59 protein-coding genes, 1 tRNA gene, 1 pseudogene and 1 riboswitch (1 of these 62 only partly in view) are annotated in these 55683 nt (G+C 62.9%); of the genes and pseudogenes, 25 read left to right on the top strand and 36 right to left on the bottom strand.

All coding sequences use genetic code 11. From position 1 onward, the window contains the following. Window positions 1-25: 25 nt before the first annotated feature. The 3 genes from ATE59_RS04110 to ATE59_RS04100 form a co-directional block, all read right to left on the bottom strand. On the bottom strand, window positions 26-562 hold the full coding sequence (locus ATE59_RS04110; protein WP_003045020.1) for a MarR family winged helix-turn-helix transcriptional regulator: 537 nt from the start codon (window positions 560-562) through the stop codon (window positions 26-28). Between the two features lie 250 nt (window positions 563-812). Continuing rightward, entirely contained in the window at window positions 813-1649 is an 837-nt protein-coding gene (locus tag ATE59_RS04105) for an MBL fold metallo-hydrolase (protein WP_196795411.1), read from the bottom strand. After that, window positions 1646-2248: a peptide-methionine (S)-S-oxide reductase gene (locus tag ATE59_RS04100; protein ID WP_011540442.1), complete on the bottom strand. Its 603-nt coding sequence runs from the start codon at window positions 2246-2248 to the stop codon at window positions 1646-1648. The genes ATE59_RS04105 and ATE59_RS04100 overlap by 4 nt, the downstream gene beginning before the upstream one ends. 420 nt (window positions 2249-2668) lie before the next feature. Here ATE59_RS04100 and ATE59_RS04095 point away from each other — a divergent pair, with 420 nt between their 5' ends. Beyond that, on the top strand, window positions 2669-2995 hold the full coding sequence (locus ATE59_RS04095) for a hypothetical protein (protein WP_040590181.1): 327 nt from the start codon (window positions 2669-2671) through the stop codon (window positions 2993-2995). A 145-nt stretch (window positions 2996-3140) separates the two neighbouring features. Here the strand turns inward: ATE59_RS04095 and gnd are convergent, their stop codons facing one another. The 7 genes from gnd to ATE59_RS04060 form a co-directional block, all read right to left on the bottom strand. Beyond that, a complete protein-coding gene (gnd, locus tag ATE59_RS04090) occupies window positions 3141-4118 on the bottom strand; it encodes a phosphogluconate dehydrogenase (NAD(+)-dependent, decarboxylating) (protein WP_003045013.1) in 978 nt (325 codons plus the stop codon). Between the two features lie 259 nt (window positions 4119-4377). Further along, window positions 4378-4641, bottom strand: a complete 264-nt coding sequence (locus ATE59_RS04085; RefSeq protein WP_003045008.1) for a hypothetical protein — start codon at window positions 4639-4641, stop codon at window positions 4378-4380. A 91-nt stretch (window positions 4642-4732) separates the two neighbouring features. Then, the gene (gene argS / locus ATE59_RS04080; RefSeq protein ID WP_040590197.1) at window positions 4733-6469 is read right to left on the bottom strand and encodes an arginine--tRNA ligase; all 1737 of its coding nucleotides are present in this window, start codon (window positions 6467-6469) and stop codon (window positions 4733-4735) included. Between the two features lie 33 nt (window positions 6470-6502). Beyond that, window positions 6503-6784 carry a DUF427 domain-containing protein gene (locus ATE59_RS04075; protein WP_003045002.1) on the bottom strand — a complete coding sequence of 94 codons (282 nt, stop codon included), beginning with the start codon at window positions 6782-6784 and terminating at the stop codon, window positions 6503-6505. 52 nt (window positions 6785-6836) lie between these two features. Continuing rightward, entirely contained in the window at window positions 6837-8102 is a 1266-nt protein-coding gene (locus tag ATE59_RS04070; protein ID WP_011540440.1) for a thiolase family protein, read from the bottom strand. A 58-nt stretch (window positions 8103-8160) separates the two neighbouring features. Then, window positions 8161-8865 carry an FAD-binding oxidoreductase gene (locus tag ATE59_RS04065; RefSeq protein ID WP_231737164.1) on the bottom strand — a complete coding sequence of 235 codons (705 nt, stop codon included), beginning with the start codon at window positions 8863-8865 and terminating at the stop codon, window positions 8161-8163. A 34-nt stretch (window positions 8866-8899) separates the two neighbouring features. Further along, window positions 8900-9505, bottom strand: coding sequence for a sulfite oxidase-like oxidoreductase (locus ATE59_RS04060; protein ID WP_003044992.1), 606 nt, complete (start codon window positions 9503-9505; stop codon window positions 8900-8902). A gap of 503 nt (window positions 9506-10008) precedes the next feature. Between ATE59_RS04060 and ATE59_RS04055 the strand changes: the two genes are divergently transcribed. From ATE59_RS04055 to ATE59_RS04025, 7 genes are all read left to right on the top strand, one after another. Further along, on the top strand, window positions 10009-11022 hold the full coding sequence (locus tag ATE59_RS04055; RefSeq protein ID WP_041382899.1) for a zinc-binding alcohol dehydrogenase family protein: 1014 nt from the start codon (window positions 10009-10011) through the stop codon (window positions 11020-11022). Between the two features lie 53 nt (window positions 11023-11075). Next, window positions 11076-11507 (top strand): GlcG/HbpS family heme-binding protein, encoded by a 432-nt coding sequence (locus ATE59_RS04050; RefSeq protein WP_003044986.1) that lies wholly within the window; start codon window positions 11076-11078, stop codon window positions 11505-11507. A gap of 59 nt (window positions 11508-11566) precedes the next feature. Beyond that, complete coding sequence (locus ATE59_RS04045) at window positions 11567-11860, top strand: DUF1330 domain-containing protein (RefSeq protein WP_231292903.1); 294 nt, start codon at window positions 11567-11569, stop codon at window positions 11858-11860. A 70-nt stretch (window positions 11861-11930) separates the two neighbouring features. Next, window positions 11931-12221, top strand: a complete 291-nt coding sequence (locus tag ATE59_RS04040; RefSeq protein ID WP_003044977.1) for a DUF2218 domain-containing protein — start codon at window positions 11931-11933, stop codon at window positions 12219-12221. Window positions 12222-12270: 49 nt separating this feature from the next. Beyond that, window positions 12271-12741 carry a peroxiredoxin family protein gene (locus ATE59_RS04035; protein ID WP_011540436.1) on the top strand — a complete coding sequence of 157 codons (471 nt, stop codon included), beginning with the start codon at window positions 12271-12273 and terminating at the stop codon, window positions 12739-12741. A gap of 3 nt (window positions 12742-12744) precedes the next feature. Then, window positions 12745-12993 (top strand): DM13 domain-containing protein, encoded by a 249-nt coding sequence (locus tag ATE59_RS04030; protein WP_003044972.1) that lies wholly within the window; start codon window positions 12745-12747, stop codon window positions 12991-12993. After that, window positions 12990-14270, top strand: coding sequence for an MFS transporter (locus tag ATE59_RS04025; protein WP_011540435.1), 1281 nt, complete (start codon window positions 12990-12992; stop codon window positions 14268-14270). The genes ATE59_RS04030 and ATE59_RS04025 overlap by 4 nt, the downstream gene beginning before the upstream one ends. A 22-nt stretch (window positions 14271-14292) precedes the next feature. Here the strand turns inward: ATE59_RS04025 and ATE59_RS04020 are convergent, their stop codons facing one another. From ATE59_RS04020 to ATE59_RS03975, 10 genes are all read right to left on the bottom strand, one after another. After that, the gene (locus ATE59_RS04020) at window positions 14293-14745 is read right to left on the bottom strand and encodes a hypothetical protein (RefSeq protein ID WP_003044968.1); all 453 of its coding nucleotides are present in this window, start codon (window positions 14743-14745) and stop codon (window positions 14293-14295) included. Window positions 14746-14830: 85 nt separating this feature from the next. Next, entirely contained in the window at window positions 14831-15391 is a 561-nt protein-coding gene (locus ATE59_RS04015; RefSeq protein ID WP_003044962.1) for a hypothetical protein, read from the bottom strand. Window positions 15392-15499: 108 nt separating this feature from the next. Next, window positions 15500-16468: a magnesium and cobalt transport protein CorA gene (locus ATE59_RS04010; RefSeq protein WP_003044960.1), complete on the bottom strand. Its 969-nt coding sequence runs from the start codon at window positions 16466-16468 to the stop codon at window positions 15500-15502. After that, the gene (locus ATE59_RS04005; protein WP_003044957.1) at window positions 16465-17169 is read right to left on the bottom strand and encodes a glutathione S-transferase N-terminal domain-containing protein; all 705 of its coding nucleotides are present in this window, start codon (window positions 17167-17169) and stop codon (window positions 16465-16467) included. The genes ATE59_RS04010 and ATE59_RS04005 overlap by 4 nt, the downstream gene beginning before the upstream one ends. Window positions 17170-17308: 139 nt before the next feature. Further along, complete coding sequence (gene msrA / locus ATE59_RS04000) at window positions 17309-17884, bottom strand: peptide-methionine (S)-S-oxide reductase MsrA (RefSeq protein ID WP_432813840.1); 576 nt, start codon at window positions 17882-17884, stop codon at window positions 17309-17311. Further along, window positions 17850-18293 carry a peptide-methionine (R)-S-oxide reductase MsrB gene (gene msrB / locus ATE59_RS03995; protein WP_003044951.1) on the bottom strand — a complete coding sequence of 148 codons (444 nt, stop codon included), beginning with the start codon at window positions 18291-18293 and terminating at the stop codon, window positions 17850-17852. Before msrB ends, msrA begins: the two co-directional genes overlap by 35 nt. A 144-nt stretch (window positions 18294-18437) precedes the next feature. Further along, on the bottom strand, window positions 18438-19313 hold the full coding sequence (locus ATE59_RS03990) for a LysR family transcriptional regulator (protein ID WP_003044949.1): 876 nt from the start codon (window positions 19311-19313) through the stop codon (window positions 18438-18440). Between the two features lie 352 nt (window positions 19314-19665). Next, a complete protein-coding gene (locus ATE59_RS03985) occupies window positions 19666-19944 on the bottom strand; it encodes a 4-hydroxylaminobenzoate lyase (RefSeq protein WP_003044946.1) in 279 nt (92 codons plus the stop codon). 42 nt (window positions 19945-19986) lie between these two features. Continuing rightward, on the bottom strand, window positions 19987-20832 hold the full coding sequence (locus ATE59_RS03980) for an NmrA family NAD(P)-binding protein (RefSeq protein WP_003044938.1): 846 nt from the start codon (window positions 20830-20832) through the stop codon (window positions 19987-19989). Then, a complete protein-coding gene (locus ATE59_RS03975; protein ID WP_231292902.1) occupies window positions 20825-21280 on the bottom strand; it encodes a nuclear transport factor 2 family protein in 456 nt (151 codons plus the stop codon). Before ATE59_RS03975 ends, ATE59_RS03980 begins: the two co-directional genes overlap by 8 nt. A gap of 59 nt (window positions 21281-21339) precedes the next feature. Between ATE59_RS03975 and ATE59_RS03970 the strand changes: the two genes are divergently transcribed. Further along, window positions 21340-21966, top strand: a complete 627-nt coding sequence (locus ATE59_RS03970) for a TetR/AcrR family transcriptional regulator (protein WP_003044933.1) — start codon at window positions 21340-21342, stop codon at window positions 21964-21966. A 43-nt stretch (window positions 21967-22009) separates the two neighbouring features. On the opposite strand, the gene ATE59_RS03965 is transcribed toward ATE59_RS03970, so the two are convergent. After that, window positions 22010-22504: a MarR family winged helix-turn-helix transcriptional regulator gene (locus tag ATE59_RS03965; RefSeq protein ID WP_231292901.1), complete on the bottom strand. Its 495-nt coding sequence runs from the start codon at window positions 22502-22504 to the stop codon at window positions 22010-22012. A gap of 324 nt (window positions 22505-22828) precedes the next feature. Further along, the gene (gene rpiA / locus ATE59_RS03960; RefSeq protein WP_003044927.1) at window positions 22829-23515 is read right to left on the bottom strand and encodes a ribose-5-phosphate isomerase RpiA; all 687 of its coding nucleotides are present in this window, start codon (window positions 23513-23515) and stop codon (window positions 22829-22831) included. 470 nt (window positions 23516-23985) lie between these two features. Between rpiA and ATE59_RS03955 the strand changes: the two genes are divergently transcribed. Together ATE59_RS03955 and ATE59_RS03950 are read left to right on the top strand one after the other, a co-directional pair. Next, entirely contained in the window at window positions 23986-24921 is a 936-nt protein-coding gene (locus tag ATE59_RS03955) for a VPGUxxT family thioredoxin-like (seleno)protein, type 2 (RefSeq protein WP_011540428.1), read from the top strand. A 2-nt stretch (window positions 24922-24923) separates the two neighbouring features. Beyond that, window positions 24924-25715, top strand: coding sequence for a SirB1 family protein (locus tag ATE59_RS03950; protein WP_011540427.1), 792 nt, complete (start codon window positions 24924-24926; stop codon window positions 25713-25715). Window positions 25716-26267: 552 nt separating this feature from the next. On the opposite strand, the gene bdcA is transcribed toward ATE59_RS03950, so the two are convergent. Continuing rightward, complete coding sequence (bdcA, locus tag ATE59_RS03935) at window positions 26268-26981, bottom strand: SDR family oxidoreductase (protein WP_003044917.1); 714 nt, start codon at window positions 26979-26981, stop codon at window positions 26268-26270. 73 nt (window positions 26982-27054) lie between these two features. Between bdcA and ATE59_RS03930 the strand changes: the two genes are divergently transcribed. The 4 genes and pseudogenes from ATE59_RS03930 (at window position 27055) to ATE59_RS03920 (ending at window position 32348) form a co-directional block, all read left to right on the top strand. Then, a complete protein-coding gene (locus ATE59_RS03930) occupies window positions 27055-27648 on the top strand; it encodes a TetR/AcrR family transcriptional regulator (protein WP_011540425.1) in 594 nt (197 codons plus the stop codon). 224 nt (window positions 27649-27872) lie between these two features. Continuing rightward, the gene (locus ATE59_RS03925; RefSeq protein ID WP_003044904.1) at window positions 27873-28781 is read left to right on the top strand and encodes a tyrosine-type recombinase/integrase; all 909 of its coding nucleotides are present in this window, start codon (window positions 27873-27875) and stop codon (window positions 28779-28781) included. 6 nt (window positions 28782-28787) lie between these two features. After that, window positions 28788-28983: pseudogene (locus ATE59_RS18160) on the top strand (transposase zinc-binding domain-containing protein); the annotation flags it as partial. Between the two features lie 26 nt (window positions 28984-29009). Further along, window positions 29010-32348 (top strand): DEAD/DEAH box helicase, encoded by a 3339-nt coding sequence (locus tag ATE59_RS03920; RefSeq protein ID WP_231292906.1) that lies wholly within the window; start codon window positions 29010-29012, stop codon window positions 32346-32348. 448 nt (window positions 32349-32796) lie between these two features. Here ATE59_RS03920 and ATE59_RS03915 read toward each other — a convergent pair whose 3' ends face one another. The 3 genes from ATE59_RS03915 to ATE59_RS03905 all read right to left on the bottom strand — a co-directional run bounded on the left by ATE59_RS03915 (window position 32797) and on the right by ATE59_RS03905 (window position 36205). After that, entirely contained in the window at window positions 32797-34875 is a 2079-nt protein-coding gene (locus ATE59_RS03915; protein ID WP_011540389.1) for a phage integrase, read from the bottom strand. A 113-nt stretch (window positions 34876-34988) separates the two neighbouring features. Then, window positions 34989-35063: transfer RNA gene (locus ATE59_RS03910), tRNA-Gln, on the bottom strand. Window positions 35064-35119: 56 nt separating this feature from the next. Beyond that, entirely contained in the window at window positions 35120-36205 is a 1086-nt protein-coding gene (locus tag ATE59_RS03905; protein ID WP_058811249.1) for a branched-chain amino acid aminotransferase, read from the bottom strand. 78 nt (window positions 36206-36283) lie between these two features. Between ATE59_RS03905 and ATE59_RS03900 the strand changes: the two genes are divergently transcribed. Further along, on the top strand, window positions 36284-36793 hold the full coding sequence (locus ATE59_RS03900) for a MarR family winged helix-turn-helix transcriptional regulator (RefSeq protein ID WP_058811248.1): 510 nt from the start codon (window positions 36284-36286) through the stop codon (window positions 36791-36793). 54 nt (window positions 36794-36847) lie between these two features. On the opposite strand, the gene proC is transcribed toward ATE59_RS03900, so the two are convergent. Beyond that, window positions 36848-37678: a pyrroline-5-carboxylate reductase gene (proC, locus tag ATE59_RS03895; protein ID WP_058811247.1), complete on the bottom strand. Its 831-nt coding sequence runs from the start codon at window positions 37676-37678 to the stop codon at window positions 36848-36850. A 23-nt stretch (window positions 37679-37701) separates the two neighbouring features. Beyond that, window positions 37702-39393 (bottom strand): alkaline phosphatase family protein, encoded by a 1692-nt coding sequence (locus ATE59_RS03890; protein WP_058811246.1) that lies wholly within the window; start codon window positions 39391-39393, stop codon window positions 37702-37704. 85 nt (window positions 39394-39478) lie between these two features. Between ATE59_RS03890 and ATE59_RS03885 the strand changes: the two genes are divergently transcribed. The 5 genes from ATE59_RS03885 to ATE59_RS03865 all read left to right on the top strand — a co-directional run bounded on the left by ATE59_RS03885 (window position 39479) and on the right by ATE59_RS03865 (window position 43933). Continuing rightward, entirely contained in the window at window positions 39479-41560 is a 2082-nt protein-coding gene (locus ATE59_RS03885) for a thioredoxin family protein (protein ID WP_082657279.1), read from the top strand. A gap of 103 nt (window positions 41561-41663) precedes the next feature. After that, window positions 41664-42404, top strand: coding sequence for a TlyA family RNA methyltransferase (locus tag ATE59_RS03880; RefSeq protein WP_058811311.1), 741 nt, complete (start codon window positions 41664-41666; stop codon window positions 42402-42404). A gap of 62 nt (window positions 42405-42466) precedes the next feature. After that, on the top strand, window positions 42467-43018 hold the full coding sequence (locus ATE59_RS03875; protein ID WP_003042633.1) for a TspO/MBR family protein: 552 nt from the start codon (window positions 42467-42469) through the stop codon (window positions 43016-43018). A 50-nt stretch (window positions 43019-43068) separates the two neighbouring features. Continuing rightward, window positions 43069-43365, top strand: a complete 297-nt coding sequence (locus ATE59_RS03870; RefSeq protein ID WP_058811245.1) for an accessory factor UbiK family protein — start codon at window positions 43069-43071, stop codon at window positions 43363-43365. 61 nt (window positions 43366-43426) lie between these two features. Next, the gene (locus ATE59_RS03865) at window positions 43427-43933 is read left to right on the top strand and encodes a YbjN domain-containing protein (RefSeq protein WP_003042637.1); all 507 of its coding nucleotides are present in this window, start codon (window positions 43427-43429) and stop codon (window positions 43931-43933) included. Window positions 43934-43956: 23 nt separating this feature from the next. Here ATE59_RS03865 and ATE59_RS03860 read toward each other — a convergent pair whose 3' ends face one another. The 6 genes from ATE59_RS03860 to ATE59_RS03835 form a co-directional block, all read right to left on the bottom strand. Next, on the bottom strand, window positions 43957-44916 hold the full coding sequence (locus ATE59_RS03860; RefSeq protein ID WP_186401110.1) for a right-handed parallel beta-helix repeat-containing protein: 960 nt from the start codon (window positions 44914-44916) through the stop codon (window positions 43957-43959). A 116-nt stretch (window positions 44917-45032) separates the two neighbouring features. Further along, entirely contained in the window at window positions 45033-47651 is a 2619-nt protein-coding gene (gene metH / locus ATE59_RS03855; RefSeq protein WP_058811244.1) for a methionine synthase, read from the bottom strand. Window positions 47652-47669: 18 nt separating this feature from the next. After that, window positions 47670-48194, bottom strand: a complete 525-nt coding sequence (locus ATE59_RS03850; protein ID WP_003042643.1) for a GNAT family N-acetyltransferase — start codon at window positions 48192-48194, stop codon at window positions 47670-47672. After that, a complete protein-coding gene (locus tag ATE59_RS03845; RefSeq protein ID WP_003042645.1) occupies window positions 48194-49249 on the bottom strand; it encodes a homocysteine S-methyltransferase family protein in 1056 nt (351 codons plus the stop codon). Before ATE59_RS03845 ends, ATE59_RS03850 begins: the two co-directional genes overlap by 1 nt. After that, window positions 49246-50184, bottom strand: a complete 939-nt coding sequence (metF, locus tag ATE59_RS03840) for a methylenetetrahydrofolate reductase (protein WP_058811243.1) — start codon at window positions 50182-50184, stop codon at window positions 49246-49248. The genes ATE59_RS03845 and metF overlap by 4 nt, the downstream gene beginning before the upstream one ends. After that, window positions 50181-51170 carry an ArsR/SmtB family transcription factor gene (locus ATE59_RS03835; protein ID WP_058811242.1) on the bottom strand — a complete coding sequence of 330 codons (990 nt, stop codon included), beginning with the start codon at window positions 51168-51170 and terminating at the stop codon, window positions 50181-50183. Before ATE59_RS03835 ends, metF begins: the two co-directional genes overlap by 4 nt. Window positions 51171-51387: 217 nt before the next feature. Between ATE59_RS03835 and ATE59_RS03830 the strand changes: the two genes are divergently transcribed. The 4 genes from ATE59_RS03830 (at window position 51388) to ATE59_RS03815 (ending at window position 53284) form a co-directional block, all read left to right on the top strand. Beyond that, a complete protein-coding gene (locus tag ATE59_RS03830; RefSeq protein WP_003042650.1) occupies window positions 51388-51705 on the top strand; it encodes a hypothetical protein in 318 nt (105 codons plus the stop codon). A gap of 191 nt (window positions 51706-51896) precedes the next feature. Next, window positions 51897-52190 carry a hypothetical protein gene (locus ATE59_RS03825; RefSeq protein WP_003042652.1) on the top strand — a complete coding sequence of 98 codons (294 nt, stop codon included), beginning with the start codon at window positions 51897-51899 and terminating at the stop codon, window positions 52188-52190. A 78-nt stretch (window positions 52191-52268) separates the two neighbouring features. Further along, window positions 52269-52475, top strand: a complete 207-nt coding sequence (locus ATE59_RS03820) for a hypothetical protein (protein WP_231737162.1) — start codon at window positions 52269-52271, stop codon at window positions 52473-52475. Between the two features lie 32 nt (window positions 52476-52507). Then, window positions 52508-52588: riboswitch (ZMP/ZTP riboswitch) on the top strand. Between the two features lie 18 nt (window positions 52589-52606). Then, a complete protein-coding gene (locus ATE59_RS03815) occupies window positions 52607-53284 on the top strand; it encodes a DJ-1/PfpI family protein (protein ID WP_058811240.1) in 678 nt (225 codons plus the stop codon). Between the two features lie 9 nt (window positions 53285-53293). Here ATE59_RS03815 and ATE59_RS03810 read toward each other — a convergent pair whose 3' ends face one another. Both ATE59_RS03810 and groL read right to left on the bottom strand, forming a co-directional pair. Next, on the bottom strand, window positions 53294-54079 hold the full coding sequence (locus ATE59_RS03810; protein ID WP_058811239.1) for a glutaminyl-peptide cyclotransferase: 786 nt from the start codon (window positions 54077-54079) through the stop codon (window positions 53294-53296). A gap of 127 nt (window positions 54080-54206) precedes the next feature. After that, window positions 54207-55683, bottom strand: partial view of a chaperonin GroEL gene (gene groL / locus ATE59_RS03805; protein WP_003042661.1) — the 3' portion only. Its footprint extends 167 nt past the window's final position; the window shows 1477 of its 1644 coding nt (coding positions 168-1644); its start codon lies off the right edge, out of view; the stop codon is at window positions 54207-54209.

The raw sequence follows: 55683 nt of genomic DNA, 5'->3' as shown, positions 1-55683 counted from the left end.
GTTGATGGAAATGTGGCGAGAGGCGTCAGTTTGTAATTCCGGGACCGACGATGTCGGTCGGACAGTTGGTGCACTTCTCTTCGTCGCAGAAACGGCAGGTCGTGCGCGCGCGCACTTCGTCGCGCGGCAATGACGCGAGGATGGTTTCCGCGACGCGCTCCAGCGCAGCGCGGTCCTTCTCGCCGACCGCAGCGAGCAACCCGGTGATCGCTGTGCTGCGCAGATTCAGGAGCGCCCTGCGTTCCGTCTCGCCGCCGGACGTCAACGACACGTGCATGACGCGGCGATCGCCGGGGGATTGCGATTTCGAGACGAAATTCTGAGCGACCAGCCGTTCGACCACGCGGGCAGCACCGGCATGCGACAGGCGCAGGGCCTTGCCGATCTGGTCGATCGAAAGGCCCGGTTCATGGCCGATGAGGCTCAATGCCGCCGCGGTCTCCCCGCCGGCCGGAAAGCGCTGTGATATCGCACCGCGCATCTCATCCGACACCCCCTGCGCGAGGGCGCCGAAGAGATTGATCAGCCGATCGGAAGGTGAAGCGTCCTTGGTCAATCGCATTCCAGTATATATGCGTCGCGCATATAAATAGCGCAGCGGCTGGAGAATGCAAGAGGCGATGCGAGCTTCAGAGCTTGAGCCTCTCCTTCATGGGCTCGCGATCCGTCTGTTCGATGGGGTACCAGCGGTAGCCGGATCCGTCGGCGGCAATGTGACCCACCCCCGGGAACGGAAGATGGGGCGCCGCAATCATCATACGGTCGCGAGCGAAGCGGGTGAACGCGGCTTTCCGCACGGCGCGCGCCTCGTCCTAGCGAACATCGAAAGTGATCGTCACGTCGGGGCGTGGAAATTGAACCGCGCCGGCGTGGATGACATCGCCGACGAAGACGATACTCTGCCCCTTGCTGGTCAAGGTGTAGAAGGCGGTGCCCGGGGTGTGCCCAGGCTGCAGTTCGGCACGAATGCCCGGCACGACTTCGCCATCGGTATCGATCGGCTTCACCCGGCCGGCCGTGACATAGGGCGTCAGCGTCTGCTCGGTCTGGGTCCAGAAGCGCTTGTCGATCCCGCTTTTAGCCGCGTTGGCAACATCGGAGAAAAAGCGAATATCTGCACCGCCGGCATAGACCGTCGCGCGCGGGAAGACGATCTTGCCCGCCTTCGTGAGACCGCCGCTATGGTCGCTGTGGACATGGGTGATGAGTATGTCGGTGATTGTCTCCGGCGCGGCCCCAGCTGCTGCCAGCGCTTCGAGCAGCCTGCCGCCGTTGCCTAGGCCGAAAAGATCGCCGGCACCGACATCGACAAGGATCCGCCGCCCGTTGAAGTCGATCAGATAAGCGTTGATCGAAGCCTCTGCGGGATTAGCTAGGAAACTGCGGGCAAGAATTTCGTCGATCGTTTGCGCCGAGACGCCGCGCAGCAACTGGTGCAGGTCCAGCGGGACCGACCCATCCGACAATGCCGTTATCTGGGCATCGCCAATCGTAAATCGATAAATTGCGGGAGCGGTCTGGCGGACGGTCCCGGCTATGGTGTCGGGCACCGCGGCGGGCGTCGGAGCCGCTAAACCGGGAGAAGAGGATATCGGGCCAAGCAGCGCCAGGGCGAGAGGGAGAATAGTGAATGGCTTTTTGATCATCATGGCGACGTCCTTGATTGAGTTGCGATGGATGAAGAACTGTCAGTCATTATCCCAGCGCTGGCGGGGTCTTGCGAGACATTGTCGCGATCGACAGCGTGCTCGGCGACAGAGTTCGGTTCAGGCAGGGCCACTTCCGAAAAATGCTGCCGAATATAGTCCAGCTTGGGATCGATGAAGCGGCGGCAGAAGGGTCGGCTCGGATCGGTTCGATAATAGTTCTGGTAACGCTCGTCCGAAGCCTTGAAGCTTCTGAACGGCAGAACCAGGGTATGCGCCGTATTGCCGAATTCCTCGGCAAATCGGACGATCGCCAATTCGGCCTCATGCCGCTGGTTGTCATCGAAAATATAGATCGCGCTGCGGTACTTGTCGCTAGGAGAGCGGGCCCGGGTGGCTGAATGCGTTCTCAGATGCACCTCGCACAGCGTTGCCAACGGAATGATTGAAGGATCGAAGGTGACGATCACCCCTTCTGACCAGCTATCTGCCGGAGCGTCCGATTGGACAAAGCCCTGGTCGACCTGCGCAACGCCGCGCAGCGCCTGGAACACCCCTTCGGTGCACCAATGGCACCCCCCTCCAAAGCCGATCTTCGCCATCTTCACCTCTCGCGCCTAGACGTATTTCTTTCCGCGGATCAGCGCCGTCTCGCGCGCCTGAGCCTTCTGGCTGCGGACGCAATCAATGTAAGCATCAGCGCGCCGATAAGAACGCCCAGTAGCAGTGGACTGTGGACATGCATCATCGCTGGGCGCAAATACAGGCCGACTAACCCGAGGATCACGAAAGCGACCGATGCAAGTCGCAATGCGCGCCAAGCACGGGGTTTGTTGTCTTTGAACCAAAGGGAAGTTCCGAAGATATTGATCATAAATGGTTGCCTTCCGGCAGCAAGGTTCAAGGTACGCAGTAAGTCAGAGCGGCCGTGCACATTCCGAACGAAGCCAGGTTTCCTGCACGCTGCTGAAGCCGGCCTCGCGTAATGTCTGGGTCGCCGCAGCCAACCGCTGGCCCCGCCGATGCAGGAGGTTAACGAACGCGCGGAGTATTTCGAGCCGGGGATCAGCGAGTGTCCCATTTGCACGCCGTCCCGGGAGAAGTTGATGTTTCTTGAAGAGGGCCTGCGCGAGACCGGCTCGCGATCCGAACCTTTGGCCTTTCTCGCTCCGCGCCAGTGCGATTACCGTCAGTTCCATCGGCGTGAAGATGAAGGCGCCGGATGGAAGTATCTCTGGCTCGATGAGGTGCAGCACTGTGGCGCGAGCTCCCTTGTTCTCTTCATCGTCTTCGCGGCCGTACCTATTTTAACGAACCGCGGCGCCGTTGAAGATTGTCCGTTCGGCTAAGACGCTCTCATTCATCCTGGGGCGCAGCGTCAGGCACGCCGTCGCTTCTGTGTCAGCCGTTGCGCCGACTATCGCAGTGAGCCAGACGTTTTTCCAATAGGCTGTGCCTATAGTTTTCATAGCGCCGGATAGCGTGACGCGTCACTTATTGCGGCATCTCGACATGCCCACCGAAGCCAAAGCGCATCGCCGAGAGAAGCTTGTCGCCAAAAGTGTGGTCGACGCGGCTGCGGTAGCGCGCAAACAAGGCGGCCGAAAGGACATAGGCCGGGACGGCTTCTTCCATTGCCGCATCGATCGTCCACCGGCCCTCGCCAGAGTCCGAGACCTGGCCGGTGAATTGCTCGAGCATCGGATCCCTGGCCAGGCCGATCGCGCAAAGGTCGAGCAGCCAGGACGAGATGACACTGCCGCGACGCCAGACTTCGGCCACGTCGGTCAGGTTGATGTCGAAGCGTTCATCAGGCTCGAGCCGTTCGGAGGACTTGCCCTTGAGAATGTCGAAGCCCTCGGCATAGGCCTGCATCAGGCCATATTCGATTCCGTTGTGGACCATCTTGACGAAATGCCCGGCGCCGGTTGGGCCGGCGTGGATATAGCCGCGCTCGGCGCGACTGTCGGGCGCGTCGCGTCCAATGGTGCGGACGATCGAACCATAGCCCGGCGCGAGCGTATCGAAGATGGGATCCAGCAGATCGACGATCTCCTTGTCGCCGCCGATCATCATGCAATAACCGCGTTCGAGCCCCCATATCCCGCCTGATGTGCCAACATCGATATAATGGAGCCCCTTGTCCCTTGCCGCAGCACCACATTTGATGTCGTCTTTGTAGAAGCTGTTGCCGCCATCGATGATGATGTCGCCGGGCTCCGACAATTCCATCAGCTTGTCGACCGTGTCTTGGGTGGGAGCGCCCGCCGGGAGCATTACCCAGAAGATCCGCGGCGCAGTGAGTTTGGCGACGACATCTTCAAGCGAATTCGCTCCGATGGCACCTTCACCGGCGAGCTGAGTAACCGCGGCCGGATCGCGATTGAAGGCGACGACCTCGTGGCCGCCGCGCATCAGCCGACGCGCGATATTGGCACCCATGCGGCCGAGGCCGATCATTGCAAGACGCATTGTTCAAATCCTTCTGTCAGAAGTTCACCCGGCGCGGACAGTTCCGACCAACGCCCCGCCGTCACGATCCAACGAGACCGCACCGCTCGCTGGCAGGTTACCATGAGTATGCAAATTTCGCCGCGCCTTGGCACTGAATGGAGGATGAGTTCATCGCCAGACGAAGTCCAATAACCAGGCGCTATAGTTTCGATACCCATTTAGCGACATGCGCAGTGCCGGGGCGGACATTGCGAACAGAGCAGCGACTGCGACACCCTCAGTCCGGTTGGAAGCCAAGCACGAAATCCACGACCTTTTTCGCAGACATCTCGCACGGCTTGAGCGATGTTTTGCCTGATGTGAACCGATACAGGTTGAAGCTGACGATGTCGGTCCCAGCCAACTCCCTGGCAAACAGGCTGTTGCGGCGCCCGTCGTCGGACCGCCGGACGATCAAGCCGAAACGCCGGCCTTCGTGAATGCCTTCGCTATGACCCTCGGGAAGCCTTTTGAAGGCAGCGTCGAAATCGGTAAGCTCCATCTCGTTCCACCAGTATCAGAAGACGCACAGCATGTTCGGGCCCGCCAACTCTGGCGCGCGCAACGAGCCCCAGGAACAAGCGCGCATTCGACTAGGCCCTCTCCATCTCATGTGTCGGTTCAACCCCCATCAGCGCCAGGCCGTTGCGGATGACCTGCCCGATCGCGGCGGCCAGGAACAACCGCGCGCGGCTAACCGGCAGGTTTTCCGGGTAGGCGAAGCGGCGCGTCGGGTCGGCATTTCCTGTGTTCCACAGCGCATGGAATTCCGCGGCCAGCCCCTCAAGGAAGAAGGCGATCCGGTGCGGCTCGCGCGCTGCCGCAGCCGCCTCGACGATGCGGGGGAATTCTGCCGCACGCTTCACAAGCGTAAGGCTCGGACCGTCCAGAAGAGCGAGATCGGGCGGGTCGCCCAACTCGATACCCGCTTCGGCCGCGCGGCTTGCTAGCGAGCAAATCCGCGCATGGGCATATTGCACATAGAAGACCGGATTATCCTTCGATGCCTCGACGACGGTCGCAAAGTCGAAGTCCATGGACGCTTCCGCTTTGCGGGTCAGCATCATGAAGCGAACGACGTCCTTTCCGACTTCTCGAATGACATCGGCCAGCGTGACGAAATTGCCTGCGCGCTTGGACATCTTGACCGGCTCACCCGCGCGCAGCAGCCGCACGATCTGCACCAGCTTGACGTCGAACCGCTTCCTGCCTTCGGTTAGAGCTTCGGCGGCGGCAACGATGCGCATCACGGTCCCGGCATGATCGGCGCCCCAGATGTCGATCAGTTCGTCGGCATCGCGCGCCTTCTCGAAATGATAGGCCAGATCCACGCCGAAATAGGTCCAGCTCCCATCCGGTTTACGGATAGGACGGTCCTGGTCATCGCCAAATTTCGTCGACCGGAACAGCGGCAGCGCGATCGGCTCCCAGTCCTTGGAGACTTCACCCTTCGGAGGTTCGAGAACGCCGTCATAGACAAGATCGCGCTCGCGCAGCCAGGCCTCGGCATCATCCGGCTTTCCGGCAGCGACGAGGTCCGCCTCCGACGCGAAGCGGTCGTGACTTATGCCGAGCAGCGCCAGATCTTCGCGGATCGTCTCCATCATCGCGGCAACGGTCCGCGCACGAAAGATTGCGAGCCAGTCCGTCTCCGGGGCGTCGGCATAGCGGCCCCCAAAATCGGCGGCCAGCGCCTCCCCGACCGGCTTCAGATAATCGCCCGGGTATAGACCTTCCGCTATCTCGCCGAGGCTCTCGCCCAACGCCTCGCGATATCTCTGGTGTGCCGAGCGAGCGAGAATATCGACCTGCCCGCCGGCATCATTGATATAATATTCGCGGATGACGCGATGGCCGGTGAAAGCGAGCAGGTTGGCGAGCGCATCTCCGACCACTGCCCCTCGGCAGTGCCCCATATGCATCGGACCGGTCGGGTTGGCCGAGACAAACTCTATATTCACCGTCTTACCCGCGCCGACGGGCGACATGCCGTAGCGGTCCTTCTGGTCCGCAATCACCGCCAGCTCGTTTTGCCAGGCCTGGTCGGTCAGCCGGATATTTACAAAGCCCGGGCCAGCGACGGCCACGTCTGCAACATCCTCCAACATGGCCAACCGGCCCGCCAACTTCTCAGCGAGTTGGCGCGGATGCGTGCCGGTAAGTTTTGCCAGGACCATCGCCGCGTTGGTCGACAGATCGCCATGCGCCGGGTCGTGCGGACGCTCCACGGTCAGCCCCGCCCGGTCGAGGCCCGCAGGAACGTCCCCCGCCACCTGCAGATCGCCAATTACCCGCGCGAGATGATCAAGGATGCGCGCATGAAGCGACACAGCCATCAGCGAAGGCCCGCTGCGCCTTGGCTGCTATCCAACCTCTACGCCTTTCCAGAAAGCGATGTGATCCCGGATGGCTTCCGCAACCGGATTCGGATCGGGATATGACCAAGCCGCGTCCGCGTTGAGCGCGCTGCCTACGCGGATATGGAAGTATCTCGCGGTGCCCTTGATCGGGCAGACAGAAGTGTGTGCGCTCGCTTCAAGGAGCTCCTGATTGACCGCGGAAGGTGGGAAATAGTGGTTTCCCTCGACGACGATTGTCTCGTCGCTTGCGGCGATGGTGGTGTCGTTCCAAACTGCTGAGACCAACGGAATATCCTCTCATATTGTCAATGGCACGGCGTTCGCAGCGGCCCGTGAATCAGGGGCGTTCGAGGAGTGCGACGGTGCCTTGGCCGCCGTCGGCGCAGATGCTGACGATTGCCCGTGATCCGCTCGGCATGTCCCAGAGCTCCTTCACTGCCTGGCTGAGGTCGCGCGCGCCTGTCGCGCCGAAGGGATGACCGATTGCTACCGAGCCCCCGTTGGGATTGACGCGGTCCCAGTCGAAGTCGCCCAAATCCGACTGGACACCGGCGGTTTCGCGCACCCACTCCCGGTCGGTGATGGCCGCGACATTCGCCAGGACCTGGGCGGCGAAGGCTTCGTGGATTTCCCAAAGAGCGATATCGGAGAAGCTTAGTTGATGCCGCGCGAGCAGACGTGGAATGCCATAGGAGGGTGCCATCAACAGACCCTCGGTGTGGAAATCGACGGCCGACACCTCGTAATCGATGAGCCGCGCGTAGGGGGTGCCCGCCGGCAGTCGTGCCACGCCGGCTTCGTTTGCCACCCAGCAACCGGCGGCGCCATCCGTTATCGGCGAGCTGTTGCCGGCAGTCAGCGTTCCCCTGCCACTGTCGCGATCGAAGACGGGCTTGAGTGCGGCAAGCCGTTCGGGCGACGTATCGGCGCGGGGGTTCGCATCGCGCGCCAGTTCAGGAAGGGAAATCGCGAGATCGTCGAAGAAACCTCGCTCCCAACCAGCGACCGACCGCTGGTGGCTCTTTAGCGCCCAATCGTCCTGCGCCTCGCGCGAGATCCGCCAGGCCTTGGCGGTGTCCTCCATATGATCGCCCATTGTCCTGCCGGTGATCCGGTTGGCCCATCCCTTGGTCGGGAGCACATAGTCGTGGAGGGCAAGAGACTGGAGGGCCGCAAGCGCCGCCGCTGGATCTTGCGCAAAGAGGTCGGTGAGCCGCTTCGATGCATCGGCCGTCAAAGCGATGGGAGGTCGGCTCATGACTTCGGCACCGCCCACCATCGTGAGATCGGTTCCTCCGCCCAGCATCCCTGCCGCAGCGAAAGTCGCCGTCATGCTGGTAGAGCATGCCAAAACGACCGAAAATGCGGGGACATTCGGATTGAGCTTGGCGTCAAGCCAGGTCTCGCGAGCAATGTTGCTCCAACCCAAATTCGGGATCACGGTACCCCAGATGAGAAGATCCGGCTCTGCTTGCGCCGCCATCGCCTGCACAAGAGGGACGGACAAAGAGACGGCATCATAAGCAGCCAAAGCCCCTCCGCCGCGGCCGAAGGGAGTGCGAAGGCCGGCGGCAACAAAGACGGGTTCAGCAAAGCGGCTCATGACGATCTCCAAATATTATCCGCAGGGTGAAAGGTGGGGCGCGACGGAGTATGCGCCGCTAACCACCATAGCGCTCGGTCTTGATTATCGAGGGGTCGACCCCGGCCAGCAGCGCGCCCTCGGTCGCAATGTTGACGAAATCGTTGGATCCGCAAACGAATATCTGTGTGGGCTTTCGGTGAAGCCGGGCGAGAACCTCTTCGACCATGGCGCTGTCGATCCGCCGCCCGAAATCCGATGCGCGGATCGGATCTTCGCGCGTGATCGCCAGCGCCAGGACAAATGCGGCATCGTTGATCTCGACGGAATGTAGTTCTTCCGAAAACAGAACATCCTCAGCGGTGCGCGCGGACAGGAGCAACGCGGTTGGCACGGCCGGGTCTTGTGTGCGGCGATGCCGGATCATCGCCATCAACGGCACGAGCCCGGAGCCTGCTCCGATCAACAGCACCGCGTCTACGGCAGGTTCAGGCCATAGGAAGTGCCCGCCGAGCGGACCGCGAAGCTCGATCTCATCGCCGACTATCGCGATATCGTGAAAATAGGCCGACACCTCGCCATCGGGCAGGCGTTCGACAGCGAGCTCGATGATCGGGGACGAGGCTGCCGATGACGCGATCGAGTAACTGCGCATCGCGCTATAGCCATCAGGCGCGGTCAGCCGGACATCGACATGTTGGCCTGCGATGTGCGCGAACGGCCTGCTCAATCGGAGGAAGAAGCTTTTGATGCTCGGCGTCTGCTGGACGATTTCCTCGATCACGCATGATTGCCATGACGCGGTTTGCGTGCCGTTGTCAGTCATCGGTGTATCGTTGCTCGCGCCACGGATCGCCGTAAATATGATAGCCGCGCAGCTCCCAGAAGCCGGCCTCGTCACGGGTTGTGAATTGCAGCGCCTTCACCCATTTGGCGGACTTCCAGAAGTACAGATGCGGAACCAGCAGACGCGCCGGCCCGCCATGATCGCGGGTAATCGGCTGGCCGGCAAATTTGAGAGCGACCATCGCTTTCCCGGACAGCAGGTCCGCCAGCGGGACGTTTGTCGAATAATCGTCGTAGGAATGCGCCAGGACGAAATCAGTGGGCCGGTCGAGCCCTGCATCCGCAAGGATGTCTTCAATGAGGACGCCCTCCCATATGGTATCCAGCTTGGACCAAGAGGTCACACAGTGAATATCCTTGGTCACCTTGGTCTTTGGCAGGGCGTTAAACTCGCTCCAGTTCCACACTTTGACCGGCTTCGGGCCGACTTTGACGGTGAATTTCCAATCAGCCAGCTCCACGTTCGGCGTCGGCCCCGCCGTGAGAACCGGAAAATTCTCCACGAGATGCTGACCCGGCGGAATCCGGCCGGACTGGTCGCCACTTGAACCGCGACCGGTGAAACCTCTGGTGACCATAGTGCCCCCTTTTTGCTCGATGCGACAGACGATAACCGGCTTCACTTCAGACCTGATACGCGTGGCCGCGGTACGAACCGATGGCTTGAAGCCTGAAACGCCCGATGCTTCATCGGATTTTCGATGATCGCATTTTCGTGAATCGGTGATTTGATGCTTATGGACTATAACGCGACGCCGGGCCGATTTCCCAATACCCTATCGCTATAGTTTTTATAGCTTTGAATAAATTACGCGCGCATCACGTCGGCTGCAGATTTAGGCACGGCATGAGGCTCGGTCCGCCTGCTTTCCAGGTTGGCTGCCGCGCCTCACAGCTTCGTAAGCGCCTCTCAGGGATAGAACGGCAACAAGGTATGGAAACTATGTTCCGCCGCTATTGGAAATAGTCGGTGCACATCTTCATAGTCCTGCGTGCGAAACCCTTGAACCCCGTGCGAATTTTCGAAGAAGTGGCGCTCTGATCGATCGAGACTTCGGGGCGCAGCAAGATGGAGACATTGATGAAAGCCGTTGGTTACAAGGTCCCGGGACCCATCGCCGAGGATGCTGCGCTGGTCGACATCGAGCTGCCCCAGCCTGTCGCGGCAGGATATGATATCCTGGTTGAGGTGAAGGCCGTCTCGGTGAACCCGGTCGACTATAAGGTCCGCGGCAGCTCGCCGCCAGCCGATGGTGAATGGAAGGTGCTGGGGTGGGATGCGTCCGGGATCGTGCGCGAGGTCGGCCCCGACGTGACGCAGTTCCAGCCGGGCGACGAGGTCTATTATGCCGGATCGATTACCCGGCCCGGCACCAATGTCGAGTTCCATCTTGTCGACGCCCGGATCGTCGGTCGCAAACCCGCCTCGCTCGACTGGGCGGAAGCAGCAGCGCTGCCGCTAACGACGTTGACCGCCTGGGAGGCGATGTTCGATCGCCTCGACGTGGCGAAGCCAGTCCCCGGTGCGGCGCCGGCGATCCTCATCATCGGTGGCGCGGGTGGGGTCGGGTCGATCGCGATCCAGATCGCGCGCCAGCGCACAGACCTCACCGTCATCACCACCGCCTCCCGAGCGGAAACCCAGGAGTGGGTGAAGGAGCTTGGCGCGCACCATGTCATCGACCATAGGCGCCCGCTCGCGGCACAGATTGCCGAGCTTGGCATCGGCGCTCCCGCGTTCGTCTTTTCGACCACGCATACAGAGCAGCATGCCGCCGACATCGCCGAGCTGATCGCGCCGCAAGGGCGGTTCGCGCTGATCGACGATCCCACGGCATTCGACATCATGCTGTTCAAGCGCAAGGCGGTGTCGATACACCATGAGCTGATGTTCACCCGGTCGATCTACGGCACGCCCGATATGCATGAGCAGGGCAAGATCCTCGACGCGCTGGCCGTGCTGGTCGATGAGGGCAAAATCCGTACGACACTGACCGAGCGACTGTCGCCGATCAATGCTGCCAATCTGAAGACAGTGCACGCACTGATCGAAAGTGGCGCGGCGAAAGGCAAGACCGTCCTCGAAGGATTCTGATCTTTTCCAGTCCAAGTAACGCCGGACGATAACGCCGCGGCGAAGGAAATCCCATGACCAAGTCCATTGCCACTGCCTCGATCAACCGTGAAACCGCAGTCGCCCTCATCGACGCAGCGATAACCGCCGCCCGTGCAATCGGCATCCCGGCTGCCGTCGCCGTCGTCGACGCAACCGGGTATCTGCGGGCGTTCGAGCGCACCGACGACGCGCCGTTTCTCACCGTCGATGTTGCCATCGACAAAGCGTGGAGTTCCGCCTCCTTTGGATATCCGACCCATGTCTGGAACGACTATGTGAGCAACGATCCCAAAGTGGCGCCGCTGGCCTATCGCCCCCGGATGGTCGCCGTCGGTGGCGGCTATCCGATCCTTGAGGACGGAAAGCTGATCGGCGGAATCGGCATCTCCGGAGGCACTTATCAGCAGGACCAGGATGCCTGCGTTGAGGCACTCCAGAAAATCGGGTTCGAACTGCCAGCCTGACGACTGTCAGGCCATCGTCGGTGGCGATGGCCGGCAGATCTCACCTTGCGAAGGATCTTATGATGGAAGCGTTTGTCGTATTCACGCGGGAAGACACCACGGATGTGGATGAACTCGCGGCTTATTCTGCCCGCGTCGGCCCGTCGTTCGATGGGCATGACGTCACTTTTCTCGCCGCTTATGGCGCGATGGAGAATTTGGAGGGGTCGCCGATCGAAGGCGCCGTCATCTTGCGGTTCCCCACGATGCAAGCCGCGCATGACTGGTATCATAGCCCCGCCTACCAAGCTGTTGCTGCGCATCGCTTCGCCGGTGCCCGCTACCGCGGGTTTATCGTCGAGGGGCTGCGTTGACTCCCCCGCATTATAATGGCGGTACTGACCAAGAGCTGTGCGCCCAAACACCAACACCGGGAGTTTCTAAATGATCGAGGCCGAGGCACGCATCGCTACGATCGAATCGAGTCGATATCTGACGAGACTCGCTGAGGCGTGGGTTCATACTTACCCGGTTCGATATGACGCGCTGACAGCCGAAATCCAGCTTCCGGGCGGCGAGCTTATATTAACTGCGGACGGCGACAGCCTCTCCTTGAGGCTCGTGGGCAAAGATCGCGAACGTTTCGATGCAACCAAGCAATCGGTCGCCACGCTTGTTGATCGCGTCGCGGAGCACGACACCGGGGTCCGATGCGTTTGGAATGACATATCATGATAGCGCGCACCACAATTCGCCGCGGTTCTTCATCGCGCTGGAGGATCAGATGAGCATGCTCGAACCCCAAGCGCCGGATCTTCGGGTGCAGAAATGGATCGGCGCGGACGGAGAAAGCACCGGGCCGCTCAAGCTGTCGGATCTCGGCTCCGGCCCAAAGATCCTGTTCGCCTTCCAGCACTGGTGCCGCGGCTGCCATGTGCATGGCTTCCCGACGCTACAAAGATTGCATAGTGCATTGAGCCCCAGGGGCGTGGGATTTGCGGTGATCCAGACCGTCTTCGAAGGTGCGGATGAAAACACCTTCGAGAAGTTGCGTGTGAACCAGCTCGAATATGCGCTTCCTGTCGCCTTCGGCCATGATGAACCACTGGTCGGCGCGACGCTGCCTACCTTCATGGAGGATTATCGCACGCGAGGAACGCCCTGGTTCTCGATCATTGACGCTGGCGGCCGTATCGTCTTCTCGGACTTCCATCTCGACGCGGACAGGATCGTAAAGGATCTGGAGCTGGTGTAATCCGTGCGGCCTTGGCTCTTCCTGACCGCCAGCCACCTCGCAATGCTCGGCATTGGTTTTGCGGCCGGCATTTACACGCTGCCAATCCTCACCGCGGCCAGGCCGCCGAAGCCGGCAGCCTATCAGGCCATCGTCGACGTGCCTGTCGGGATCGATGTTCGCGACTACAACACGGTCGTCATCTGGTGCGAAGCGTTCGACCAGTTCATCAGCGCGGCAGCGTATCGACCGTCGCGTCAGGCGCTAAAATGAGCCCGGCGATGGATAGCATGCGGTCGGCGGGCCGACGTGGCCTCAAGCTCGCACCGGTGGCGGCGTTGCTGGCGAGCGTCGCGGCTCTGCTGCTGGGTAATGGTTTGCTGGGCACGCTCCTGATCGTCAGGGCCGGCCAGGAGGGCTTCTCGTCCGGCGCGATCAGCGCGATGATGTCGTTCTACTTCGCCGGTTTCACGATCGGCGCGCTCATGTTGCCGCGGATCATCGTCGCCGTGGGTCATGTCAGAACCTTTGCTGGCTTTGCGGCGATCGCCTCGATGACTGCCCTTCTCCATGTTGCGCTCGTGGAACCGATCGCCTGGATACCGCTTCGCCTGATCACGGGCTTCGCCTACGCGGGCATGATCCTCGCAACGGAGAGCTGGCTCAACGCCCATGCAGTGCCATCCACGCGCGGCCAACTCCTGTCGATCTTCGGAGTCGTCTCGATGGGCTCATGGGCCATCGGCCAGGCCTTGCTCAACGTCGCCCCGCCCGCCGACATGACCTTGTTCCTTATCGTGTCGCTGTTAATTTCCGCGGCGGTGGTTCCGATCACCTTGCTGCCCAGCCATCCGCCGGCGCAGGTGACACAGGAACGGGTCGCGTTCAGCGACCTCGTGCGCGCATCACCGCTCGCTGCGGCTGGCGCTTTCCTCGCTGGCCTGGCTATCGGCGGTTTTTGGGGCATGGGCCCGAACTTCGCCCAGAGGATCGGACTCGATGTCGGCGGCATCTCCGCTTTCATGGCTGCGGTGCTGGGTGGGACGCTCCTATTGCAGTGGCCCCTCGGCTGGCTTTCGGATCGCGTGTCGCGGAACCTTGTCATCGCCGCTGCGGCCCTGGCGTCCGCAGCGGCGGCCGTCGGCGTCGCCCTCGCGGTAGGGGCGCCCCTGCCGCTGCTCCTCGCGGCGGGCGCGCTGTTCGGCGGCTTTGGCATCCCGATCTATTCATTGTGTCTCGCGGTTGCCAACGACGACCTTCCGGCCGGCCGGCTGCTCGGTACCGCCCGCGGGCTTCTGCTGCTCAACGGGATCGGGACAGCCGCCGGACCCCTTATCGGGGGTGCTGCGATGACTATCGCCGGCCCCGGTGGGCTGTTCCTTTATGCGGCCGCATTGCTTGCCATATTGGCGGTGTTGGCTATCGGGAGCAGCCAGCCAAGGCGCCGCATCCACGCCAAGGCTGCCCGCTCTCCAAGCACACCGATGATCACGGGATCTCTTGATGTGATGATATGCATGGAGTCAGAGACGGAGGCCGCCCGGCACTAGCGCGCCTACTGCGACGGGCGTCCTATTCTACATCTTCTACGATGAGGTCCCGGCCGTTGAACTGCACGGTCTCTCCTGTTCGTGCTCCTTCGATCGCCTCGAAGATCGGCGCCATCGTTGAAATGCCCATGAACTCACGCCCATCACAGGTGAACTTGCTCGTTGACACTGCGATCACGAAATGGCGCCCCGACAGTTTGATGACAGCACCCTCCTCCACTGCCGACTTGGGGCCGAAGTCGATCGTCCTGAGCTTTTCAAGTTTATCGGCATAGTCGTGCAATGTGTCGTCAAGCGCTTCAGCCAAGTCGCTCGCGACTTCGGCCTGCGCCTGCTCGTCATTCTCGATCGGCTCGCTCCGATCCAGCTGAGCGATGGAGACATAATCCAGATAATTGGTGCGAGCGCTATGCAGGGCGGCAGTCTCCAGCGAAAGCATGGTTTCGCGGATGTGGCTTTTATTCCAGTTCATCATCACCTCGTTGTGTTTGGATCATTCGAAAGTTCGTGCTTCGGTCCGTCACCGCCGCGGGAGTGCCCCCATTGGGCTCGCCGGCCCGCTACTCGTCGCCTGGGGCGTCATCTCCCTGGTAGGGCGCTCTGATCAGCCGGGAATCCCGGATGATGCTGGTTACAAGCCAGACATAGGATTGCTCGGCGGTATCGAAGCCGAGAATGCTGAAGGCGCCGCCGAAAGGGCATAGCGGGAAGTCTGGAAAGCCCTCGCGCAGCACATAGCGCTCGGGATCGCGCTCAAACTCATTCTTGTAGACTTTGCGCAGGCCGTGCTTGCTCGGAACATCCTCGTCGCCCGCTGGCGTCGTTTGCCGATCCGCGACAAGCCGCTCGGAAAGGTCGCGGTGACAGATTTCGTCGAAGACATCGAAGGCGTCGATCAGCAGACCCTTATGGTTGGTCGCGGGATCGGTAATCGCGTATATGTTGGACGCGTCTTCTCCATCATCCCCGCTTTCGAGGCGCAACGCCGCATCGACGGTTATCGCGCATGGATCGAGCGTTGATCCCAGTTCGAGATCGATGAGATGGCCGTCCTTGACGCGGTACTCGCGGTCGTAGCCCTTCGCGACGAAGGACTGGACTGCTGCTAGGACGTCGGTCACTTGGGATGTCATTGTTGCACCTTGGCTTTGCATGGCATTGGACACGCTCTAATATCAGGGAGGCTGTTGCGGCTCAGCTGACGGAGATGAAAAGCAAACGCGCGCTATTCATATCCACTTGGCCTTCTTGAACCGCACGAACAGGTACAGGCAGAACATCGTCATCAACCCGAGCACGACAAAATAGCCATAGACCGTGTCCAGCTCGGGCATGTTCCTGAAGTTCATGCCATATATCCCGGCGATGGCCGTCGGGACCGCCAATATGGCGGCCCAGGCCGCGAGCTGGCGCGTGGTCACGCCCGTTCTTTGCGCTTCCAACAGGCTGCTGAACTCGAAGACGGTGGACAGAACCTGCAGGAGGCCATCGACCATGGTCTGCACGCGAGCGACATGATCCGCGACGTCGCTGAAATAGGGTCTGACTTCTGAACTGATGCAGGGGAAATGGCCTCGGACGAGTTTCCGGACCAGTTCAGCCATAGCGCCGAGCGTGCGCTGGAAGCGCGTGAGTTCGCTTCTCAGCCCGAAGATGCGGTCGATTTCTGCCCGTCCGAGAAAGTCGTCGAGCGATCGTCTCTCCATCGCCAGAACGTCATCCTCGATCATCTCGAAGATGGGAAGATATTGATCGACGATCCGGTGCAGGATCGCATGCAGCACATAGTCGACACCTTTGCCAAAAAGCGCCGGCGAAGCCTCGAGTTGCTCGCGAAGATTGCCGAGCGCTCCGCCGTTGCCGTGCCGTACGCTGATGAGATGGTTGTGACCGGTGAAGATCGCCATCTTGCCGTAGCGGATCTGGTCTCCATCCAGCTCGGCGGTCTGAGCGACAACATAGAGCTCTTCATTATACGCTTCGAGCTTGGGCGGGCAGAGCGGGTGCATCGCGTTGTCGATTGCCAACGGATGGAGGTTATACGTCGTTTGGATCGCTTTAAGCTCGTCGGCGGTGGGCTCGCGAAGCGCGATCCAGCAAAAGCCGGAGCGATCCTTATCGAGCTGGACCTGCTCGTCGATCGCGATTTCGCGGACCCGCAGGCCCTTGTTGTAATAATAAGCAGCGATGACGCTCATGCCGGTCTCGCAGGGATGCGCAGGCCGCGCTGCACCGCGGGCCGCGCCAGCCCGCGGCGGAGCCATGTCTGGACGTTCGAATATTCGCCGAGGCCGAGGATGTCGCCGGCCGCGTAGACTTCGGCCAGTGCGTTGACCCACCCAAGTGTCGCAATGTCCGCGATCGAATAATCATCGACAAGCCATTCGCGGCCTTCGAGCTGGCGGTCCAGCACCCCCAAGAGACGCTTGGATTCATCGATAAAGCGCTGCCGAGGGCGCTTGTCCTCATAGTCCTTGCCGGCAAATTTCAGGAAAAAACCAAGCTGACCGAAGGTCGGCCCGACGCCGGATACTTGAAAGAATACCCAAGCCAGCGTCTCGTAACGCTGCGCGGGCGCACTCGAATTGAGCTGGCCGGTTTTGTCGGCCAGGTAGAGGAGGATCGCGCCCGATTCCCATATGGCGATAGGGTTGCCGTCAGGACCAGCCGGATCGATGATCGCCGGTATGCGGCCGTTGGGGTTCAACGATACGAACGCTGGATCCTTCGACTCGTTGTTCGAGATATCGACCAGGTGGGGCTCGTACGCCAGGCCGGTCTCCTCGAGCATGATCGAGACCTTGACGCCATTGGGGGTGGGAGCGGCGTAGAGTTGCAGGCGATCGGGATGCAATGCGGGCCAGCGCTGCGTAATAGGAAAGGTCGAGAGGTCTGGCATAAATCTGCGATCCTGTGCTGCGATGGCGACTATATGGACCGACCCGTCTCTCTGAAGCAGGGTTGGATGACCGCGTCGTTGTACGACGCGGTCATGAAGATTGCGAACGGGATCGGCGGAGCGGCAACAGCAGTTAAGCCTATCCCGCTGCCGTCCCCGCCGCGGACTGATCATCATCAACTTTCTGGCGCTTTGGAAGCACCCAGCCGGGACGGACGAAATGGCAGGTGTAGCCGCCCGGGCGTTTCTCGAGATAATCCTGATGGTCCGGCTCGGCCTCCCAGAAATCTCCGACCGGCACGACCTCTGTCACCACCTTGCCATCCCACAGTCCGGAGGCATCCACATCGGCGATCGTGTCCTCGGCGACGCGCTTCTGCTCCTCGTCGACATAATAGATGCCCGACCGGTAGGAGAGCCCGATATCACCGCCTTGGCGATTCTTGGTCGTCGGGTCGTGGATCTGGAAGAAATATTCCAGGATATTGCGGAAGGTCGTCACTGCCGGGTCGAAGATGATCTCGATCCCTTCGGCATGCGTGCCGTGATTGCGATAAGTGGCGTCCGGGACATCGCCGCCGGTGTAGCCGACACGGGTCGATACGATGCCGGGCTGCTTGCGGATCAGATCCTGCATGCCCCAGAAACATCCGCCGGCGAGAATAGCGCGCTGGTGCATGTCAGGCCTCCTCGACCTGATCGAGATATTCGCCATATCCTTCGCTCTCCATCTCGTCGCGCGGAATGAAGCGAAGCGACGCGGAGTTAATGCAGTAGCGCAAACCTCCGCGATCGGAGGGACCGTCCGGGAATACATGACCGAGATGACTGTCGGCGTGCACCGATCTGACTTCCGTCCGCACCATACCGTGCGCGCTGTCGCGCAACTCGTTCACATTTGCTGCAACGATCGGCTTGGTGAAGCTGGGCCAGCCAGAACCCGAGTCGAATTTGTCGGTCGAGGCGAACAAAGGCTCTCCCGACACGATATCGACGTAGATGCCTGGTTCCTTGTTGTCATCATACTCCCCCGTGAAGGGCCGCTCGGTGCCCGACTCCTGGGTGACGTAGCGCTGCTCGGCAGTAAGGAGATCAACAGCTTCCTGCGACTTTTCGAACTTCATGATAGTCTCCGATATTGATCTGAGAGGGCGAAAAAGCCGCCGCTTATCGTGTCAGTCACTGCGCCGACTATCGCAGTGCGCCTAGGATTTATCCAATAGGCTGTGCCTATAGTTTCCATAGCACCGACGCTCTCGCGACGGGGTTTAGTGCCACGCATATCCGGCTGCCAGTTGCGCGATCTTCCGTATCTCGACGGGTGCGGTGGAGCCAGATACCGTCGCGATCACGACTTCGCGCTCCAGGGCAAATCCCTCGATCGGCCGCGTAACAAGACCGGGCGCCGTGGCGGATCGTTCCGGAAGAATGCATATGGCGGTGCCATCGGCGACGAAGTGTTGCACCCAGTCCTCGCGGTCCGATCGAAAGCGGGGCTGCATGAGCAGGTCGTGCCGCGCGAAATGATCGAGGATCTGATCGCGAAACTCGCACTTGAGGCGATCGACGAAAGGAAACTCGAGCAGGTCTTCTCCGCGCACGATTTCGCGGGATGCCAAGGGATGGCTCGCAGAACAGCCCAGTACGAAGCGCTCTCTGAATAGCGGATGCACATCGAGCTTAGGCTCCGGCCTTGTCTCGCGCGGCATGATGCACGCATGATATTTTCCGGACAGAATGTCCGAGGTGTCCTCGTTCGGCTGAAGCGAGTGCAGCTTGATTTCAATGGATGGCACCTCCGCCAACGCGCTCTCGAAAAACGCGGCAAACTCCTGCGGTCCGACAGTCGGCGCGACCGCCACATCCAGAACACGGTGCATCCCCATCGCCCAGTTCTCGGAATGATTGCGGACGCTTCGCATCGCCACCAGCATGCGCCGGAATTCTGTCTCGACGTCCCGGCCAAGGCCGGTCAGGCGACTGTTTTTCCCGTCGCGGTGAATCAGCGGCCCGCCGAGCTCCTCTTCCAAGCGGCGGATTGCGCGGGTCAGGCTCGGCTGCGACACACCGCTCAGGCGAGCGGCCGCTGTAAAATTCAGCGTCTTGGCCAAGTTGATGAAATAGCTGACCTGATTGAGTTCCATAGTCCGTCGATCCATGCGCCTGACTGATGCTTCTTCCGAAAGACCGCGTTCCTGGGAGAGGCGAAATAAGTATGCGCGACGCATATAATCATAGTGTGCAGCTTTGTCTATATGCGCGGCGCATATATTTTATACGCGATGCGATGCGTAGCCGTGGCCGTGGCCGTGCGCTCGGGCTGCCGAAAGGTCTGGGAACACAACGGCGAAGCCTCCAGACGGCGGTCCGACGCATATGACAGCGACAATATTCACGTGTATTCGCGAGGCTGGCTCTTAGCTGTCCGGACACCTCGAGGCGTCTGAAGAACTAGATTGATCTAAAGCTTGCGCCGCCTTGCTCTGCGACGGGGCCCTATGCGCCGCCCCTCCGCGCCCGGATCTCGGCGGGATCGAACTGATACAGGATACGGCCCGCAGGCATATAATTTAGGGTCATCAGTGCGCCGTTACGCACCTTGAGGAAATGCAGCGTGTCGCGCGCCGCGCAAACCCAGCCCAAACCCTGCCAATCGCCGGGCCCGGCGAGCTCCACCGCATCATCGACCGGAATCACCAGATCGATCTCACCATAGGGATGGCCGTGACAATGACCAACGAATATCGTGTCGGCGCCCGGCTGCCGGCCAGCCACCACCTCGGTACCGTGGTCTCATTCTTAGCGGACGGGTCACCGTCAGCCTGATTGGCGCCCCTGATATGCCTCTCTGTGAGCGGCGAGGAAGGCGGTCAGCTTGGTTGGCATGCGTCCCGTTATTTGCTCGACCTCTGTTGTGGTCCTGTCCTCCGACCCATATGAGATCGCGTCGTCCATGCGCGCGAGCGTGTCCGCATATCCCTCAGGAATGCCGAACCCGGCGTAGCGGCGTGCAAGCTGCTCCACCGATAACCGGCAGTGGTGGACGGGGCGCTGGGCCACGGCGGTGATTCGGTCCGCAACCTCGTCATATGAGAGAGCTTCAGGACCGGTCAGGATCCTTTCTCCTGACCCGAAAACTGGATCCACCAAGGCTTCGACTGCGACCGCCGCTATGTCGGCTGCGTCGATGAACGGGATACGCCCATGCTTCGTCGCCGAGTAGATGCAACCCTCGTTGATGATCGACGGGAGATGCTGCGTAACGAAGTTCTGCATAAACCAGCTCGGGCGCAGTATCGTCCAGCGAGGCGCGTTGGCGTTGAGCCACCCATGAACCTCACCCATCATCGGCCCGCCCTCGTCGATAGACGATGCGCTCAGCAGCACCAGCTGGGCCACTCCTTGTGCCACGGCCTGTTCCAGCAGCGGGCGCATGACGGTCAGGTGGTCCGTTCGGTCGGTAGGAGCGACCAAGTAGATCGCGTCCACACCCTCGAGCGCGGTACGGTGGGAGGCAACGTCGCCCCACTCGAAGCGAACCTGCTCCGGCATCGTGGCGTTGCGGGTTGCGATGCGGGGTTCGACACCGCGTGCCGTAAGCTGCTGCGCAACCAGCGCGCCCGTCTTGCCCGTGCCCCCAGTCACCAAGACCCGATCAACCATGGTCTGACGCTCCGCCGACAAGGGCATCGACAACCGCGCTGCCGCGAAGCGCGCGCAGCACCACCAGCGGGTTCCAGTAATCGCGATAGTGCATAATCCGCCCGGCGTCCGTCCGGATCACGGATATGTAGCGTTGGTCATAGGATTCCCCGGTCGCAACGCCGCTTCCGAAGCCTTCGAACTCGACAATGGTAACATCGGGGTCGGTCGTGGCGTGAATGGTCGGCTCACCCATGCGGTCGAAGGCTATCATGTCACCAAGGCTTTCAAGGTGACGCGCGATAGCAGCCTTTCCAACCAACCGGGTCGGAAGGCCTGGCGGCGAATAAGGAAATTCCATCACCCCATTTTCAGCCACCATGTCGAGAAAGGTGGCAGCATCGGGAGCGAGACGATCACCCAATGCCTTTCGAAGCATCGCTGAAAAGCTTTCCACACTGTCTGTCATGAACTAATCCCAATCGGTTGGAACGGTAGCGTTCCGCTGAGATATATAGGAAGGCATCGATGGAACACAAGCGTTCCGACGGAAATCCGAAAGCAGCCCGTGTTCTCAGCGGAGCAGCGGTCATGCGTGCTGACGTAACGAATGCACTGACGCGCAGCTTCTTCGAAGAATGGGCAAGGACTGGCTATGCGGGTCTGAGCCTCGAACGGGTGGCGCGAACTGCAGGGGTCGGCAAGGCTGCGCTTTACCGCCGCTGGCCGGACAAGGTGTCGATGGCCAGCGATTTGCTGTCGCATGTCGGGTTGACGATGACCGATGTGGAAGAGCACGGCTCGCTGGAGGCTGATCTGCAAGCGGTGCTCCTCGCCATCCGCCGCGTTCTGAGGCATCCCAAGGTGCGACGGATTCTGACCGACCTTCATGGCGAGATCGAGCGGACGCCGGCATTGGAAATGGCGATCCGGCCTTTCCAGCGCGCACGGCGCGAGCGGATCAATGGCCTGATTAATCGGGCGATCAAACGCCGGGAAGTGTCGCCCTTGGTGGACCGTGAGATGGCGGCCGACCTCATCGCAGCCCCGTTATACTGGCGGATCGCGGTATTGGGGGGACGATCGGATCGCGCCTACATCAAGCGGCTTGCCCTCGTCACGGGCGCCGCGCTTCGCGCAAGCGCGCCTTCGTAATTTGCCTTCCAGATCGGCCCATCACGTCCGCAAATTGCGAGCCCTACCCGTCGCCACTTTTCCCGCGTTCCACCCCCCGTTCGTGCAATTCGGCGTCGATGGGGCAGTTGGTGCAGCCTTCATAGCAGCACAGGCGGCAGATGCGGTAGGAATGCTCCAGGTTTTCCAGGCGATCGCGCAGGACGCGTTCAGCCATGTCGCATAGGATTTTCAGTTCGTCGGGCTTCAGGATCGATAATCCTTCGGCAATCACCTCGTCGCGCGAAGCAAGAACCTCGTCGCTCGCAATCTTTCCGGTTGGAGTGAGGTAGAGGGCCCGCGTGCGCCCATCTGACGAATGCTCCCTGCGTTCGATCAATCCCTCGGTAGCCAATCGATCCACCAGGCGAACCGTCCCTGCATGGGAAAGGCCTACCCCGACCGCAAGCATGCGGATCGAGAGCCCGGGCTGGTGCGCGAGTAGCGCCAGCGCTGAGGCGGCGGGGCCAGCTTCCGGTGCCCGCGATGAACTAGCGCGAACGATGTCGTCGCTGATCATCAGTGCGAACGCCCCAAATATATTGCGGTCTCGAGGTCCATCCATCGGCGCGTCTATATGTGCGCGGGGCATAGACAGCAAGTCATAGACTAGCCTCCTTTTATCCGCGCGTCCGGCGAGGAAATCTCGGTTTTAAAAGGGTTTTGATTCCACCGACTGATAGCGCGCGCCAAAAAAATCACTTCCATCTTATCAAGGCGCCGGGCTGGATTGATACCTTGGGGCTATGGCGCGCGACGAACGGGTTAAAAAAATGCCCGAGGTCGCGGCTAAGAATGTGTCAGCGCCGCCATCGACGCCGCGCAGGTGATGATATGCAAGACCTCAAGCTTCACCCCGGTGTCGCACCTCCACCATGTCACCGCGCGCAATCATGATTGTATCGATTTCATCCAAGAACAGTCCATGCTCCAGGACGCCCGGGATTGTGGTGATCGCGGCGGCGATCTCGCGCGGCCTTGGTATCTCATCCAAAGCTGCGTCCAGGATGTAATTGCCCTGGTCCGTGAGGAAGGGCGTCCCACCCGCTTCGCGAACAGTAACACGGGCTCCGAGTGCGGACAGGCGTGCACGAACAAACTCGGTGGCGAAAGGAACCACCTCCACGGGCAGAGGGAATTTGCCGAGCTGCGCAACAAGCTTGCTGGAATCGGCGATGATGATCACGCGCGTGGATGCGGACTCGGTGATTTTCTCGCGAAGCAGGGCGCCGCCTCCCCCTTTGATGGCTTGGAAGCGGTCATCGATTTCATCGGCGCCGTCGATCGTCAGGTCGACAGCGCTAAGCTGTTGAAAGGGAACAAGCGGCACCGCAAGACGGAGAGCTAGAGCTTCGGTCGCTTGGGATGTGGCGACCGCGGTGATGCGAAGGCCGTGCTTGATGCGCTCGCTGAGGCTTTTCACGGCATAAGCGGCGGTGCTTCCGGTCCCTAACCCGACAAGCATGCCATCGCGAACCTCATCGACTGCTCTCACCGCCGCGATCGATTTCTCAGCGACGAAGTTGGACATGGAGCGAGACCCCTCCTTTCTGGCCGAGCGGCCAGCCTTAATACCTGCGGAATGCAGTCGCGCGAACAAGGTTTGACGCTTCCAACTCGGTAGGCCGTTACCACTTCCTCTCTAAATTGTCGCGCTGCCGCCCATGAGGTGCACGGATACGTATATGAATGGCGCATATATCTGTTTTGCGTTTTATGCCTTCGATCTCACCGTCTGACGTTCCGCGCCCATGTTCAACTGCGCCGCGCGGACGCAGGGCGCAGATGCAGGACTGATTCTGCAAAGCAAGGGAAGACGCGAACAGTTATGTGCATCCGTGCGACCCAAATGGAGGGCTCTTCAACCAAAACTGGAACCGAAAATCGATGCAATTGGAACTTAGCCTTTTCGGATTACGACACGATTGAGCCGGCTCTGGAATCACTTCGCGATAGCCCCGCTCGCATTGTATTGCGAACCGCCCTCACTAGATTAGACCCATGCAACAAAATCTAGTTTCCTTGCGCGAGCATCGCGAGCTCGGCGACGTCGCCTGGCTGCGCGATCTGGACGCCGGTCTCGCGGTCGCAGCCGAGCAGAGAAAACCGGTTCTGCTGCTCTTTCAGGAGGTGCCGGGCTGCTCGACGTGCGTGCGTTTCGGGCAGGATGTACTGACCCATCCCTTGATGGTGGAACTTATCGCAGATCGGTTCGTGCCCGTGGCCATCTTCAACAACCGCCCGGGGGCGGACGCCGAGATCCTGCGCCGCTTCGACGAGCCATCATGGAATAATCCCGTGGTGCGGTTTCTCGGGCCCGATGGCGCCGAGTTGCTGCCCAAGCTCGCCGATCGTTATGATGCGCCGGCTCTGCACCAAAAGATCGTCGCCGTGCTGGAATTGCTCGGCGGCGACGTTCCTGGCTACTTCCGCCTGTTGGGGCGCGACCTGCTGATCGAAAATGGCCTCAGCAAATCGGCGACCTACACGACGCCGTGCTTCTGGTCGGGCGAAACGAGCCTCGCGCAGCATCCGGCGGTCATCACGACCGACGCTGGCTGGATCGATGGCGAGGAAGTGGTGCAGGTCCATTTCGATCCCCGCGCGGCGGCGCGTTCCGAACTCGATGCTTATGCCCACGAGGAGGGATTTGGCGCGATCGACAGTGGCGGGTTCGCGCTTGACGGTGAACCGCAATTCTATCTGCGCAAAAATGCGGCGCGCCATCTGCCGCTGACGCCGGCTCAGCGCACGCAGATCAACCTCGCTATACCCTATCGCACACCGCTCGCGGACTTTCTCAGCCCGCAACAATGCGCGTGGCTAGCCAATCCGCGGCTAGAAGCACCGGGCGAGAATGAAGCCTATCGCAAGGACATTCGCGAAAGCCGGCCCGTGCTGGCGCAGCGGCTTGGTTTGGTCGAAAAGGAGACATGATCATGGATATTGCTGCCATCGGCCTCATCGAAGACGAAGATATCCTGCTCGACCTGGCATCGCTCGCTCTCAGCCAACTCGATCATGAAAATGCGGACATCGCCCATTATCTCGACATGCTCGAAGATATTGAGGACCGGGTGTGCGCTGAAGGCCGAAGCGCGTTCCTTCCGGAAGAACGGGCCGCGGCGCTTTCGCGCGTTCTGCACGGCGAACTGGGGTTCGTTGGCGACGATGAAACTTATGATGCACCCGTCAACGCGGACTTCATCAGGGTGCTGGACCGAAAGCGCGGCCTGCCGATTGCACTGTCGATCCTCTATGTCGCCATGGCCCGCCGGACGGGCTGGAGCGCCTATGTGCTCAATCTCCCCGGCAAGGTGCTTGTCCAGCTGGGCGAGAAGAATCCGGTGGTGCTCGATCCGTTTGCCGGAGGCGCTGTGCTGTCAGCGGGACAAGTTGCAGCGGTGTACCGTGCGAGTCTAGGCCAGGAAGGCGGCGCCGCCGCACTCAGCGCCGTGCGGATGAGCAATCGCGATGTGCTGGCCCGGCTGCTGAACAATCAGGGAATCCGCGCAGAGCAGGAAAAGGATCATCAGCGGGGTCTCGCAATTTATCAGCGGATAACCAGGGTCGCACCGAGGCGCCTCGAGGCCTGGCAAAATCTGGCGCGTCTGCAGTTGCAATCCCGCGATGTCGAGGGCGCCAAGGCAAGCCTGTTCGCCATGTCGGAAGTTGCACCTGACAGGCGGACTCGTGACCGGATCATGGAAGCATTTGAAGCCCTGACCTAGACGAGGCCTGACACATCACATGTCGCTGCGCGCCGTTGCGCTCCTCTCCGGGGAGTCGACGTCGATGGCGATGTCCTTGGCTTCGAAGGGCGTCCCTACAAGCGGTGCGGCCTCGATAAAGACATGCCGCGAAATGTCGCAGGGCTGCTCCCCGAAAGGCGGCTCGACCGCGCCGATCGCGCGAAAACGACTGACCACCCGCCGCCGGCATCAAAAAACCATGTTGAAGCCATAGAGGTGGAGAGCGAGCGTCACCCAGACAAACGTGACCCCAGCGAGGACCAGCAAAGTCGCGCCGAGCTTCACAGTCCATCGGCGCTTGTCCCTGATACTCAGCAAGAGATGCCAGAATGCTGTCGCGAGCAAGTAGCGGCAGATCCGCTCTTTCGTGTAGATTCGCGTATAGAGCACTTATTCCGCCCACATGGCATTGAACCGCTGGATGGACATATCTGCTGACCGTAAGTCAGGGCTTGCTCACGGCCAAATCTTGCCATTTAAGGCGCGACCGTCGGCAAAGGGGGCGGTCTTGCGACCGTCCCCTGCTCCACCTCAGGCACCAAATGCGCCGTCGATCGTGTGCATGGCGCCAGTGACAAAACCCGCTTCGGGGCCAGCCAGCCAAGCAACCATGCCAGCGACCTCTTCGGGCCGCCCGTGGCGCTTGATCGCCATGAAGCTGTGCATCAGCTCGCGCATCGGTCCGTCCTCGGGGTTGGCGTCGGTATCGATCGGGCCGGGCTGCACGATATTGATCGTGATTCCGCGCGGTCCGAAATCGCGGGCCAGTCCGCGCGCCATGCCCTGCAGCGCCGATTTGCTCAGTGCATAGGAGGCCATGCCGGGGAGAGGCATGCGGTCGCCGTTTACCGAACCGATCACGATGATGCGGCCGCCGTCGGGCATCTGCCGCGCGGCCTCGACCGACGCATGATAGGGGGCGGTGACGTTGACGCGGATCAGCCGGTCGACGTCGTCGGGATCGAGGTCGAGCGCGTCGCCGAACAGCGCGAAGCCGGCGTTGACGACCAGTATGTCGAGCGGGCCGCTCTCGCGCACGCGTGCAATCACTGCGTCGCGGTCGCCGCTGTCGGTCGCTACCGCGCTGGTGCCGGTTTCGGTCGCCAGCTGCTCGGCCGCCTCGCGCGATCCGTTGTAGGTGAAGACGACCTTGGCGCCGTCGGACGCAAAACGGCGGACGATCGCCGCGCCGATTCCGCGGCTGCCGCCGAGGACCAGAACGGATTTTCCTTGAAAGTTGGACATCGGGAGACTCCTTGCTTATTAATGTATCGTCCACTACATAATATCGCGAAAGCCATCGTCAAGGCATTTTGTAATGGTTACTACAAATAGATCCCGCACGCGTGGCCGTCCACGTAAGTTCGATCCCGAGGCAGCGGTGGCGACTGCGCAGCAACTTTTCCATGAACGCGGTTATGACGCCGTCAGCGTCGCCGATGTCACCGACGCGCTCGGCATCAATCCGCCAAGCTTTTACGCCGCTTTCGGCAGCAAAGCCGGACTTTACCAGCGCGTGCTCGATTATTGGACGGACACCGAAGCGATTCCGCTCGCGGACATTCTGCGTCCCGACGTCCCCGTCGCCGATGCCGTTGCGGCTATGCTGGAGGAGGCCGCGCGTCGCTATGCGTTCAACCCGGCGGCAGGCGGGTGCCTTGTACTCGAAGGCACGCGTTGCAACGACGACGATGCGCGCGAAGCCGCTCGCGCGCTCAACCTCGGTGCGGAAACGTTCATCCATGACTATATCGCGGCGCGCCATCCGGAGGCGGCCGATCAAGTGACCGATTTTGTCGCCACGACGATGTCCGGGCTTTCGGCAAAGGCGCGAAGCGGACACGACCTATCGCGCCTCCTCGCTACAGCGCGGCTTGCAGGCAGCGTTCTCACGCAGGTGCTGCCGGCTTGATAGCAGCATGATCAGAAGGTGGTGAATAAACCGGCCGATTAGAGCTAGCACGATTGACCGAAGATGCCCCTGATGCGCCCTGTGGACAGTACTGGCCGTTGCACGAACCGCTCCGCGGATTGGCGCTAGCCTCGATGTAAAGCGGCACGACGAACGCCGCGCCTGATTGAACGTCTGCGGTCAGAGGCAGACCCTTTCGACTCCTTCAACTGAGGAGTCGAACGATGAACGAGCTTATCCAGATTGGCCCGATCAGCCCGCTGCGCCAGCGACTGATCGACGATATGACCTTGCGCGGGTTCTCCACGGAGACGCAGCGTAACTATCTTCGCGACGTCGGACGGTTCGCGACCTGGCTGCGTCGCTCGCCCCACACCGCGAGCACCGAGGATATCCGGCAGTTCCAGTTCGAGCAGCAGCAGGCGGGCGTGCCGGCGCCGACGATGAACAGCATCGTCGGCGCGCTGAGGTTCTTCTTTACCCACACGCTCGACCGCCCCGATCTCGTGCGTAAGCTGATCCGCACCAAGCAGGTCCGCAAGATCCCGGTCGTTCTGACCATGGCCGAGGTGAAGCGGCTGCTCGATGCCACACGCTCGCTCAAGCATCAGGCGGCGCTGTCGGTCGCTTATGGCGCGGGCCTGCGGGTGGCCGAGGTGGCAGCGCTCAAGATCAGCGACGTCGACAGCAAGCGGATGCTGCTCCGGATCGAGCGCGGTAAAGGCGGACGCTACCGCAACGCGATGCTGCCCGAAGGCCTGCTCCTGCTGCTCCGCGACTGGTGGCGCGCCGGACGGCAACAGGGCTTCCTCGTTCCCGATGGCTGGCTCTTCCCCGGACAGAGCGCTTCGGCTCCGATCAGCACGCGCCAGCTCTACCGCGTCGTCGTCGAGGCCGCTGAGGCCGCGGACATCGACAAGCGCGTCGGACCGCACACCCTGCGGCACAGCTTCGCCACCCATCTTCTCGAAGATGGTGTCGATATCCGCGTCATCCAGGTCCTGCTTGGCCACGCCGCGCTAAATACGACCGCCTTTTACACGAAGGTCGCCACCAAGACGATGCGCGCGGTGACCAGTCCGCTCGACAGGCTCGCGCTCGCATCGCCGAGCAAGGAAGCCCCTGACGGCTGAGGCGGGATGCGCGCCTCACTCGAGGTCGCCGACATCTTCCGCGCTGCCGGGCCAACCTACCGCGCCGCCCATGTCGGACATCTGAGCCTGCATCAGCTCAAGATCATGTCGGCGATCGAGCATTGCCGCACCGCCGCGCTCGGCGGTCACGTCGAGGCCTGTACCGACTGCGGGCACTGGCGGATCGCCTATAACAATCTCCTCAATCGCGGCGCGGCCTGGTCGATCATGCGGCGCGACGGTGTCCTTCCCCCCGACGCCCCTCGCCTCGGCGATACGATCGAAACCGACCTTGCCGAACATGGTTTCTCGCTGCTGCGCGCGGGGCTCGCTCTCCGCGAAGCCGAAGGGTCGTCCGAAATCGTGCGCAAAGCCTTCGAACGCGCGGCCGCGGCGTTCGAAGCCTTGGTGCAAAATGGCGATCTCGACGACCACAGCTACCCCTTTTATCGCACGCTGGCGGCCGCCGCCTATCATCTGGCAGGATTCTCGGCGATTGCCTATTCGCTTTTCGGTGAGGAGCGCCGGGCGTTCAACGAAGCGCCTGCCGAGATCGCTCTGTCATTTCTGATCCTGCGCGATTTCAACGCGCTTCGCGAGTTTGTCCGGTCCTGGCTCCGCAACGATAATCTTGACGACGCGGGGCTTTCCTTCGCGCTCGAGCAGGATCACATCGCATCCGAGGACGCTGTGTCCTCGATCCTTACCGTCAGCCTCTGCCGCGCCTTGGCCTATTTTGATTTCGCGCTGCAGACCGGGGAAGCTGGACTTGTCGATGAGGCGCTGACGATCCTGGAAACGGCCCAAAGCTTGGCGGCCAATGCCGGGATCGTGCCGCTTTGGTGGATTATTCGAATCTGCCGCGGGCTGCTCGGCGATCTCTGGTCGCATTCGCTCCATGTGACGCTTCCCACTCTGCCTCCGACGAGCGGGGGCAGCGATTATAGCGAGCTGCGACAATTGTTCATCGCGACGCTCTACCATCGCAAGACGAGCGAGGTTGAACTCTGGCCATCGCAGCGCGAGGCGGCGAAGCGGTCGACCGATATCTCCGACGATCTTGTCGTGGCGTTGCCGACAAGTGCCGGCAAGACCCGCGTCGCCGAAATTGCGGCGCTGATGACGCTGTCGACGCGTCGCCGCGTGCTCATCGTGACGCCGCTTCGCGCACTCTCCGCTCAGACTGAACGCACGTTCCGCAAGACGTTCGCGCCGCTCGGGTTCACCGTCTCGTCACTTTACGGGGCGGCCGGTGTGTCGCAGGGCGACGAAGATGCGCTGCGGAGCCGCGATATCGTCATTGCAACCCCTGAAAAGCTCGACTTCGCCTTGCGCAGCGACGCTTCACTCATTGACGATATTGGCCTTATAATATTGGATGAGGGCCATCTGATCGGGCCGTCCGAGCGCGAAATCCGTTATGAGACGCTCGTCCAGCGCCTGCTGCGCCGCGCCGATGCCGCGGAGCGCCGGATCGTCTGTCTATCGGCGATCCTGCCCGATGGCGAACAGCTCGACGATCTCACAGCCTGGATACGAAGCGATGCTCCGGGCGATCCCGTTCGATCGATCTGGCGCCCGACCCGGCAGCGCTTCGGAATGATCCGCTGGCAAGGGAAGGGCGCCAAACTCAGTTTCGATCTCGACGATGATGGCCCGTACCTGACGCGTTTCATCGATGAGGCACCGCCCCGAGGGCGTGATCGCAAGGCACGCCCCACCGATAACAAGGAACTGACCCTCTTCTCAGCTTGGGAATTTGCCGAACAGGGCAAGCGCACGCTGATCTTCAGCACCCAGGCCAATTGGGTGGAAGGCTATGGCGAGACCGTCGTCTCCCTGACCAAGGCAGGCTATCTACCATCGCTTCTGGACGACGAGGCCGATATCGCGCGTGCCGTCGAGATAGGCACCGAGTGGCTCGGCGCGGCGCATCCCGCGGTCCAATGTCTCAAAGTCGGGGTTGCGATTCATCATGGCCGCCTGCCCAACGCCTTTTTGCGCGAACTTGAGCTTCTTCTCTCGCAGGGGGTGCTGAAGGTAACCGTCGCTTCCCCGACGCTCTCGCAAGGTCTCAATCTCAACGCCGCGGTTCTGCTGGCGCCAGTGCTCTACAGGGCCGGGAAGGAAATCACCGGCGAGGAGTTTGCCAATGTGGCCGGGCGGGCGGGACGGGCGTTTGTCGATGTCGAAGGCTTGGTGGCCCATGTCATGTACGAACCTTTGCAATGGCGCGTCGACCATTGGCGCGGGCTGGTTGCTTCAGCCAAATCGCGTGCGCTCGAAAGCGGGCTGATCCAGATCATCGACGAGATCATTCGCCGCATGACGACGATGGGGACACTCGCGCGAGAGGATGCCTACGAGTTTCTCGCCAACGCCCGCGAAGCATGGGTCGACCCCGAAGAAACCCGAGCTGATGCCGATGAAGACGAAAGCGAGGATGCCGAGGACGAGGTCGATGCCGAACCCTTTTCACATCTGATCGAAAAGCTCGATGCGACCGTCATTGGCTTGGTCGAGGCTTTGGACGCCGACGCAGCGGATCTGCCGAGACTTCTCGATGAAGCATTGCTCGGGTCGCTATGGGCACGGCAGATGGCGCGGCGCGAGGAGACCGACGCTGCGTGGCACCGCTTCCTCCTTGCCTCGCGTGCGCGCCTCATTTGGAATCACAGCACCGCCTTGCAGCGGCGGGGGCATTTCGCGATGGGCGTCGGCCTCGATACGGGGCTCATTCTCGATGGGCTCGCCGATATCCTCATTCCGCTCATCGACCGCGCCGACATGGCGGCCCTTGCCGGTGAGCCCGACGAGCTCGCCGATGCGCTGATCGAGCTTGCCGAGCGGCTGTTGGCGGTGCGCCCCTTTGTTCCTGATCGCGCCATTCCGCCGAACTGGAAAACCATCTTGCGCGCTTGGGTCAGCGGCAAGCCCGTTACCGCGATCGGCACCGACAATATGCGGTTCATCGAGGATGCCTTTGCCTATCGCATGGTTTGGGCGCTCGAAGCCTTGCGCGCGCGCCGCCAGACCCTTGGCGGTGAATCGCCGACGATCGCGGGAGGCGCGGCGGCGGCGCTCGAAACCGGCGTTCCCAAATATCAAATGGCGATGCTTGTTCGGGCAGGCCTTCCTTCGCGCCGAGCCGCCATCGCAGCGGTCGAAACAACCGACGCCGATTTTCTGAGTGCCTCCGATATGCGCGATTGGATCGCGAGCGACGATATTCTCGATCGCGCTGCGGCAGGGGACTGGCCGACTGCCGATACAGCCGACTTATGGAACAGATTCTCCGAAGAGTCGCTTCGCGTCGCGACGCCGCGGTGGCGCGTTCATGAAGAAAACTTGATTTTGCGGGACATCGAACGCGATGAATATGCGGGCTTTTGTCGACTGGAACAGAGCGACGATGGCGAGCTTTCCGTTCTCACACCCGATTTCCGGAATATTGCCAGCCTCGAAGGCCGGATGCAGTTCTCCGGCTCCAGCCTCGCGCGGGCGCGTCTCGACCTACCATGGCCATTCGCTTGGCTGGAGCGACTGGGGCCAGGGCAGCAAGCGTAGTGGCAGTCGCATGACGCAGCCAACCAGAGCTGAATTCTGGGAGACGAACTGTCGTGCGCATGAAGTCTGACAGGTTGCTGCCTATGTTGAACGTCTCGCCCCGCGATGGCATTTCGCGAAGACACTCGTGCCTTTGCCTTCGCGGCGGCGGCCACGAGATACGTGCCCAGTTTTCCCTGGCGGGGCTGTCTGCAGCGGGTTCATATCGGCGAAGGCGATCTGTGAAGCGGCTAAGCTTCGAGATCGGGCGCAAGACAGCGCACAGCGCTAGCCAACCTATAACTTCATCTGCTGGAGGCGCAGGATAATAACCTTCACCTCTGGCGGCGAGCGTGTCCGTTTTCAGGAAAGCAGCACAGTAGCTTCAACGACCGACATCAGGCGCATAGCAGCCGTAAACGATGGCTTAGCCACCCAGCGACTATTCGATATTTAGTCCGACATGGTGTCAACCGCGCTTGCGCCGCCCGGCGCTCTCGCGAGTTGGCCGCGCGCCGCGCATGCAAACGGGTAGCAACCGGATTTCTACGGTATCTTGCAGATGGGCGGTCACTTTGGGTATCTGGTTCACGACATCAAGCAGGATCTGGAGGCGTGTGGCGCTCGCGTATCGGTTGGCATTTTCGCCGCCATGCTTCTGACCGAGAAGATCCGACCGAAATTCTTCGAATGTCTGCAACATCTTCAATTCAGTGCTGACCATATGCCGACCGCTGTGAACCGCCTGTCCCGGCTTTACGAGTTTCAGACGTGGCTTAATGTGAAGCCATATATTTTTGAAAAATACATCTCCCAGCGCACGCCCTGTGCGACCGGGTTGGATTTCTGGAAAGAGGTACTGCTCGCCAGCTTCCTTCATGGCTTGGACATAATGCATGAAGCCCAAGCGACGCAGCTCTTCGCAAACAGGAATCTTACGAACGCTGGTCGCGTTCTTGACGCCGCCCGCAGAAGTTTTCCTGATGTTGACAAAAAAGATACCGTCTTCTTCGCCGATATCATCGACCAAAAGCTTACAAGCTTCCTCGCGCCGCATACCTGAATACCAGACCAGCGGCATGACCCAATAGGCTGCGTCGTGCCAAATCGAGCCTCCCGGCGTCACGGACAAACGCTGAGGCAAATCGACGCCCGTACCGCCGGTCCAGATGCCGAGACGAAACAATTCTTCACCCTGCGCAATCGTATAGGGGTCGCGCTCGTCGCGCTCGTCCCTGTCGTCCTCATCGAGGATAAAATCTGAAAAATCGAGAGGCGCCATTGGCGTTTTCGTCGCAAGCCACGCACACAATCTCTTGAGGTTGGCGAAATGACGATTGATGGTTCCTACGTCGAGGCCAATCGCGAACGAGATTTCTTCGCCGCGCTCCTCTTCTTCAGTAAGACGATCGAGCGCCTCGCTGCAAATTTCCTCCAGCGACATCGCTTCGTGTCGAGGCGACTTATGATGCGACGACGGTAACCGGTTCAACAGGTCGTAAAACTGGTTCAGGTCTTCCTGGCATGTTGCTGCCATGGCCTTGCCATTATTTGACTTGCCGAACAGAAAGGGCGCGGCCTTGAACTGGCGCTTCTGGCTGGCGCCCCAGACCTTCGGCTGCGACTTGCGCTTTTTGGGGTTCGCACCCTCGGCCAGGACCGGCGCATCTTCCCGTCCGCGCGCCTTTGGTTTCAGCTCCATATATTTTTCTACTGCCTGCACCGGGCTAAGGGTGGCATAATGGGTCTGCACATCGGTGAGTGTCGACGCTGACGCAGGCACAATGGTGCTGGCGTTCCACGCGTTTGGAGGCGCAGGGGCGGAGATCGGGGGAGGCATCGAAGTCTGCAGAGGCGCTCGCCCGAGCGCGTTCATCAGCGCCAAGCTGTGTTCGATCGCCCGAACCTCGGGGCTGTCGTAGGTTGCCGCGGCCGTCAACCGTGCCCCACACATGACCTGCCGGGCAATTTCGATTCGGTCAGCCGCTGGCTCGATGCCGAGCCGCTCCAGCAATGCCTTTGCCTCATTCAGCAAATTGCCGGGAACATCGCCGGCTTGGGAAAGCATCGCATAAAGATTGGCGCGGGCCTCTTCGTCCAGCGACGGAAAGCGCTTGTCGAATGACCCGATGTAATCGATGCCCATATAGTCGTCGAAGCCATTTGCGATGAAATCGCCGTTAAACGCTGCATAGATCGAGAGCATCTGGTGGAAGCGAGCGGTGACATTGCCCTCACCGTCCTTCTCGATCACCGCCAACTGATGCGCCAGCATGTTGCGATACCGCACCATCTCCTCTCGAAAGAGATGGTTCACCTGCTCGCTGGTCAGTCCTTCCTGCTCGATCCGTTCGTATAAGCTCATTCGCACAACCTCGCTTCGGCTGGTCATCGCGACCGCGCGCCGTCGCGCGACCGACTGGTCCTTCGTCAAAAGGCTGACCGTTGTTACGATGGTTATAGGACGTTCAAGCCGTCCAACGAAGCGCACCCGGCGACGCCACCAGTAGGTGGCCCCGCGACGGTTCACATTTTCGATTGCTGGCATCAGGCACTGGCTCCACCCACTGGTAGCAATTGATGCCACTGCGATGGTCGGCCTTGCTCAGTTAAGGGAGAAACCTGGGGTTTTCCGTCCCTTGGCTGAGGCACAGCACCGGCTGGCTGGGGCGGCAGGATTCGAACCTGCGCATGGCGGTACCAAAAACCGCTGCCTTACCGCTTGGCTACGCCCCATCGGCCGGTGCGAGGGCGCTCTATAGCGTCTCGCGACCGATTGGCAAGGCGCCGGATCAGAGGCGCGTGACCCAGCCGTGCGGGTCGGCGGCGCGGCCGCGCTGGATGTCGACGAGCTTGTCCTTCAGCATCGCGGTCACCTGTCCGGGGCCGCCGGCGCCGACGGTAAAGCTCGTGTCGCCGCGCGTCACCTTGCCGACAGGGGTCACTACCGCCGCGGTGCCGCACGCGAAGCTTTCGGTCAGTTTGCCGCTGGTCGCATCGGCCTGCCACTGGTCGATCGCATAGGGTTCCTCGCGCACCGTCAGGCCCGCATCGCGCGCCAGTGTGATGATGGCGTCGCGGGTAATGCCGGGCAGGATCGTGCCGGTGAGCGGCGGGGTGACAATGCTGCCGTCGTCGAAGACGAAGAACATGTTCATGCCGCCCAGTTCCTCGATCCAGCGATGCTCCGCGGCGTCGAGGAAGACGACCTGATCGTGACCCTTTGCGATCGCTTCCTGCTGCGCAATCAGGCTCGCGGCATAATTGCCGCCGCATTTGGCGGCGCCGGTGCCGCCGGGTGCGGCGCGGGTATAGTCTTCCGACACCCACAGCGAGACGGCCGGCGCCCCCGACTTGAAATAATTGCCAACCGGCGAGGCGATGACGAGGAAATGATATTCGGCGGCAGGCTTGACGCCCAGAAACACCTCGCTCGCATACATGAAGGGGCGCAGATAGAGCGCGCCGCCTTGCACCTTCGGGAACCAGTCGGCATCGACGCGGACAATCTCGCGCACCGCGGCAAGGAACAGGTCCTCGGGCAGTTCGGCCATCGCCATGCGGCGGGCGCTGGCGTTGAAGCGTGCGGCATTCGCCTCGGCACGGAACAGTGCCATCGATCCGTCGTCGAGCCGATAGGCCTTCAGCCCTTCGAATATCTCCTGCGCATAGTGCAGCACCGCGGTCGCCGGATCGAGCGACAAGGGGCCGCGCGGCATCACCTGCGCATCGTGCCAGCCCTGGCCTTCCTTGTAGCGGATCGAGACCATATGATCGGTGAAGACGCGGCCGAAGACCGGGTCCGCAATCGCCGCCGCGCGTACATCGTCCGCCGTCGGGTTCGGATGCGGAAGACGGGTGAAAGCGGGTGCGGACATGGAAAAACCTAACCTCTTGACAGTGACTCGGTGCGCGCCTCTTGCCAAAGCGCGGCGCCGCGCGCAACGGTAGTCGCCATGGCCGATGAAAATTTTCTTTCACAAGTTCCCGCTGCCTCTGCCCTTTTCTTGCGCGAAGAGGAGATGCGCCGCGGCATCGAATTCCTGTTTTTCGGCCATGGCGCGTTGTGGCGCGCGGGCGATGCGCGGCTGGCCGAAAACGGCCTCGGACGCGCGCATTACCGCGCGCTTTACTTCATCGCGCGCCAACCGGGGCTGACGATTTCGGATCTGCTCGCGCTGCTCGGCATCACCAAACAGTCGCTTGGCCGGGTCATCAAGGATCTGGAGGCGCGCGAGATGCTCGTCACGCGCCCGGGCAACCGCGACCGGCGGCAGAAGGAACTACGGCTCACTCCCGCCGGACGCGCCGTCGAGGCTGCGGTCTTCGGGCAGCTACGCGACGCGATGAGCCGCGCCTACACCCATGCGGGTCAGGCGGCGGTCACCGGCTTCTGGCAGGTCAACGAAGCATTGATGTCGCCGCGCGAGCGGCAGCGCGTCGCCAGGCTGGGCAGCGAAAGCTGAGCGGGCGATAGCCGCCCGGCGCTGTCACGGCCCACGCCTTTGCGGGCGCGCCGATCAATCTTCGCCGCGGGCAAGATCGGCGAGTTCGCGGCCGCGATCGCGCGCCGCGCGCAGGACATTGGTCATCAGCGCCACGAGTTCGCCCCCTTCGTCGAGGATGTCGAGCCCGGCCTGCGTCGTGCCGCCCTTGCTCGCGACCTGCGCGACGAGCGCGCCCGGCTTTTCGCCGCTGCGCGCGAGCAGGGCGGTCGCTCCGCCAAAGGTCGCGGTCGCAAGCTTGAGCGCATCGTCGCCCGAAAGGCCAAGCCGCTCGCCCGCCGCCGCATAGGCTTCGATCAGGCGAAAGACGAAGGCCGGACCGCTGCCGGTGAACGCGGTAACGAGGTCCATCATGCCGTCGTCGGGCAGCGCAACGATCTCGCCGAGCGGCTTGAGCAGCGCTTCGATCGCGGCACTGTCGGCATCACCCGTACTGGTCACGGCCGAAACCCCGGCGCCGATGCGCGCGGCGAGATTGGGAAGGATGCGGACCTGCGCCCGCGCTTCGGGAAAACGGACCGCGAGATCGGCGAGCGAGACGCCGGCGAGGATCGAGAGCAGATGCACCTCGCCACCCGCGACCGCCGCCAGATCGCCAGCGACCTCGCCCAATTGCTGCGGCTTCATGCCGAGCATGATCCAGTCGGCGGCCTGACCCACCGCCCGCCAGTCGGCAAGCGAGGTGAAATGCGCGGTGCCTTCGCGCGGCGCCGCGACCGGATCGACGATGGCGACCCGCGCCGGATCGAGCCCCGCGGCGAGCCAGCGATCGAGCATCGCGCCCGCCATATTGCCGCAACCGACCAGCAGCATCCGGCCGGCAAATTTCCCCAAAGTCTTCGTCATGATTCCTTGTTCTTCATTCTTCTTTATGGACGACAACTGCTTTCCGGACCCGAAAGCAGGTCGAGGCAGCGGCCATCGATCTTGGCCGCGTCGACCGGCAGGTCGATGAGCGCGGCAAGCGTCGGCAAGATATCCACCGTCATCACGGCATTCGGCTGTTCGAAGGCGGTGAGCCCCTTGCGCCAGAAGAGGATCGGCACGCGGCGGTCATAGTCCCACACCGAACCGTGCGTCGCGACATAGCCGAGGCCCGATTCGGGGATCGGCGTGACGCGCGGCTTGAGCACGACGACGAAATCGCCCGAACGCTGCGCATTATAGGAGGCGCGCAGCTTGTCCATCAGCGTCCAGACGTCCGGCGACCGCATCGAGATCGGATGGTTCGCCAATTCTTCGCCGGTCACCACTGCCTCGACCTGTCGGTGGGCGCGGTAGCGCGCGACCAGTTCGGCCAGCGCCGCCTTGCGCTGTGCGGGGGTCAAGGCCTTCGACAGATACATGTCGCCGAACGGGCCATCGCCATAAAGCAGCGGCTGCGGCAGGCCGAGCTTTTCGGCCACCGCCTTGCCCATCGCTTCGGGATCGAGCGCGGCATCGACGCGTTCGGCGGCGGGCCAGGCATTCTGACGGTTGCGTTCGGGCAGATCGTGACCGCCGTGGTCGGCGGTCAGCACGACGGCATAGTCGATGCCGGTCGCATCGAGCCGCGCGAAGAAGTCGCCGAGCTGCTGGTCGAGCGCGTGCATCTGGATGCACATTTCAGCGCCTTCGGTGCCCGTGCTGTGGCCGACATAGTCGGTCGCCGACAGGCCGAGGATCAATAAATCGGTCGTACCGCCCTCACCCAGCTTGCGCGCGGCGCGCAGCGCGGCGCCGGCGGCGAGCACCGCGCCGTCCGCTTCGGGCGAGGCCATGAAGCGGCGAAAATCGCCGCCATCGCGCTGAAAGCGGCCGGTGCCGACCGTGCCGCCCTTGTCAATCGGGATCGCGATATCGTGCGACGCGCAATCGGCGGGCAGGTCCATCGCGGGGCGCGCCTGGCCAATCGCCGCGGCGATCGCGCTGCTTGCCTGCTGCGCAACCGGCGACAGCGTGGTGCCGCGATAGCTGGTGAGGCCGCCCGGAAACAGCCACATCAGCTCGTCTGCCTTGCGCCCGCCCATCATGATCGCGGCGCGATCCTTGCCCGCGACCGAGACGACCTGCGCCTTCGGATCGCGCGCCTTCATCAGATCGCCGAGCGTCGGGACCATCAGATGATTCACCGATGCCGCATATTTGCCGCCGCCCGAACTTGTATCCGGCACGGTTTCGTCCTCGGCGCAATAGACGCGCTTGTCGGACCGGGCGACCGAGAGGTCGAAATAATTATTCGCGATGATCCCGGTGTGCGCCGGATGATTTCCGGTCAGGATCGTCGAATGGCCGGGGCAGGTTTCGGTCGCGCCGTGCGACTGATACCCCGCCGGAAATACCACGCCCGACGCAAGCCGCGCGAGACCGCCGGTGTAATGGCTGCGATATTCGGCGAACAGATCGGCCGAAAACTGGTCCACGGAGATTGCGACTATCAGCTTGGGCGGCGGGGTTGCTGCTGTAACCTTTGCGACCGGTGGCGCCGAATCCTGCGCAAGGCCGGCTCCGGCAGTTGCGAAACAGAGGGTGGCGGCGAGAACGGTGGTCAGGCTTTTGAGCTTCACGGGGAACATCTCCATGGCTGGGGTCGTCAGCGCGGGCTGTCCTCTCGACGAAAGCCGCCTATATGGCAAGCCTCGAACGACAGGCAGACACAGGACAGGCATGGATCGCGCGAAAGACGGCTTTGTGACAGACCGAAGTGCATCGGCGACGGTGCGCGCGCTGCTGGCGCTGTTCGCCCTGGTTCTGCTCGCCTTCGCTCCTGCTCGGGCGCAGACCACGCATATCGCGCCGCGGCTGGTCGCCGAATCGGTGGTACCGTCGCCCGGCGGAGCGACGACGATTGCTCTCGCGATGACCCCCGAAAAGGGTTGGCACGGCTATTGGTCGAACGGCGGCGATGCCGGTTTCGGCATGCAAGTCGAATGGAACGCGCCGCCGGGCGTCACTGTGGGCGCCTTTCGCTATCCGGTTCCCGAGGCGCTGACGCTCTTTGGGCTGATGAACCATGTCTATGAACATCCCTATGCGCTGCTCGCCGATGTCCGCGTCGACAGGAGTGTCGCGCCGGGAACCGACCTGACACTGACCGGCATCGCCAACTGGCTCGCCTGCACCGACAAGATCTGCGTTCCCGAAAAGGCGGTGATCTCGGTCGCGATGAAGGCCGGCGACGGAGCCATCGCAGCGGGCGCGCAGCAGCAGTTCGATGCATGGCGCGCCAAGCTGCCGCAGCCGCTCGACCGCGCGGGGGCGTGGGAACGCCGCGGCGCGATGGTGCGGTTCGGCATCCCGCTGCCCGAAGGCACCACACTCGACGTTCCGCACCTCTTCCTCGAAACGCAGGGTGTAATCGACTATCCCGCCCCGCAGAGCTTCAGCCGCAACGGCGATTGGATCATCGTCGAGGCGCGCGCGAAGGGTGACGCCGCCGGCCCGATACAGGGGCTGCTCAAACTGTCGGACGGTCGTGGGCTTAGCGTGCACTTCGAGCCCGAGGCGGTACGCCTGGCGGGCGAGCCGATTGCGGCCGCTTCGCGGTCCATTGACATGGCGCTGTTCTGGACCGCGCTCGGCGGCGCGATCATCGGCGGATTGATCCTCAACCTGATGCCCTGCGTCTTCCCGATCCTGAGCCTGAAAGCGCTCAGCCTCGCCCGTTCGGGCGGCGACGCGCGCGACGCGAAGATCGAGGCGGTGGCCTATACGGCGGGTGCCGTCCTGACCGCACTGCTACTCGGCGGCGCGCTTCTCGCGCTGCGGGCCGCGGGGGAACAGGTCGGCTGGGCGTTCCAATTGCAACATCCGGTCAGCGTCTTCGTGCTGATGCTGCTTGCGATCGCGATCACGCTGAACCTTGCCGGGGTCTATGAACTTCCGTCATTCGGCGGCGGGCAGACGCTGGCCAGTCAAGGCGGCGCGGCGGGTGGCTTCTGGACCGGCGCTCTTGCCGCCTTCGTCGCGACCCCGTGCAGCGGCCCCTTGCTCGGCGCCGCGCTCGGCGCGACGCTGGTGCTGCCTGCGTGGGCGGCGCTCCCGATCTTTGGCGGGCTCGGGCTTGGCCTTGCCCTACCGTTCCTCGCGATCGGTTTCGTCCCCGCGCTTCGCAATCGCCTCCCCAAACCGGGGCCATGGATGGCAAAGTTCCGCAAATGGATGGCGTGGCCGATGGCCCTGACCGCGCTGGGCCTTGGCTGGTTGCTCTGGCGGCAGACCGGATCCGTTACGCACGGATGGCTCCTGCTTTTCATCATGCTGCTCTATATCGCCGAAATGGTGCGCCGGTGGCGGCTCGAAAGGATCAGCCGCAACACCACGCTTATGCTGGTAGCCTTTGCCATCGCCTTTTTCGGCTTCAAGGCGTGGGACCAGTTCGCAATGCCGGTTGCTCCGACGGCAGAAGCGGCCGCGGAAACTTTTTCCCCCGCCGCCCTCGCTGAGGCGCGCGCAACGGGCAAGCCCGTGTTCGTCTATTTCACCGCCGACTGGTGCCTGTCGTGCAAGGCGAACGAGGCGGGTGCGATCAACCGCGCGGCGGTGCAGGAGGCGTTCGACAAGGCGGGCGTCGTCACACTCGTCGGCGACTGGACCAACGGCGACCCCGCCATCACGCGTGCCTTGGCCGAGCATGGCCGCAACAGCGTGCCGCTTTACCTCTGGTACGCGCCGGGCAAGGCCGAAGCCGAAATCCTGCCACAGATCCTGACACCGGGGCTGCTCACCGACAAGGCCGGGGCGATATGATCTCCCTTTTCGTCATTGCGAGCGAAGCGAAGCAATCGAGAGCGGCGGACGCAACGCTGGATTGCCGCGCGGCTTCGCCGCTCGCAATGACGAGGAAAATGTGATGGCCAAACAGCGTGCAGACCAACTGCTCGTCGATCGCGGACTCGCCGAAAGCCGGACGCGCGCGCAGGCGCTGATCCTGGCAGGGCTCGCCTTCGTCGGCGACCGCAAGATCGACAAGGCGGGGCAGCAGCTCGCCGAGGATGCCGCGATCAGCGTCAAGGGCCGCGACCATCCATGGGTGTCGCGCGGCGGGATCAAACTCGACCATGCGCTGACGCATCTGGGCTGGGATATTGCGGGCGCGGTGGCGATCGACGTGGGATCGTCGACCGGGGGTTTTACCGACGTGATGCTGAACCGCGGCGCGGCACGCGTCTATGCGGTCGATTCGGGGACCAACCAGCTCGCCTGGAAGTTGCGGCAGGACGACCGCGTCATCGTCCACGAACAGACGAGCGCGCGCGTCCTGACCGCCGATCATATTCCCGAGCCGGTCGATCTCATCGTCTGCGACGCGAGCTTCATCGCGCTGTCGAAGGTGCTGCCGGTGCCGATGGCCTTTGCCAAAGCGGGCGCGCGCCTCGTCGCGCTGATCAAACCGCAGTTCGAAGCCGAACGGCACGAGGTCGGCAAAAAGGGCGTGGTACGCGACGCCGCGGTGCACGCCCGCGTCTGCTCCGAGGTGCGCGACTGGCTGGAACGTTCGGGCTGGCGCGTCGTTGAGACGGTCGAAAGTCCGATCACCGGACCCGAAGGAAATGTCGAATTTCTCATTGCGGCTACGAAATCCGCAGCTTGACGCGGGCGGTGCGCGCCGCGACAGCATGACCGACACAGATTCGCGCGCGAAGGACCAGATGCATGAGCGAGATTGCCACCCCCGGTCAGCTACGCATGTCCTATTGGCGCTGGGCGATGTTCACCGTCCCGGCGCTCGTCCTGATCGGCAGCCTGATGGGTCTGCTCTCGAACAGCGGCTATGACAATCGCTGGTTCATGGCGCTCGACCGACCCGCGATCGTTCCGCCCGGCTGGGTCTTCGGGGTCGTGTGGACGACGCTCTATGTCCTGCTCGGCCTGTCGCTGGCGATGATCCTCCACGCGCGCGGCGCGCGCGGGCGCGGCTTCGCGCTGGCGCTGTTCTTCGTACAGCTGATCGCCAATTTCGCCTGGTCGCCGCTCTTTTTCGGCATGCATCAGGTGACCGCCGCGCTCTATCTCGTCATTTTCATCCTGATGGTGACGATCGCGACGACCTTTGCCTTTGCGCCGATCCGCAAGGCGGCGGCGTGGCTGCTCGTTCCCTATATGATATGGCTCAGCTTCGCGACGATCCTGAATTTCCAGATCGATCAGCGCAACCCCGACGCCGAAACCCTTGTGCCGGCCGCCGCGACCTCCCAGATAGGATGACGACCCGATTTGGGTGAATACAGGGGACGACCCCGACAAAGGACAGGATAATGCAAAGCGAAAACCGGTTTTTCGACGATCTGGCCAAGATGGTCAACGGTATCGCAGGCACCGTCGCCGGTGCCGGACGCGAAGCCGAAACCGCGATGCGCGAACGCGCGAAGGAATTCGTCGGCCGCATGGACTTTGTGAGCCGCGAGGAATTCGAGGCGGTGAAGGAAATGGCGGCCAAGGCACGCGCCGAAGCCGACGCGCTGAAGGCGCGGCTGGACAAGCTCGAAGCCGCGGCAAAGCCGGCCGCCGCCGCGAAGGCGCCGGCCAAGCCCCGCGCCGCACCCAAGAAGTAACGGAGCGGGCTTTCCCCCGCGCGACTCGCCACCCGGCCAAAGTCGCGCTAAGGGCGCAGCCATGACCGACGATATTTACGACGACGAGGACGGCCAGGAAGCCGCGCCGATGGATATGCTGGCGTCCTATTTTGCGGCGCACGACTGGCCGCACGAAATGATCGGCGAGGACGAGATCGTCGCGACCGCGCAAGGCAGCTGGACGACCTATGAACTGCGCGCGGTGTGGCGGCCCGAGGACGGGGTGCTGCAACTGCTCGCCTTCCCCGACATCCGCGTCGTCGAGGACAAGCGCAGCGTCGCGCACGAAGCGCTCGCGATGATCAACGAACAGCTCTGGCTCGGCCATTTCGAGCTATGGTCGAACAGCGGCACCGTCCTCTATCGTCACGCGATGCTGATCGGCAGCGATGCGGCGATGCCGCTCGACATCACCGAAACGCTGGTCGAAAGCGCCATCGACGAATGCGAGCGCTTTTATCCGGTGTTCCAGTTCGTGCTGTGGGGCGGCAAGACGCCCGCCGAGGCGCTGGCCGCGTCGCTGATCGAAACGCGCGGCGAGGCCTGACCCGTCGCGCCGGGCGCGCTTGCTTACCGCTTTTCGAAGGGCTTGAGGCCGGGGCCGATCTGATTGGCCCCGATCGCCAGCGGTTCGCCGCTCCAGTCGGCGACGAACACCGAGGATCGGCCGATGCCCTGCGGGATGCTCGCGCGATTGCCTTCGATCACCAGCCCGCGCGACGGATTGTCGCGGCTCTCGGCCGCGACCGCGATCAGCGCCGAGTAATTTTCCTTGTCGCGCCCCTGGACGAGCAGATTGCCCGTGATCCGTCCGGTCGAACCCGAGGGCAGATCGATGAGATAATTGGTCGCGGTCCCCTGCGTATCGTCGAAACTATTGTCGCTGATTTCGACCTCGCGCGCGCGGGCCTTCAGATAATGGCCGCCGCTGCCCTTTTCGAAGCGCGTGTGCGTCACGACGACGCGTCCATATTCGCCGGTATAGACGCTGTGCGCGCAGCTCAGCCCGCGGTCGCAGCGGCCGAGGCGCGAAAAGGTCGAGCGGTCGATCGTCAGCGTCGCCGCGGGATCATTGGCCGTCAAAATCCCTTCCTCGCTGTTGCGGAACAGGCTGTTCGCCACGTCGAGATTGCCCTGTTCGAGCCGGATGCCCGCGCCATTGCCGTCGGGAACGCGCATATTCTGGAACACCAGACCGTCGACGCGCGCGGCGCGGCCGCGCAGCACCAGCGCCGCCTTGCCCTCGCAGCTCACGCCGTCGAAGATCGCGCGCCCTGCCTCGGCCGCGACGAAGGCAACGCGACCGGCGGTCTGGACCGCGCAATCGCGATGATAGCCCGTCGCGATGCGGATCGTACCGTCGCCATCGCCGATCGCGTCGACCGCCTCTTGAAGCCGCCCGAAGGCGCGGCCGCTTTCGGCGACCACATAGGGCGCTGCCCCCGCCTGCGCGGGCAGCGGCGCGGGCGCGAACAGCATCGGCAGGGCGAGAAGCGGCAGCATGGGCCGACGAAGGAGCATCTGGATCATCGCCGCGCCATAACCCTTTTGCGGCCCCACGTCCTTCGCGAAGCTGGTTAACGGAGGCGCTGTCCCTTTGTCGGACAGCCCTACCCCGCCGGGTTAACCCGCCCCCTTTACCGATGTCAGTCGAGGTTCGGACGCAGCCAGCGGCGGGCGGTTTCGATATCGACGCCGCGCCGCACGGCATAGTCGGCAAGCTGATCTTCCCCCACGCGCGCGACCCCGAAATAGCTTGCGTCGGGATGGCCGAAATAGAAGCCCGAAACCGCTGCGGTCGGCAGCATGGCAAAACTCTCGGTCAGGGTCGCGCCCGAATTGGCGCCGGCATCGAGCAGGTCGAAGAGGATCGGCTTCAGACTGTGGTCGGGACAGGCGGGATAGCCCGGCGCGGGACGGATGCCGCGATATTCTTCCTTGATGATCGCCTCTGGCGTCAATTGTTCGGCGGGCGCATAGCCCCACAGATCGGTGCGGACATGCGCGTGGAGCCGTTCGGCAAAGGCTTCGGCGAAGCGGTCGGCGAGCGCCTTCAGCAATATGTCGCTATAGTCGTCGTGCGCCACCTTGAAGCGCGCAAGGTGCGGCTCGATGCCGTGGATAGCGACCGAAAAGCCGCCGATCCAGTCGCCGTCGTGGCTGACGAAATCGGCCAGGCACATATTCGGGCGCCCTTCGCGCTTCGCGATCTGCTGGCGCAGGAAGGGAATGCGGACATGCCGTTCTTGCTCGGCAAGGTGAATGATGACATCGTCGCCTTCGCGTCGGCACGGCCATAGCGCCGCGACGCCGCGTGCACGGAGCCAGCCCTCGCCGATGATCTTTTCGAGCATCGCGCGCGCGTCGGCATAGAGGTTCGTCGCGCTTTCGCCGACGATATCGTCGTCGAGGATCGCCGGGAAATTGCCCGCCAGCTCCCACGCGCGGAAAAAGGGGGTCCAGTCGAACCATTCGACGAGTTCAGCCAGATCCCAATTGTCGAACACATGGACGCCGGGCTTTTCTGGCGGGAACGGCCGGATATGCTCGTCGACGACGAACCCGTTGGTTCGCGCATCGTCAATCGGCACCAGCGCGCTCTGCCCCTTGTTGGCGCGCACGTCGCGGATATGTTCGTAATCCGACTTGTAACCGCGAACGAACGCATCGCGCCCGGTGTCGCTGACGAGCGAGGTCGCGACACCGACCGCGCGGCTCGCATCGAGCACGTGCAGGACCGGCCCCTGATAGGCGGGGTCGATGCGCAGCGCGGTGTGGACCTTCGACGTCGTCGCGCCGCCGATCAGCAGCGGCATCGTCATGCCGGCGCGCTGCATTTCCTCGGCCACCGTCACCATCTCGTCGAGCGAGGGGGTGATGAGGCCCGACAGGCCGATCATGTCGGCGTCATTTTCGTTCGCCGCCTCGAGGATTTTCGACCAGGGCACCATGACGCCCAGATCGACGATCTCGAACCCGTTACATTGCAGCACGACGCCGACGATATTCTTGCCGATATCATGGACGTCGCCCTTCACGGTCGCCATCACGACCTTGCCCTTGCCCTTCGCGCCGGGTTCCTTGGCGGCTTCGATGAAGGGCAGCAGGTGCGCGACCGCCTTCTTCATGACGCGCGCCGATTTGACGACTTGCGGCAGGAACATCTTGCCCGAACCGAACAGGTCGCCGACGACGTTCATGCCGTCCATCAGCGGTCCCTCGATCACCTCGATCGGGCGGTCCATCAGCAGCCGCATCTCTTCGGTGTCGTCGACGACATGCGCGTCGATGCCCTTGACCAAAGCATGTTCGAGCCGCTTTTCGACCGGCCAGCCGCGCCATTCCTCGGCCGCCTTTTCCTGCGCTGCGTTGCTGCCCTTGTAACGTTCGGCGAGCGCGATCAGCCGCTCGGTCGGGCTCAGTTCCTCGCCCTCCACCTTGCGGTTGAGGATGACATCCTCGCACGCGGTGCGCAGTTCGGGGTCGATCGTGTCATAGACGTCGAGCTGCCCCGCGTTGACAATCGCCATGTCGAGCCCGGCGGGGATCGCGTGATAGAGGAAGACGCTGTGCATCGCGCGGCGCACCGTCTCGTTGCCGCGAAAGCCGAATGATAGGTTCGACAGCCCGCCCGAGAAATGGGCGTGCGGACAGCGAACGCGGATTTCCTTTACCGCCTCGATGAAATCGACGGCATAATTGTCATGCTCCTCAAGCCCCGTCGCGACCGCGAAGATATTGGGATCGAAGATGATGTCCTCGGGCGGAAAACCGATGGTCATCAGCAGCTTGTAGGCGCGCTCGCAAATCTCGATCTTGCGCTCTTTGGTGTCGGCCTGTCCGACCTCGTCGAACGCCATCACGACTACCGCAGCGCCATAGGCCATGCATTTGCGTGCGTGGTCCAGAAAAGCCTCCTCGCCCTCCTTCATGCTGATCGAATTGACGATCGGCTTGCCGGGGACGCATTTCAGCCCTGCTTCGATCACCTCCCACTTCGACGAATCGATCATCACCGGCACCCGCGCGATGTCGGGTTCGGCGGCGATCAGCTTCAGGAAGGTCGTCATGGCGCGCACAGCGTCGAGCAGGCCTTCGTCCATGTTCACGTCGATGACCTGCGCGCCATTTTCGACCTGCTGGCGCGCCACCTCGACCGCCGCGGTGAAATCGTCGGCGAGGATCAGCCGCTTGAAGGCGGCGGAGCCGGTGACGTTGGTGCGTTCGCCGATGTTGACGAACGAGGAGGAGAGAGTTGCGGTCATCGAACGGTCCAAAGAGAATCAGGCAGCAAGCGGGCGGGCAAGAACGCGGTCGTCGTAGAGCTTTCCCCCGACGTTGAACTGGCGTGTCCCGACGTCGACGAAGCCCTGCTTGCGATAGAAAGCGAGCGCCCGTTCGTTGCGGGCGTAAACGCCGAGCAACAGGCGGCGATGCCCTGCCGCAGCGTCAAGAGCGCAGCGCATCAGTGCGGCGCCAAGTCCGCTGCCATGAAAACGCGACAGCGAATAGATGCGCTTGAGTTCGATGTCGCCCGCCTCGGCAGCGGCGAGGTCGGGCCGACCGATCAGCGCGAAGCCGATCGGCGCGCCGCCCGGCTGCGCCTCGGCAAGCCAGGCGCGCGCGCCCGACGCCAGATAGGCGCGATAGGCGGCCTCCTGATGCTGCGCCGCGCAATGCCCGACGATCGCCTCGCCGTCGAGAATGCCCGCGAAGGTTTCGAGGAAGGTCGCGGCGCCGATCAATGCCAACGCGGCGGCATCAGCCTCTCCGGCCTCGCGAATCGCCCATGTCGGTCCGTCCTCCATCAGGATGCCGCCGCCATCGTGAATGGCTCCAGCCCGGCAAGCCGCGTGCGCACCGGCACCTCGGGAATCCGCCGCGCAGGAAGGCCCTGCACGGCCTTGGCCATCGCCGCAATATGCGCCGGGGTCGATCCGCAGCAGCCGCCGAGGATGTTCACCTGACCATGGTCGGCCCATTCGCGGACCAGCGCCGCAGTCGTGTCGGGCAGTTCGTCATATTCGCCAAGCTCGTTGGGCAGTCCGGCGTTCGGATAGACCATCACCAGCGTGTCGGCGAGGTCGGAGAGCACGCGGACATGCGGACGAAGCTGCGCCGCACCGAACGAGCAGTTGAGCCCCACCGTCAGCGGCTTTGCGTGACGCACCGCATACCAGAAAGCCTCGACCGTGTGGCCCGACAGGTTGCGGCCCGACAGGTCGGTGAGCGTCATCGAGATCATCAGCGGCAGCTCGCGCCCGACCTTCGCCTCTGCCTCGAGCGTCGCGGCGATCCCCGCCTTGGCATTCAGCGTGTCGAAGATCGTCTCGATCAGAATGAAATCGGCTCCGCCCTCGGCGAGCGCGATTACCTGTTCTCGATAGACGTCCTTCAATTCGTCGAAATCGATCTCGCGATAGCCGGGATTGTTGACGTCCGGCGACAGCGACAGCGTCTTGTTCGTCGGCCCGACCGCGCCCGCGACGAAGCGGCGGCGGCCGTCCTGCGCCGCGAACTTGTCGGCCGCTTCGCGCCCCAGGCGCGCGCTTTCGTGATTGATGTCAGCAACCAGCGCTTCGGCGCCATAATCGGCCTGGCTGATCCGGTTCGCGCTGAACGTGTTGGTCGAGACGATGTCCGATCCGGCGGCGAGATAGGCCTCGCCGATCGCGGTCACGACATCCTGCCGCGTCAGCGCAAGGATATCGTTATTGCCCTTCTGATCGTGACCGAGGCCGAGCGATCCCGCATAATCGGCTTCGCCGAGCTTGCGGAGCTGAATCTGGGTGCCCCAGCCGCCATCGGTGAGCAGGATGCGATCCTTCGCCGCCGCGATCAGGGCCTCGCGCGCTGAGATCATGCCGCCTTATCCTTTGCCGGCGCCACCGGCCGCAACCCCAGCATATGACAGATCGCATAGCTGAGTTCGGCGCGGTTGAGCGTGTAGAAGTGAAAATCGCGTACCCCGCCCGCGTAGAGGCGGCGGCACATTTCGGCCGCGACCGTCGCGGCAACGAGCTGACGCGCGGCGGGCAGATCGTCGAGCCCTTCGAACAGCGCGATCATCCATGCGGGGATCGCGGTGCCGCACATATCGGCCATGCGCCGCGTCTGCGACACGTTCGACACCGGCAGGATGCCCGGCACGATCGGCGCGTCAATGCCCGCTGCAGCCGCGGCGTCGCGGAAGCGCAGGAAGGCTTCGGGCGAGAAGAAGAATTGCGTGATCGCACGCGTCGCCCCGGCATCGAGCTTGCGTTTCAGATTGTCGAGATCGGCCTGCGGGCAATCGGCATCGGGATGCACCTCCGGATAAGCGGCGACCGAAATGTCGAACGGCGCGATCCGCTTCAGCCCGGCGACCAGTTCGACCGCGTTCGCAAAACCATCGGGATGCGCCTGATACGCACCGCCGCCGGGGACATCGCCGCGCAGCGCGACGATATGCCGCACGCCCGCGTCCCAATAGGCGCGCGCAACCTCTTCGATCTCGGCGCGCGACGCCTCGACGCAGGTCAGGTGCGCGGCGGGCGGCACCGCGCTTTCGGACGCGATCCGTGCCACCGTCGCATGGGTGCGCTCGCGCGTCGATCCGCCCGCTCCATAAGTTACCGAAACGAAGCGCGGCGCCAGCGGCTCGAGCGTGCGGAACGTGTCCCACAGCTGCGCCTCCATCTTCTCGGACTTGGGCGGAAAGAATTCGAAACTGACGCCGATGTCGCCTTCCAGATTGGCGAACAGCGGCGACGCCGCAGCGCGGCGCGCCTCGGCCAGCGCGTCGAGGGAAGTGGTCATGCGGCGAGCCTTTTGCCTTCGCCGTCGCCCGCGGCGACGGGGGGTTGATCCTGATCACGGCGGCGCGCGCCAAGCCACAGCTTGACCGCGAGCGCACCGCCTTCGAGTGTTTGCGTCCGTTCGAGCGTCAGCCCCGACGCGGCGAACCAGCCGCCGATCTGCGTATCCGAAAAACCGAGGCGCGCGTGCGCCGCCAAGGCGCGCAGATCCTCATCCTCGTGCGGCGCAAAATCGGCAACGAGCAAATGCCCGCCATCGCGCAGCACGCGCGCGGCTTCGGCGATGACCCGCTCGGGTTCGTGGGCAAAGTGCAGCGCCTGATGGATAACCACCGAATCGACGCTGGCGTCGGCGATCGGCAGCGCGAGGAAATCGCCCTGCACGAGATCGACCGGCACCGCCTGATCCGACAGTTTGGCGCGCGCGATGCGCAGCATTTCGGGGCTGCGGTCGAGCGCGGTGATCCGCTGCGCGGTCGGTGCGAAGATTTCGGCCATGCGCCCGGTACCGGTGCCGACGTCGAGCAGATGGCCCAGCGCGCGCCCGCACATCATCGCGACCATCGCGTCCTCGACCTCGCTTTCGGCGACGTGGCGCGACCGGATCGCATCCCATTCGGCTGCATGGTCGGCGAAATAGCGTTCGGCCACCGCCGCGCGCTCGGCGCGAACCGCGGCAAGCCGGCGCGCATCCTGCGCGATCACCAGCGCCTCGCGCGCCGAAAAGGGCCAAGCCCCCGCAGCAGCAGCCATGTCGGCGCCCGGCCCCTGTTCGGCGATGCGCAGGAAGACCCAGCTCCCCTCGCGGCGGCGCTCGACGATCCCGGCTTCGGCGAGGATACGGACGTGGCGCGAAACGCGCGGCTGGCTCTGTTCAAGCACCGCCGCCAGTTCGCCGATCGCCAGCTCCATCTCGCGCAGCAAAGCGACGACGCGCAGGCGCGTCGGGTCGGCCAGGGCCCGGAAAATGTCGATCAGCTCGCTCATCGCAGCATCATATAAAGACTTCTTTATATGTGGTCAACGAATTGTCGTGCAGCAACGGTGTGCGCGCGCGATTGCGACCAACGCCGCGCCTTGGACAAAAAGTCCGTTGCACCCCCACTTACAACCCTGTAATTCCGGCGCCCGATCAACGGGAGCAGGATCGCATTGGTCCGGTCCGCCCGCCGGTCGAGAAGTTCAATCAAGAGGGGTATCCCAAATGAAAAAGTCGATCACTCTGTCGCTCGTCCTCGCTGCGTCGCTGAGCGTTGCCGCTTGCTCGCAGAAGGCTGCTGACGAAGCCGCTCCGGCCGACACCGCGGCCACCGAAACCGTCGAAGGCGCTGCCGACGGCGCGATGGAAGCCGCTTCGAGCGCTGCCGACGCGACCGCTTCGGCCGCGACCGACGCCGCCGCTGCCGCCGGCGACGCTGCCGACAAGGCTGGCGAAGCTGCAGACAAGGCCAGCGAAGCCGCTGCGGCCGCCAAGGAAGCGACCGACGCCGCTGCCGCGAAGATGGAAGAAGCCAAGAAGTAAGCTTCCACTTTCGCCTGCCAAGGCAAGGAAATCGGGGGTCGTCGACATGCGTCGGCGGCCCCTTTTCCTTTTGCGATCAATACCCCGCGGCCACCGCGTCCCGCCGCACGGTTGCCAAGCCGGGCAGGCGCAGTTAGTCTCCGCGCCCAGTGGCCGGTTATCCGGCCGCTTGCACATCGAAAGGAACATATATGCGCAAGATCATCCTCGCCTCGATGGCCGCAGCGGCCTTCAGCCTCGCCGCTTGCTCGGAAAAGGCGCAGCAGGAAACGTCGGAAGCCGGCGATGCGATCGCCGCTGATGCCGCTAGCGCGGGCGACGCCGTCGCCGATGGTGCGGCCGACGCCGCCGACGCGACCGCCGATGCCGCGAAGGACGCCGGCAACGCCGTCGAAGGCACCGTGAATGCCGCCGGCGATGCCGCCGCTGCCGCGGGCGACAAGATCCAGGAAGAAACCAAGAAGGCCGAAGCCAACGACAAGTAAGTCGTCGGCAGGCCCTTGGCCTGATAGGGAAAGAGGGGCTTCGCCGGAATGGCGGGGCCCCTTTTCGCAGGAGCCGACATGACGAAATTTCCAACCCGCATGGTTTTGGCCGCAGTACTGTGCCTCGTCGCCGGCTGCAGCCGCACCGACAATGAGCCCGGTCCCGGCGGCGTCACGGTCAGCGAAGCCAAGGCGCTCGACGATGCGGCCGAAATGCTCGAAAGCCGGGACGGTACCGCTACGAACGCCGACAGCGCCGCGAGCGGCGAATACGGCGGCAAATAGGCTTTCGCCGATGCGAAAGCCGCGATAGAAGACAGGCGTCCCGCAACTGGCGCTGAAGATGGAGTTCCATCGGGGAGCGGGACCGATGCGAGCCGCGCGCCTGGGTGATCCGTCAGAAAAGGACCATCCCGATGACCGACGCGCCGCAAACCACCATCGTCTTCCTGCTGTTTCCCGGTATCACCCAGCTCGATTTTACCGCACCGGCGCAGGCGCTGTGCCGCCTGCCCGGCGCGCGGCTGATCGGCGCCGCGGCCAGCCTCGACCCGATCCCGACCGACTGCGGCTTTGCGATCGTGCCGACGCATGATTTCGCCGCGGCGCCGCAGGCCGATATACTGTGCGTCCCCGGCGGACATGGCGTCGCCGAAGCGCTGGGCGACCGGGCGACGATCGACTTCATCGCGCAGCAGGCGGCCGGCGCCACCTGGGTGACGAGCGTGTGCACCGGCGCCTTCCTGCTCGGCCGCGCCGGGCTGCTCGAAGGGCGGCGCGCGACCACGCATTGGGCCTATACGCATCTGCTGCCGATGGTCGGCGCGCGCCACGAAGCGGCGCGCGTCGTCGAGGACGGTCCCGTCGTGACGAGCGGCGGGGTGACGTCGGGCCTCGATTTCGCGCTGACGCTGGTCGCGCGGATGCGGGGCGACGCGGCCGCGCAGGCGATCCAGCTTGCAATCGAATATGATCCGGCCCCGCCCTTCGCCGGCGGCCACCCCGACCGGGCGCCGGTCGCGGTGACCGAGGGGTTGAAAGCGCGCGTCTATGACGCAGCGGCGGCGCGGATGGCAGCGGCGCTCAAAAGCTAGAGCCGGCCCCTATGCGCAGTTTGCGAGGGCGATCTCGTAGAGTTTGGGCCAATATTTGCCGGTGACAAATAGCCGCTTGCCCTTCGCGTCCCAGGCAATGCCGTTGAGCACGCTGTCGCTGTCGCTGACCCCGGCGCCTTTGCGCAGCCCGGTCAGGTCGATGTAGGAGACGATGGCGCCGCTGTCGGGGTCGATCCGCACGATGACGTCGCTCATCCACACATTCGCCCATACCTGTCCGTCGATCGCCTCGAGTTCGTTGAGCATGGCAAGCGGACGGCCGCCGAAGCGAACGGTGACGCGGCGCTTTTCCACCATCGTCGCGGGATCGAAGAAGCGCAGCGTCGGCGTCCCGTCGCTGAGCACGATCGTATCGCCGAGCGTCGTCACCCCCCAGCCCTCGCCCGAATAGGTGAAGTCGCCGACCGGCTTCAGATCCTTGAAGCGCCAGCGATGGCCGATGCCGTTCTGCCAGGTGACGCCGATAATCTGGTCGCGCCAGCGCGTGATCCCTTCGCCGAACTGGTCGGCGGGGAGCGGCGTTTCGGCGAGCGCCTTGCCGGTCGCCAGGTCGAGACGCGCGATGCGCGAATGGCCGTACTGCCCCGTCCCTTCGTAAAGATGGCCGTCGTCCCAGAACAGGCCTTGCGTGAAGGAGGACGGATCGTGCGGATAGGTCTGGACCACCCGGTAGCCACAGCGTTCGATCGTGGCGCGCGGCGGCGGCGGCGCAGGCGGAGCGACGGCGGCCGCGGGATCGGCGAGCAGCGCGGCAAGGGCGAGAAGCAGGCTCATGACCGCCTAGCTATGCTGCGGCGGATGAACTGGCAATGGCCCGGAAAAAGGTGAGGGGACAGAAAAGGGCCGGAGGATTGCTCCCCCGGCCCCGTTTCTTGTTGGCTGAGCGCCGAACGGTACGGACTTAGAAGTCCATGCCGCCCATGCCGCCCATGCCGCCGCCGCCCATCGGCATCGCCGGCTTGTCTTCGGGAAGCTCGCTCACCGCCGCTTCGGTGGTGATGAGCAGGCCCGAAACCGAGGCAGCGTCCTGAAGCGCGGTGCGCACGACCTTGGTCGGGTCGATGACGCCGGCGGCCTTCAGATTTTCATAGACGTCGGTCGCGGCGTTGAAGCCCTGATCCTGGTTGTTTTCGCGCAGCAGGTTGCCGGCGACAACCGCACCATCATGGCCGGCGTTGGCCGCGATCTGACGCAGCGGCGCTTCGATCGCCTTGCGGACGATGTCGATGCCGCGGGTCTGGTCGTCGTTGGCGCCCTTCAGCCCTTCGAGAGCCTTGGTGGCATACAGCAGAGCCGTACCGCCGCCGGGGACGATGCCTTCCTCGACCGCGGCGCGGGTCGCGTGCAGCGCGTCGTCGACGCGATCCTTGCGTTCCTTCACCTCGACTTCGGTCGCACCGCCGACCTTGATCACCGCAACGCCGCCGGCGAGCTTCGCCAGACGTTCCTGCAGCTTTTCACGATCGTAATCCGACGTGGTGGTTTCGATCTGCGCGCGGATCTGTTCGACGCGGGCCTTGATCGCGTCGCCTTCACCTGCACCGTCGACAATGGTGGTGTTGTCCTTGTCGATCGTGACGCGCTTCGCCTGGCCGAGCATGTTCAGCGTGACCGACTCGAGCTTGATGCCCAGGTCTTCGCTGATCATTTCGCCGGCGGTCAGGATCGCGATGTCCTGCAGCATCGCCTTGCGGCGATCGCCGAAGCCCGGCGCCTTGACGGCCGCGACCTTGAGGCCGCCGCGCAGACGGTTGACGACCAGCGTCGCGAGCGCTTCGCCTTCGATGTCTTCCGCGATGATGAGCAGCGGACGGCCCGACTGTACAACCGCTTCGAGGATCGGAAGCATCGACTGGAGGTTCGACAGCTTCTTTTCGAAGATCAGGATGTACGGATCAGCCAGTTCGACCGTCATCTTTTCGGGGTTGGTGATGAAGTAGGGCGACAGATAGCCGCGGTCGAACTGCATGCCTTCGACAACATCGAGTTCGAACTCGAGGCCCTTGGCTTCCTCGACGGTGATCACGCCTTCCTTGCCGACCTTTTCCATCGCTTCGGCGATCTTTTCGCCGACTTCGATGTCGCCATTGGCCGAGATGATGCCGACCTGCGCGATTTCCGACGAGCCCGACACGGCGGTCGAACGGCCCTTGAGGTCTTCGACGACCTTGGTGACCGCGAGGTCGATGCCGCGCTTCAGGTCCATCGGGTTCATGCCGGCAGCAACCGACTTCATGCCTTCGCGGACGATCGCCTGGGCGAGAACGGTCGCGGTGGTGGTGCCGTCACCGGCCTTGTCGTTCGCCTTCGAGGCGACTTCGCGCAGCATCTGCGCGCCCATGTTTTCGAACTTGTCCTTGAGTTCGATTTCCTTGGCG

It is taken from the genome of Sphingopyxis sp. A083, assembly GCF_001468495.1.
GTDB lineage: Bacteria > Pseudomonadota > Alphaproteobacteria > Sphingomonadales > Sphingomonadaceae > Sphingopyxis > Sphingopyxis terrae.
The sequence above is the reverse complement of the archived record's forward strand: the minus strand, read 5'-3'. Positions and strand labels throughout refer to the sequence as shown.

Coding starts and splice junctions, on each gene's coding strand:
- ATE59_RS04110 (WP_003045020.1), bottom strand. CDS start 562: ATGCGATTGACCAAGGACGCTTCACCTTCCGATCGGCTGATCAATCTC.
- ATE59_RS04105 (WP_196795411.1), bottom strand. CDS start 1,649: ATGATGATCAAAAAGCCATTCACTATTCTCCCTCTCGCCCTGGCGCTG.
- ATE59_RS04100 (WP_011540442.1), bottom strand. CDS start 2,248: ATGGCGAAGATCGGCTTTGGAGGGGGGTGCCATTGGTGCACCGAAGGG.
- ATE59_RS04095 (WP_040590181.1), top strand. CDS start 2,669: ATGCAGGAGGTTAACGAACGCGCGGAGTATTTCGAGCCGGGGATCAGC.
- gnd (WP_003045013.1), bottom strand. CDS start 4,118: ATGCGTCTTGCAATGATCGGCCTCGGCCGCATGGGTGCCAATATCGCG.
- ATE59_RS04085 (WP_003045008.1), bottom strand. CDS start 4,641: ATGGAGCTTACCGATTTCGACGCTGCCTTCAAAAGGCTTCCCGAGGGT.
- ATE59_RS04070 (WP_011540440.1), bottom strand. CDS start 8,102: ATGAGCCGCTTTGCTGAACCCGTCTTTGTTGCCGCCGGCCTTCGCACT.
- ATE59_RS04060 (WP_003044992.1), bottom strand. CDS start 9,505: ATGGTCACCAGAGGTTTCACCGGTCGCGGTTCAAGTGGCGACCAGTCC.
- ATE59_RS04055 (WP_041382899.1), top strand. CDS start 10,009: ATGAAAGCCGTTGGTTACAAGGTCCCGGGACCCATCGCCGAGGATGCT.
- ATE59_RS04050 (WP_003044986.1), top strand. CDS start 11,076: ATGACCAAGTCCATTGCCACTGCCTCGATCAACCGTGAAACCGCAGTC.
- ATE59_RS04045 (WP_231292903.1), top strand. CDS start 11,567: ATGATGGAAGCGTTTGTCGTATTCACGCGGGAAGACACCACGGATGTG.
- ATE59_RS04040 (WP_003044977.1), top strand. CDS start 11,931: ATGATCGAGGCCGAGGCACGCATCGCTACGATCGAATCGAGTCGATAT.
- ATE59_RS04035 (WP_011540436.1), top strand. CDS start 12,271: ATGAGCATGCTCGAACCCCAAGCGCCGGATCTTCGGGTGCAGAAATGG.
- ATE59_RS04025 (WP_011540435.1), top strand. CDS start 12,990: ATGAGCCCGGCGATGGATAGCATGCGGTCGGCGGGCCGACGTGGCCTC.
- ATE59_RS04020 (WP_003044968.1), bottom strand. CDS start 14,745: ATGATGAACTGGAATAAAAGCCACATCCGCGAAACCATGCTTTCGCTG.
- ATE59_RS04010 (WP_003044960.1), bottom strand. CDS start 16,468: ATGAGCGTCATCGCTGCTTATTATTACAACAAGGGCCTGCGGGTCCGC.
- ATE59_RS04005 (WP_003044957.1), bottom strand. CDS start 17,169: ATGCCAGACCTCTCGACCTTTCCTATTACGCAGCGCTGGCCCGCATTG.
- msrA (WP_432813840.1), bottom strand. CDS start 17,884: ATGGCGAATATCTCGATCAGGTCGAGGAGGCCTGACATGCACCAGCGC.
- msrB (WP_003044951.1), bottom strand. CDS start 18,293: ATGAAGTTCGAAAAGTCGCAGGAAGCTGTTGATCTCCTTACTGCCGAG.
- ATE59_RS03990 (WP_003044949.1), bottom strand. CDS start 19,313: ATGGAACTCAATCAGGTCAGCTATTTCATCAACTTGGCCAAGACGCTG.
- ATE59_RS03980 (WP_003044938.1), bottom strand. CDS start 20,832: ATGGTTGATCGGGTCTTGGTGACTGGGGGCACGGGCAAGACGGGCGCG.
- ATE59_RS03975 (WP_231292902.1), bottom strand. CDS start 21,280: ATGACAGACAGTGTGGAAAGCTTTTCAGCGATGCTTCGAAAGGCATTG.
- ATE59_RS03970 (WP_003044933.1), top strand. CDS start 21,340: ATGGAACACAAGCGTTCCGACGGAAATCCGAAAGCAGCCCGTGTTCTC.
- ATE59_RS03965 (WP_231292901.1), bottom strand. CDS start 22,504: ATGATCAGCGACGACATCGTTCGCGCTAGTTCATCGCGGGCACCGGAA.
- rpiA (WP_003044927.1), bottom strand. CDS start 23,515: ATGTCCAACTTCGTCGCTGAGAAATCGATCGCGGCGGTGAGAGCAGTC.
- ATE59_RS03955 (WP_011540428.1), top strand. CDS start 23,986: ATGCAACAAAATCTAGTTTCCTTGCGCGAGCATCGCGAGCTCGGCGAC.
- ATE59_RS03950 (WP_011540427.1), top strand. CDS start 24,924: ATGGATATTGCTGCCATCGGCCTCATCGAAGACGAAGATATCCTGCTC.
- bdcA (WP_003044917.1), bottom strand. CDS start 26,981: ATGTCCAACTTTCAAGGAAAATCCGTTCTGGTCCTCGGCGGCAGCCGC.
- ATE59_RS03930 (WP_011540425.1), top strand. CDS start 27,055: ATGGTTACTACAAATAGATCCCGCACGCGTGGCCGTCCACGTAAGTTC.
- ATE59_RS03925 (WP_003044904.1), top strand. CDS start 27,873: ATGAACGAGCTTATCCAGATTGGCCCGATCAGCCCGCTGCGCCAGCGA.
- ATE59_RS03920 (WP_231292906.1), top strand. CDS start 29,010: ATGCGGCGCGACGGTGTCCTTCCCCCCGACGCCCCTCGCCTCGGCGAT.
- ATE59_RS03915 (WP_011540389.1), bottom strand. CDS start 34,875: ATGCCAGCAATCGAAAATGTGAACCGTCGCGGGGCCACCTACTGGTGG.
- ATE59_RS03905 (WP_058811249.1), bottom strand. CDS start 36,205: ATGTCCGCACCCGCTTTCACCCGTCTTCCGCATCCGAACCCGACGGCG.
- ATE59_RS03900 (WP_058811248.1), top strand. CDS start 36,284: ATGGCCGATGAAAATTTTCTTTCACAAGTTCCCGCTGCCTCTGCCCTT.
- proC (WP_058811247.1), bottom strand. CDS start 37,678: ATGACGAAGACTTTGGGGAAATTTGCCGGCCGGATGCTGCTGGTCGGT.
- ATE59_RS03890 (WP_058811246.1), bottom strand. CDS start 39,393: ATGGAGATGTTCCCCGTGAAGCTCAAAAGCCTGACCACCGTTCTCGCC.
- ATE59_RS03885 (WP_082657279.1), top strand. CDS start 39,479: ATGGATCGCGCGAAAGACGGCTTTGTGACAGACCGAAGTGCATCGGCG.
- ATE59_RS03880 (WP_058811311.1), top strand. CDS start 41,664: ATGGCCAAACAGCGTGCAGACCAACTGCTCGTCGATCGCGGACTCGCC.
- ATE59_RS03875 (WP_003042633.1), top strand. CDS start 42,467: ATGAGCGAGATTGCCACCCCCGGTCAGCTACGCATGTCCTATTGGCGC.
- ATE59_RS03870 (WP_058811245.1), top strand. CDS start 43,069: ATGCAAAGCGAAAACCGGTTTTTCGACGATCTGGCCAAGATGGTCAAC.
- ATE59_RS03865 (WP_003042637.1), top strand. CDS start 43,427: ATGACCGACGATATTTACGACGACGAGGACGGCCAGGAAGCCGCGCCG.
- ATE59_RS03860 (WP_186401110.1), bottom strand. CDS start 44,916: ATGATCCAGATGCTCCTTCGTCGGCCCATGCTGCCGCTTCTCGCCCTG.
- metH (WP_058811244.1), bottom strand. CDS start 47,651: ATGACCGCAACTCTCTCCTCCTCGTTCGTCAACATCGGCGAACGCACC.
- ATE59_RS03850 (WP_003042643.1), bottom strand. CDS start 48,194: ATGGAGGACGGACCGACATGGGCGATTCGCGAGGCCGGAGAGGCTGAT.
- ATE59_RS03845 (WP_003042645.1), bottom strand. CDS start 49,249: ATGATCTCAGCGCGCGAGGCCCTGATCGCGGCGGCGAAGGATCGCATC.
- metF (WP_058811243.1), bottom strand. CDS start 50,184: ATGACCACTTCCCTCGACGCGCTGGCCGAGGCGCGCCGCGCTGCGGCG.
- ATE59_RS03835 (WP_058811242.1), bottom strand. CDS start 51,170: ATGAGCGAGCTGATCGACATTTTCCGGGCCCTGGCCGACCCGACGCGC.
- ATE59_RS03830 (WP_003042650.1), top strand. CDS start 51,388: ATGAAAAAGTCGATCACTCTGTCGCTCGTCCTCGCTGCGTCGCTGAGC.
- ATE59_RS03825 (WP_003042652.1), top strand. CDS start 51,897: ATGCGCAAGATCATCCTCGCCTCGATGGCCGCAGCGGCCTTCAGCCTC.
- ATE59_RS03820 (WP_231737162.1), top strand. CDS start 52,269: ATGACGAAATTTCCAACCCGCATGGTTTTGGCCGCAGTACTGTGCCTC.
- ATE59_RS03815 (WP_058811240.1), top strand. CDS start 52,607: ATGACCGACGCGCCGCAAACCACCATCGTCTTCCTGCTGTTTCCCGGT.
- ATE59_RS03810 (WP_058811239.1), bottom strand. CDS start 54,079: ATGAGCCTGCTTCTCGCCCTTGCCGCGCTGCTCGCCGATCCCGCGGCC.